The sequence below is a fragment of the Companilactobacillus sp. y65-5 genome, from assembly GCF_057541095.1.
Map to the genome: position 1 here is coordinate 1 of NZ_BAAJOA010000003.1, position 57671 is coordinate 57671.

56 protein-coding genes and 1 other annotated feature (1 of these 57 running past the window's edge) are annotated in these 57671 nt (G+C 40.1%); of the genes, 22 read left to right on the forward strand and 34 right to left on the reverse strand.

All coding sequences use genetic code 11. From position 1 onward, the window contains the following. Positions 1-315: 315 nt before the first annotated feature. Positions 316-1353 carry a MucBP domain-containing protein gene (locus AC27FM_RS06475; RefSeq protein ID WP_487086904.1) on the forward strand — a complete coding sequence of 346 codons (1038 nt, stop codon included), beginning with the start codon at positions 316-318 and terminating at the stop codon, positions 1351-1353. Positions 1354-1405: 52 nt separating this feature from the next. Here the strand turns inward: AC27FM_RS06475 and AC27FM_RS06480 are convergent, their stop codons facing one another. The 12 genes from AC27FM_RS06480 to hisJ all read right to left on the reverse strand — a co-directional run bounded on the left by AC27FM_RS06480 (position 1406) and on the right by hisJ (position 11054). After that, the gene (locus tag AC27FM_RS06480; protein WP_487086906.1) at positions 1406-2326 is read right to left on the reverse strand and encodes an AEC family transporter; all 921 of its coding nucleotides are present in this window, start codon (positions 2324-2326) and stop codon (positions 1406-1408) included. 47 nt (positions 2327-2373) lie between these two features. Beyond that, positions 2374-3438: a histidinol-phosphate transaminase gene (gene hisC / locus AC27FM_RS06485; RefSeq protein ID WP_487086907.1), complete on the reverse strand. Its 1065-nt coding sequence runs from the start codon at positions 3436-3438 to the stop codon at positions 2374-2376. Positions 3439-3450: 12 nt separating this feature from the next. Continuing rightward, complete coding sequence (gene hisE, locus AC27FM_RS06490) at positions 3451-3783, reverse strand: phosphoribosyl-ATP diphosphatase (protein ID WP_487086909.1); 333 nt, start codon at positions 3781-3783, stop codon at positions 3451-3453. Continuing rightward, on the reverse strand, positions 3784-4098 hold the full coding sequence (gene hisI, locus AC27FM_RS06495; RefSeq protein ID WP_487087207.1) for a phosphoribosyl-AMP cyclohydrolase: 315 nt from the start codon (positions 4096-4098) through the stop codon (positions 3784-3786). A gap of 8 nt (positions 4099-4106) precedes the next feature. Further along, positions 4107-4862 carry an imidazole glycerol phosphate synthase subunit HisF gene (hisF, locus tag AC27FM_RS06500; RefSeq protein WP_487086911.1) on the reverse strand — a complete coding sequence of 252 codons (756 nt, stop codon included), beginning with the start codon at positions 4860-4862 and terminating at the stop codon, positions 4107-4109. Further along, complete coding sequence (gene hisA, locus AC27FM_RS06505) at positions 4852-5577, reverse strand: 1-(5-phosphoribosyl)-5-[(5-phosphoribosylamino)methylideneamino]imidazole-4-carboxamide isomerase (RefSeq protein ID WP_487086913.1); 726 nt, start codon at positions 5575-5577, stop codon at positions 4852-4854. Before hisA ends, hisF begins: the two co-directional genes overlap by 11 nt. Beyond that, on the reverse strand, positions 5574-6173 hold the full coding sequence (gene hisH, locus AC27FM_RS06510; RefSeq protein WP_487086915.1) for an imidazole glycerol phosphate synthase subunit HisH: 600 nt from the start codon (positions 6171-6173) through the stop codon (positions 5574-5576). The genes hisA and hisH overlap by 4 nt, the downstream gene beginning before the upstream one ends. Then, positions 6173-6757 carry an imidazoleglycerol-phosphate dehydratase HisB gene (hisB, locus tag AC27FM_RS06515; RefSeq protein ID WP_487086917.1) on the reverse strand — a complete coding sequence of 195 codons (585 nt, stop codon included), beginning with the start codon at positions 6755-6757 and terminating at the stop codon, positions 6173-6175. Before hisB ends, hisH begins: the two co-directional genes overlap by 1 nt. A 29-nt stretch (positions 6758-6786) precedes the next feature. After that, on the reverse strand, positions 6787-8061 hold the full coding sequence (gene hisD, locus AC27FM_RS06520) for a histidinol dehydrogenase (RefSeq protein ID WP_487086919.1): 1275 nt from the start codon (positions 8059-8061) through the stop codon (positions 6787-6789). Next, on the reverse strand, positions 8058-8720 hold the full coding sequence (gene hisG, locus AC27FM_RS06525) for an ATP phosphoribosyltransferase (protein WP_487086920.1): 663 nt from the start codon (positions 8718-8720) through the stop codon (positions 8058-8060). The genes hisD and hisG overlap by 4 nt, the downstream gene beginning before the upstream one ends. After that, entirely contained in the window at positions 8707-9864 is a 1158-nt protein-coding gene (locus AC27FM_RS06530) for an ATP phosphoribosyltransferase regulatory subunit (protein ID WP_487086922.1), read from the reverse strand. The genes hisG and AC27FM_RS06530 overlap by 14 nt, the downstream gene beginning before the upstream one ends. Positions 9865-9921: 57 nt before the next feature. Continuing rightward, positions 9922-10148 (reverse strand) — a binding site (T-box leader). Positions 10149-10217: 69 nt separating this feature from the next. After that, a complete protein-coding gene (gene hisJ, locus AC27FM_RS06535) occupies positions 10218-11054 on the reverse strand; it encodes a histidinol-phosphatase HisJ (protein WP_487086924.1) in 837 nt (278 codons plus the stop codon). A gap of 171 nt (positions 11055-11225) precedes the next feature. On the opposite strand from hisJ, the gene AC27FM_RS06540 reads away from it, so the two are divergent. Continuing rightward, positions 11226-11687, forward strand: a complete 462-nt coding sequence (locus tag AC27FM_RS06540) for a PTS sugar transporter subunit IIA (protein WP_487086926.1) — start codon at positions 11226-11228, stop codon at positions 11685-11687. 37 nt (positions 11688-11724) lie between these two features. Continuing rightward, a complete protein-coding gene (locus AC27FM_RS06545; RefSeq protein ID WP_487086928.1) occupies positions 11725-12681 on the forward strand; it encodes a LacI family DNA-binding transcriptional regulator in 957 nt (318 codons plus the stop codon). Here AC27FM_RS06545 and rpoN read toward each other — a convergent pair. Both rpoN and AC27FM_RS06555 read right to left on the reverse strand, forming a co-directional pair. Then, positions 12678-13976 carry an RNA polymerase factor sigma-54 gene (gene rpoN, locus AC27FM_RS06550; protein ID WP_487086930.1) on the reverse strand — a complete coding sequence of 433 codons (1299 nt, stop codon included), beginning with the start codon at positions 13974-13976 and terminating at the stop codon, positions 12678-12680. The two genes, AC27FM_RS06545 and rpoN, sit on opposite strands and share 4 nt — an antisense overlap. A gap of 103 nt (positions 13977-14079) precedes the next feature. Then, positions 14080-14655 carry a TetR/AcrR family transcriptional regulator gene (locus AC27FM_RS06555; protein ID WP_487086932.1) on the reverse strand — a complete coding sequence of 192 codons (576 nt, stop codon included), beginning with the start codon at positions 14653-14655 and terminating at the stop codon, positions 14080-14082. Positions 14656-14809: 154 nt separating this feature from the next. Between AC27FM_RS06555 and AC27FM_RS06560 the strand changes: the two genes are divergently transcribed. Next, positions 14810-17377, forward strand: a complete 2568-nt coding sequence (locus tag AC27FM_RS06560; RefSeq protein ID WP_487086934.1) for a YhgE/Pip family protein — start codon at positions 14810-14812, stop codon at positions 17375-17377. 46 nt (positions 17378-17423) lie between these two features. On the opposite strand, the gene AC27FM_RS06565 is transcribed toward AC27FM_RS06560, so the two are convergent. Both AC27FM_RS06565 and AC27FM_RS06570 read right to left on the reverse strand, forming a co-directional pair. After that, positions 17424-18569 (reverse strand): glycerate kinase family protein, encoded by a 1146-nt coding sequence (locus AC27FM_RS06565; RefSeq protein ID WP_487086936.1) that lies wholly within the window; start codon positions 18567-18569, stop codon positions 17424-17426. A gap of 18 nt (positions 18570-18587) precedes the next feature. Continuing rightward, on the reverse strand, positions 18588-19868 hold the full coding sequence (locus tag AC27FM_RS06570) for a GntP family permease (RefSeq protein ID WP_487086938.1): 1281 nt from the start codon (positions 19866-19868) through the stop codon (positions 18588-18590). A gap of 277 nt (positions 19869-20145) precedes the next feature. Here AC27FM_RS06570 and AC27FM_RS06575 point away from each other — a divergent pair, with 277 nt between their 5' ends. Beyond that, positions 20146-21201 (forward strand): CdaR family transcriptional regulator, encoded by a 1056-nt coding sequence (locus tag AC27FM_RS06575; protein ID WP_487086940.1) that lies wholly within the window; start codon positions 20146-20148, stop codon positions 21199-21201. A gap of 17 nt (positions 21202-21218) precedes the next feature. After that, a complete protein-coding gene (locus tag AC27FM_RS06580) occupies positions 21219-22061 on the forward strand; it encodes an aldo/keto reductase (RefSeq protein ID WP_487086942.1) in 843 nt (280 codons plus the stop codon). On the opposite strand, the gene brnQ is transcribed toward AC27FM_RS06580, so the two are convergent. After that, a complete protein-coding gene (gene brnQ / locus AC27FM_RS06585) occupies positions 22058-23380 on the reverse strand; it encodes a branched-chain amino acid transport system II carrier protein (protein ID WP_487086943.1) in 1323 nt (440 codons plus the stop codon). The genes AC27FM_RS06580 and brnQ overlap by 4 nt on opposite strands. A 101-nt stretch (positions 23381-23481) precedes the next feature. Here brnQ and AC27FM_RS06590 point away from each other — a divergent pair, with 101 nt between their 5' ends. Continuing rightward, the gene (locus tag AC27FM_RS06590) at positions 23482-24048 is read left to right on the forward strand and encodes a GNAT family N-acetyltransferase (RefSeq protein WP_487086944.1); all 567 of its coding nucleotides are present in this window, start codon (positions 23482-23484) and stop codon (positions 24046-24048) included. Between the two features lie 65 nt (positions 24049-24113). Here the strand turns inward: AC27FM_RS06590 and AC27FM_RS06595 are convergent, their stop codons facing one another. Together AC27FM_RS06595 and AC27FM_RS06600 are read right to left on the reverse strand one after the other, a co-directional pair. Continuing rightward, positions 24114-25691, reverse strand: coding sequence for a peptide chain release factor 3 (locus tag AC27FM_RS06595; RefSeq protein WP_487086945.1), 1578 nt, complete (start codon positions 25689-25691; stop codon positions 24114-24116). A gap of 82 nt (positions 25692-25773) precedes the next feature. Further along, a complete protein-coding gene (locus tag AC27FM_RS06600) occupies positions 25774-27141 on the reverse strand; it encodes a hemolysin family protein (RefSeq protein ID WP_487086946.1) in 1368 nt (455 codons plus the stop codon). A gap of 121 nt (positions 27142-27262) precedes the next feature. Between AC27FM_RS06600 and AC27FM_RS06605 the strand changes: the two genes are divergently transcribed. After that, positions 27263-27727, forward strand: coding sequence for a hypothetical protein (locus AC27FM_RS06605; protein WP_487086947.1), 465 nt, complete (start codon positions 27263-27265; stop codon positions 27725-27727). A 28-nt stretch (positions 27728-27755) separates the two neighbouring features. Here the strand turns inward: AC27FM_RS06605 and AC27FM_RS06610 are convergent, their stop codons facing one another. Next, a complete protein-coding gene (locus AC27FM_RS06610; protein WP_487086948.1) occupies positions 27756-28472 on the reverse strand; it encodes a DNA alkylation repair protein in 717 nt (238 codons plus the stop codon). Positions 28473-28832: 360 nt separating this feature from the next. Here AC27FM_RS06610 and AC27FM_RS06615 point away from each other — a divergent pair, with 360 nt between their 5' ends. The 5 genes from AC27FM_RS06615 to AC27FM_RS06635 all read left to right on the forward strand — a co-directional run bounded on the left by AC27FM_RS06615 (position 28833) and on the right by AC27FM_RS06635 (position 32931). Further along, a complete protein-coding gene (locus tag AC27FM_RS06615; RefSeq protein WP_487086949.1) occupies positions 28833-29627 on the forward strand; it encodes a homoserine O-acetyltransferase/O-succinyltransferase family protein in 795 nt (264 codons plus the stop codon). 11 nt (positions 29628-29638) lie between these two features. After that, a complete protein-coding gene (cysK, locus tag AC27FM_RS06620; RefSeq protein WP_487086950.1) occupies positions 29639-30562 on the forward strand; it encodes a cysteine synthase A in 924 nt (307 codons plus the stop codon). A gap of 83 nt (positions 30563-30645) precedes the next feature. Then, the gene (locus AC27FM_RS06625; RefSeq protein ID WP_487086951.1) at positions 30646-31437 is read left to right on the forward strand and encodes a transporter substrate-binding domain-containing protein; all 792 of its coding nucleotides are present in this window, start codon (positions 30646-30648) and stop codon (positions 31435-31437) included. Positions 31438-31477: 40 nt separating this feature from the next. Next, a complete protein-coding gene (locus AC27FM_RS06630) occupies positions 31478-32173 on the forward strand; it encodes an amino acid ABC transporter permease (RefSeq protein ID WP_487086952.1) in 696 nt (231 codons plus the stop codon). Next, a complete protein-coding gene (locus tag AC27FM_RS06635) occupies positions 32173-32931 on the forward strand; it encodes an amino acid ABC transporter ATP-binding protein (RefSeq protein WP_487086953.1) in 759 nt (252 codons plus the stop codon). Before AC27FM_RS06630 ends, AC27FM_RS06635 begins: the two co-directional genes overlap by 1 nt. An 85-nt stretch (positions 32932-33016) precedes the next feature. Here the strand turns inward: AC27FM_RS06635 and AC27FM_RS06640 are convergent, their stop codons facing one another. After that, positions 33017-33472 carry an OsmC family protein gene (locus AC27FM_RS06640; RefSeq protein WP_487086954.1) on the reverse strand — a complete coding sequence of 152 codons (456 nt, stop codon included), beginning with the start codon at positions 33470-33472 and terminating at the stop codon, positions 33017-33019. A gap of 165 nt (positions 33473-33637) precedes the next feature. Between AC27FM_RS06640 and AC27FM_RS06645 the strand changes: the two genes are divergently transcribed. After that, positions 33638-34078: a MarR family winged helix-turn-helix transcriptional regulator gene (locus tag AC27FM_RS06645; RefSeq protein WP_487086955.1), complete on the forward strand. Its 441-nt coding sequence runs from the start codon at positions 33638-33640 to the stop codon at positions 34076-34078. 58 nt (positions 34079-34136) lie between these two features. On the opposite strand, the gene ntdP is transcribed toward AC27FM_RS06645, so the two are convergent. The 4 genes from ntdP to AC27FM_RS06665 all read right to left on the reverse strand — a co-directional run bounded on the left by ntdP (position 34137) and on the right by AC27FM_RS06665 (position 37402). Beyond that, positions 34137-34670, reverse strand: coding sequence for a nucleoside tri-diphosphate phosphatase (ntdP, locus tag AC27FM_RS06650; protein ID WP_487086956.1), 534 nt, complete (start codon positions 34668-34670; stop codon positions 34137-34139). Between the two features lie 110 nt (positions 34671-34780). Then, positions 34781-35737, reverse strand: coding sequence for an agmatine deiminase family protein (locus AC27FM_RS06655; protein WP_487086957.1), 957 nt, complete (start codon positions 35735-35737; stop codon positions 34781-34783). 130 nt (positions 35738-35867) lie between these two features. Then, entirely contained in the window at positions 35868-36521 is a 654-nt protein-coding gene (locus AC27FM_RS06660; RefSeq protein ID WP_487087208.1) for an NAD(P)H-binding protein, read from the reverse strand. Positions 36522-36544: 23 nt separating this feature from the next. Then, positions 36545-37402, reverse strand: coding sequence for an aldo/keto reductase (locus AC27FM_RS06665; protein WP_487086958.1), 858 nt, complete (start codon positions 37400-37402; stop codon positions 36545-36547). A 192-nt stretch (positions 37403-37594) separates the two neighbouring features. Between AC27FM_RS06665 and AC27FM_RS06670 the strand changes: the two genes are divergently transcribed. After that, a complete protein-coding gene (locus AC27FM_RS06670) occupies positions 37595-38455 on the forward strand; it encodes a LysR family transcriptional regulator (RefSeq protein ID WP_487086959.1) in 861 nt (286 codons plus the stop codon). Positions 38456-38459: 4 nt separating this feature from the next. On the opposite strand, the gene AC27FM_RS06675 is transcribed toward AC27FM_RS06670, so the two are convergent. From AC27FM_RS06675 to recX, 5 genes are all read right to left on the reverse strand, one after another. After that, positions 38460-40940: a hypothetical protein gene (locus AC27FM_RS06675; protein ID WP_487086960.1), complete on the reverse strand. Its 2481-nt coding sequence runs from the start codon at positions 40938-40940 to the stop codon at positions 38460-38462. Positions 40941-41113: 173 nt separating this feature from the next. Further along, positions 41114-41716: an NAD(P)H-binding protein gene (locus tag AC27FM_RS06680; RefSeq protein ID WP_487086961.1), complete on the reverse strand. Its 603-nt coding sequence runs from the start codon at positions 41714-41716 to the stop codon at positions 41114-41116. A gap of 22 nt (positions 41717-41738) precedes the next feature. Next, a complete protein-coding gene (locus AC27FM_RS06685; protein WP_487086962.1) occupies positions 41739-42569 on the reverse strand; it encodes an SDR family oxidoreductase in 831 nt (276 codons plus the stop codon). Between the two features lie 5 nt (positions 42570-42574). Further along, entirely contained in the window at positions 42575-43327 is a 753-nt protein-coding gene (locus AC27FM_RS06690) for a carboxymuconolactone decarboxylase family protein (protein ID WP_487086963.1), read from the reverse strand. Positions 43328-43438: 111 nt separating this feature from the next. Beyond that, positions 43439-44212, reverse strand: a complete 774-nt coding sequence (gene recX, locus AC27FM_RS06695) for a recombination regulator RecX (protein WP_487086964.1) — start codon at positions 44210-44212, stop codon at positions 43439-43441. 65 nt (positions 44213-44277) lie between these two features. Here recX and rlmD point away from each other — a divergent pair, with 65 nt between their 5' ends. Both rlmD and AC27FM_RS06705 read left to right on the forward strand, forming a co-directional pair. After that, complete coding sequence (rlmD, locus tag AC27FM_RS06700) at positions 44278-45657, forward strand: 23S rRNA (uracil(1939)-C(5))-methyltransferase RlmD (protein WP_487086965.1); 1380 nt, start codon at positions 44278-44280, stop codon at positions 45655-45657. A 34-nt stretch (positions 45658-45691) separates the two neighbouring features. Next, positions 45692-47194, forward strand: a complete 1503-nt coding sequence (locus AC27FM_RS06705; RefSeq protein ID WP_487086966.1) for a hypothetical protein — start codon at positions 45692-45694, stop codon at positions 47192-47194. A 48-nt stretch (positions 47195-47242) separates the two neighbouring features. Here AC27FM_RS06705 and AC27FM_RS06710 read toward each other — a convergent pair whose 3' ends face one another. Continuing rightward, positions 47243-47764 carry a GNAT family N-acetyltransferase gene (locus AC27FM_RS06710; protein WP_487086967.1) on the reverse strand — a complete coding sequence of 174 codons (522 nt, stop codon included), beginning with the start codon at positions 47762-47764 and terminating at the stop codon, positions 47243-47245. 54 nt (positions 47765-47818) lie between these two features. Continuing rightward, the gene (locus AC27FM_RS06715) at positions 47819-48685 is read right to left on the reverse strand and encodes a DegV family protein (RefSeq protein ID WP_487086968.1); all 867 of its coding nucleotides are present in this window, start codon (positions 48683-48685) and stop codon (positions 47819-47821) included. A 217-nt stretch (positions 48686-48902) separates the two neighbouring features. On the opposite strand from AC27FM_RS06715, the gene AC27FM_RS06720 reads away from it, so the two are divergent. From AC27FM_RS06720 to AC27FM_RS06730, 3 genes are read left to right on the forward strand one after another with little or no spacing between them, the layout of a single operon-like run. Beyond that, complete coding sequence (locus AC27FM_RS06720) at positions 48903-50081, forward strand: galactokinase (protein WP_487086969.1); 1179 nt, start codon at positions 48903-48905, stop codon at positions 50079-50081. A 1-nt stretch (position 50082) separates the two neighbouring features. Beyond that, positions 50083-51543: a UDP-glucose--hexose-1-phosphate uridylyltransferase gene (locus AC27FM_RS06725; RefSeq protein ID WP_487086970.1), complete on the forward strand. Its 1461-nt coding sequence runs from the start codon at positions 50083-50085 to the stop codon at positions 51541-51543. Continuing rightward, entirely contained in the window at positions 51544-52536 is a 993-nt protein-coding gene (locus AC27FM_RS06730) for a LacI family DNA-binding transcriptional regulator (RefSeq protein ID WP_487086971.1), read from the forward strand. Between the two features lie 74 nt (positions 52537-52610). Here the strand turns inward: AC27FM_RS06730 and AC27FM_RS06735 are convergent, their stop codons facing one another. Continuing rightward, complete coding sequence (locus tag AC27FM_RS06735) at positions 52611-53576, reverse strand: ketopantoate reductase family protein (RefSeq protein ID WP_487086972.1); 966 nt, start codon at positions 53574-53576, stop codon at positions 52611-52613. A gap of 165 nt (positions 53577-53741) precedes the next feature. Here AC27FM_RS06735 and AC27FM_RS06740 point away from each other — a divergent pair, with 165 nt between their 5' ends. Continuing rightward, a complete protein-coding gene (locus AC27FM_RS06740) occupies positions 53742-54773 on the forward strand; it encodes a branched-chain amino acid aminotransferase (RefSeq protein WP_487086973.1) in 1032 nt (343 codons plus the stop codon). 42 nt (positions 54774-54815) lie between these two features. Then, a complete protein-coding gene (locus AC27FM_RS06745) occupies positions 54816-55733 on the forward strand; it encodes an L-lactate dehydrogenase (protein ID WP_487086974.1) in 918 nt (305 codons plus the stop codon). Positions 55734-55776: 43 nt separating this feature from the next. Here the strand turns inward: AC27FM_RS06745 and AC27FM_RS06750 are convergent, their stop codons facing one another. Further along, positions 55777-57671 carry the 3' portion of a copper-translocating P-type ATPase gene (locus AC27FM_RS06750; protein WP_487086975.1) on the reverse strand. It continues 31 nt past the right edge of the window, so the window shows 1895 of its 1926 coding nt (coding positions 32-1926); its start codon lies beyond the right edge, outside the window — the gene reads right to left on this strand; it ends in the stop codon at positions 55777-55779.

Sequence of the window (57671 nt, forward strand, 5' to 3'; positions counted from 1 at the left end):
ATCGTTTTACTCACACCGCTTCACCTCCTTACTTGTATTTTATTATTATAATATATGAGTAATACCAAATCACGTCACACGCAAGATGTTGTAGAGCGGTATATCGAGAATCAAAAAAACGCCTCACGGCGTTAATTATCAAGCATTCATCTACCTGATTACAATCAGGAGATTTCTGCCTCAATTTTTAAAATTTTCTTTAATCTTCTTTATAATTCATTTAAGTTATTGCCATAACACCTTTAGAGCAACTTTTATACTACTTTACTATGTTAGAATTACAATAATTAAAAAGTACATTGAAGGGGTTTAATCATGGGGAAAACACAAAATAGAACTGGTTCCCCTAAGCACGGGGACACGCATATGAACAACAATCTAGTATCTTCAAAAGTTAAAAAATTAACTCGCAACGATGTCGAAATTACCATTAATTATATCGACTCGGTTGGGAATCAAATAGCTGACCCTGTCACGCTGCAAGGTCATTACATGGACAATTTGGATATGCCTTGGAAAACGATCCCAGGTTATGTTCTGTCGTCCGTTCAAAACTTCCAGCAATCATTCATCCCAAATTCTGACGGAATCTATCTGATCTACTTCAAGCAAATCGCTGCGCCTGTTGTCGTATACCACCGCAACACCAATGGTGAATTGATCTCTGACCCACAGTACATATATGGTGAATTGAACAAGGATTATCAAGCCAAGCCTTTGGCGGAAGCTGAACGCTTCTTGGTCAACTATCCTAAAGAATCTAAAGGTCAGTTTTCAAATCGAGTTCAAGAGTATGAGTTCATCTACAACACCATTCCCCTAGTCAACTACAAAGTCGATCAAGATTTATTCATCAAAACTAATGACAATGCCAATGTTTTTGAGGAACCCGGCAGTAAGGTACCTCTTCAATTACCACTGCCACATGATTCAACTTGGAGAGTGTACAAGGCTCTAAAAGAAACATACAGCAATGTCATCTGGTACAACCTCGGCGGTAGCACTTGGATCCCTAGTTCAGATGACATCACACCAGTTGTCTTGAAGGAATATACTACCAAGCAGATCGAGCAACAACGTCAACTGAATAACCCACTTAATGCTACTTGTGACAACATAAGCTACATCTATCAGATCATCGATAGCATGAATGTCAATCGGACAGTTAAAATCCTCTACTATGAAGATCAAAATGTGACTGCTTGGGAAACTCCATACGGTGAGATGGATAACAAGCGCTACTTCGGTGGACAGGAAGTCTTCGTAACTCGCTTGATTCAATTGGACAATTACAGCGTCTGGGCAGAGCTAAAAGATGGCTATTACATCGAAAGTAAATATTTAAACTTATAAAATCAAAAAAATTCGTTGCTGAAATTAATCAGTAACGAATTTTTTTCTACTATTATATTAACTCACCGATAGCAAATATCAGCGGGATCGTAACTAAGCTGAGAACAGTCGAGATACTCATCAGTGAAATGGCAGGACCAGCATCGCCGTGAGCCTGCAACGTGAATAAAACTACGATACCAGCTACTGGACAGGCTGACATGATGATAGTGGTAAAATAAGCCACTCCAGACACTCCCAGTGGTTTGAGCAAAAAGGCCATCATGATCGGATAAATCAAATTCCGCAAGACCAATGCTAAACCGATATTACGGTTGACCATATCCTTACTCAACTTGATATTCGCCAAGCTATTACCAATAACTATCATTGATAAGGGCGTGTTGATCGAACCAACGTATTTGACTACTTCGTTTAGCATGTTCGGTAATTTTAATGACAACAAGAACATGACTAAACCAACAACGATAGCAATCAGATTGGGATTAAACAGGACTTGCTTATAGTTGATTTTTTCTTCATCACTCTTAAATAAAGAAACCCCATGTGTCCAACTAAAGACATTGAATGCTGCTAAAGAGACGACAGCAAAAAACACCCCGGTCGAACCAAACAGCGCACTGATCAATGGTATCCCCATAAATCCAGCATTGGAATAAACGCTACCGTATTGAGTGATCCGTCGGAGATTTTTGTTTTGTAAGCGACCAAAAATCAACTTGGAAACCATGATCGAAATAATATAAAAAACAAGTAACCCCACAGCGACCAACATAAATTGCTTGATACGACTACTCGAGTATTCTTGCTCAAAGGCATTGATGATCAAGCAAGGTGAAACTACATAAAGCAATATATTCGTTAAATCGTTGGAAGTTTGCGCATGCATGAATTTGAATTTGTTGATAACCACACCTACTAGCATCAAACAAAACATCAACACGATTTGATTAGTTATTTGTCCTAAATTCATCTACAAACCCCCTTTTAAGATAAATAAAAAAGAGTGGCAATTCACTCTTATTTACAACTATATATTAAATTACGCAATTCTTCATTATCTGTTTTCGTGCCCACAGTTAATCTTAACCAATTGTCTCGTAAGCCGGTTCTTAACAAGTAACCGTTGTGCAACAAATAATCAGCTAGTTTGTCAGCTTCTGGATATTCGAAGAATATGAAGTTAGCCTGACTAGGATAATACGTGATCTTTTCTTTTTCAAAAAATTCTTCCCATAATTCGCGTTCAAAGTCATTTTTCTTAGTCACTTCTGCAACAAAATTGGTATCTTTAAAAGCCGCCGTTGCAGCGACTTGAGCGACTGAATTAACGTTGTATGGTAAACGAACTTTTTGAACATCCTCGCCTACTACTTGTGGGAAGACGGCATAACCAACACGGAAATTAGCTAGTCCATATGCTTTAGAAAAAGTTCGCATTACCACAATATTAGGATATTTTTTAGTTAATTCCATCGCCGAAGCGTTCGGGAGTGAAACAAAGTCGATATAGGCTTCATCGACTAAGACCATCGTATCCTTAGGAACTTGAGAGACAAATTTCTCGATATCGGCAACAGTTTCATAGACGCCAGTGGGATTATTCGGATTACAAATCCAAATCAGCTTTGTTTGACTAGTGATAGCATTTAGCATCCCCGCAAAATCTACATGTCCGTCATCCAGTGTGGGAATCCCCTTAACGACAGCTTCTTCGATCTCAGCGTGGAGAGCATACTCGGAGAAGGTCGGTGTAGTGACTAATTCAACACTGCCCGGTTCTAAGAAGACTCTCGAAAGCATCACGATGACTTCGTCTAATCCTACCCCAAAGACGATCTGAGTGGGATCGAGGTTGAATCTCTTCGAAATCAAGTTACGTAGTTCAGTCGCATCACCATCAGGATATAAGTTGGCTTGATCGTAATTCCAATTTATTACTGCCTCTTTGACTGCTGGTGAAGTTCCATAAGGATTTTCATTGGCAGATAATCTGACTAACTTGGAAAGTCCCAGTTCGTTTTTTAGTTGTTCCAGTGGTTTCTCAGGAACGTATGGTTGTAATTGTTGAATAACTTTTTTCATATCTATACCTGCCTACAAGTCTTTGATTTCTGGTCTGTCTTTGTATTCACTCATCAGACCCTCACGATTGGCTAATTCTGTTTTGATTTGGTCAAAGGTGATGCCTTGTTCCACCCACAATACGCATAGATGATATAACAAATCAGCTGATTCGTAGACTAATTCACCGTCGCCTCGTGGCTTATCAGGATTTTTAGCAGCGACTACCACTTCGGTAGATTCCTCACCGACTTTTTTGAGTATTTTATCGAGACCCTTAGAAAACAAGTAATCCGTGTATGAACCCTTCTTAGGATTATCTTTGCGATCTTTGATCATTGCGTATAATTCATCTAAATTTTGCATTTATTTTCCTCCTAAGACTGGATTGAAGAAGCAAGAACGATGACCTGTATGGCAAGCCGGTCCATGTGGTATGACTGAGACCAGCAGCGTGTCTAGGTCGCAGTCCAAGGTCATAGTGACAACATCTTGCAGGTTGCCACTAGTTTCACCTTTATGCCACAATTCTTGGCGTGAACGAGACCAAAACCAAGTTTGACCGCTCTTAATCGTCAGGTTATAACTCTCCTCGTTCATCCAAGCGACCATCAAAACATCCTTTGTCCGATCATCTGTGACCACGGTCGTTAGTAATCCATTAGAAAAATCTGGTTTCAATTCATCGGTCATCTTACAACGACACCTTCTTTTCTCGCTTCAGTTTTGACATCGTCGATCGTTAATTCACCAAAGTGAAAGACTGACGCTGCCAGTGCTCCATCGACATTGGCCTGCTTGAATACATCCGAAAAATCTGCAACTTTTCCAGCCCCGCCCGATGCAATGATCGGCACATTTACGACTTGATCGATTTTTTGATACAGTTCAATATCGAAGCCTTGCTTAGTTCCGTCTGCGTCCATGCTAGTGATTAGTAATTCCCCAGCACCACGGCGGACAACTTCTTTTGCCCAGTCGATGGCATTGAGTTCTGTCGCTGTTTTTCCGCCATGGACGTAGACGATGTACTCTCCTTGAGGATTCTTTTTCACATCGATTGCTACAACGATGCACTGATTACCAAACTTTTCAGCACCTTCTGTGATCAGTTCTGGGTTAGACACGGCGGCGGAATTGATAGCTACTTTATCCGCTCCTGCCTTCAATAATCTTTGAATATCAGCCACCGTACTGACACCACCGCCAATCGTCAGTGGCATGAAGACTTGTGAGGAGACCTTTTCGACTACATCTGCCATTGTTTTGCGTTGTTCGTTGGTAGCAGTGATGTCTAAAAAGACTAATTCATCTGCGCCTTGCTCTTGGTATTCAGCAGCAATCTCCACTGGATCACCAACGTCAGTTAAGTTGACGAAGTTAACACCTTTTTTGACCCTGCCATCATCAACGTCTAGACAAGGGATAATTCGTTTAGCTAACATTTTTTTCCACCTCCGCAATTTGTGCCAATGTGATCGTACCTTCATAGAGAGCCTTGCCGATGATAACATCGACTAATCCAAAAGCCTTGAGATGATGCAAGTCACGGAGGTCACGAATCCCGCCACTGGCGACTAAGTTCACTTGTGGCATGTCTTGCTTCAGCTTCCAAAGCAAGTCCAAATTGGGACCCTTCATCGTGCCATCACGTGAAACATCAGTCACGATAAAATGCTTAGCTCCATTATCGACCATGATCTTGATCAGATCCTCCATCTTGATATTTGACTGATCGATCCAACCATTGACTGCGACTTTGCCATCGTTCCCATCAACTCCAATAACGATCCGTTCGCCGCCGTATTCAGTTAATAAGTCTTTGACAAACTGTGGTCGCTCAATCGCTGCCGAGCCAATAATTATTCGATCGATCCCTAATTCCAAGTAATTCTTGGCAGTCAGATAGTCACGAATCCCGCCACCTAGTTCTAAGAATCCCACAAAATTTTCACGAATATTTTTGATGATCTCGAAATTTTGTGGCTTGCCTGACTTCGCCCCATCAAGATCGACTAAGTGTAATTGCCTGACGCCTGAAGCAATAATTTCTTTAGCTTGTTGCACTGGATCGTCATTGATCAAAGTAACCTTTTGATAATCACCTTTGAATAATCGAACACTTTGACCATTGTGTAAATCTATCGCTGGAAAAATCATGCTTCCACCACTCCTCGAAATTTTTCTAATAGTTCCAAACCTACTTTTCCACTCTTTTCAGGGTGAAATTGCATTCCATATACATTGCCATTTTGGACGATACTAGGAATAAAGGTTCCGTAATCCACACCCGCAATGACTGTAGTTTCGTCACAATCAGCGTAGTATGAATGAACAAAATAGGTAAATTGTTGATCAACAACATCAAAAGCACTGGATCGTAAAATACGGTTTTGATTCCAGCCCATCTGTGGAACTTTGACGTCAGCCTTAATAGCCTTTACATTTCCCGGTATCAAACCTAATCCAGCATGATTACCGTATTCTTCACTACTGTCAAACAACAACTGCATCCCCAAGCAGATTCCTAATATCGGTGTATCGTTAGCTGCGACTTGCTTAATGACTTCTACCAAATCACGTTTTTGCAATTCTTCCATGGCTGCAGCGAAGGCACCCACTCCGGGTAGGATCACCGCATCAGCACTCAAGATCTCAGCTGGATCATCGGTTAATTTGTTTTGGATATTCAAGTAGTCTAGCGCTTTGATGAGATTACGGGTATTTCCCGTATCGTAGTCGATAATGGCAAACATCAAATCACACCTTTCGTTGAGTTCACACCTTTGATCTCAGGATTGATCGTTACAGCTTCTCGCATGGATCTACCTAATGCTTTGAACAGGCTCTCCACCTTATGGTGAGTGTTTCTACCATAGAGAACTCTAGCGTGTAAGTTCATTTCGGCTGCGAAGGCAAAAGCTTGAAAGAAGTCTTCGACGGTCTCAGTGTCCAAACCTCCCAAACGTGGATTGGTCAGTTCGGCATCAAAAACAAGATAAGAACGGCCTGATAGATCGACACTTACTTGACCCAGAGTCTCATCCATTGGCACAAATTGTGTACCATAACGTTCGATGCCAGCCTTATCACCCAAGGCTTGCTTGAAACATTCACCCAAGACGATGCCTGTATCTTCTGTTGTATGGTGCGGATCGACATCTAGATCTCCGTTTGCTTCGACGACTAGGCCGAATCTGCCATGCTTGGCGAATAAATTCAACATGTGATCCAAGAAGCCGATACCAGTATCGATCTTAATACCTGACTGATCATCTAGGTTCAAGCTGATCTTGATTTGTGTCTCTTTAGTTTTGCGTTCGATGGTTGCTGTTCTCATATTTTATTGCCCTCTCGTATTCCAGTGATTTATTCAAAACGTGATTCGATAGCTCTGGCGTGCCCCTCGAGACCTTCTACACGTGCCAAAGTCGTGATAGCCTTAGCTTCTTTGGCTAAAGCTGGTTCGGTATATTGGATGAACGATGTCCGTTTAACAAAGTCATAGACACCTAGTGGTGATGAGAAGCGTGCTGTACCACCGGTTGGTAAAATATGATTAGGTCCAGCAACGTAGTCCCCGAGTGGTTCACTGGCATATTTTCCTAAAAAGACCGAACCAGCGTTTTTGATTTGATTCAAATATTGAGTAGGATTATCAACTTGTACTTCCAAGTGCTCTGGAGCAACTGTATTCATCAAGTCAAACATGTCATCAATTTTTTCAACCACGGCAATGAATCCCTTGTTATTAACTGACTCAGTGGCGATCTCCTCACGAGGCAAGGTTTTGAGTTGTTCATCAACTTCCACGCTGACTGCTTCTGCTAATTTTTGGCTATCAGTCACTAAGATGGGACGAGCTAACTTGTCGTGCTCAGCTTGTGACAATAAGTCTGCCGCTAATTGTTTAGGTTCGGCCGTATCATCAGCGATAATACCGATCTCTGAAGGTCCAGCTACCATGTCGATCGCTACTTGACCGAAGACTTGCTTCTTAGCAGTCGCAACGAAGATATTTCCCGGTCCAACGATCTTATCTACTCGTGGAATCGATTCAGTTCCAAAGGCTAAAGCAGCGATCGCCTGAGCACCACCGACTTGATAGATAGAATCCACACCGGCAATTTTGGCTGCGGCCAAGACTGCCGGATTGATGCCATCGGGCTGTGGAGGTGTGACGATGACTACTTGCTCTACACCCGCGATTTTGGCTGGTAAGGCACTCATCATGATAGTTGACGGATAGGCCGCTGTACCACCGGGTACATACAGACCAACTTTTTGTAGTGGCAACAACATTTGTCCACGAATGACACCGGGTTGTTCAGCATCTAAGAAGCCTTTTTCCTTCTCTTTCTCATGGAAACTCGTAATGTTCTTCTTAGCTAACAAGAGAGCTTGCTTTACTTCCTCGTCTAGATTGTCATAGGCTTCATCGATCACTGACTGTGGCAATTTGAAGTTTTCGATCGTTACGCGATCAAACTGCTCACCATAATCTTTCAAGGCTTGATCACCATTCTCGATGACATTTTCAATGATCTCACTGACACTTTGAGAAATCTTAGGATCATTCAGCTGGCGCGTCTTAGTTTGAACGATCTCTTTTAGTTCTGACAAACTCTTTTGATAAATTTTCATTGTGCTATCTCCCTGTCATTATTCATTTGAATTGCTTCACTTAAATTATCCACTAGGTTATAAATTTCATCTGAATGTTGTTTTAGTGACATGCGATTGACGACCAATCTAGTCGAAACCTTGTCTAAATAATCATAAATTTTTAAATTATTCTCGCGGATGGTAGTTCCTGTTTCAGTAATATCAACAATTGCATCGGCTAATCCGGTCAACGGCGCTAATTCAACTGAACCTTCGATCTTGATGATCTCGACATCCTGACCCAACCTGTCAAAGTATCGCTTGGTGATATTAGGATACTTCGTGCCAATAATCTTTCGTCTCGGTGCATCCGGGTCAAACTCCGGTGTCGATGCGAGAACGAATTGACATTTACCAATATCTAAATCGAGCAACTCGTACTGTGTGCTGTGATGTTCCGTTAAAATATCACTACCAACGATGCCGATATCGGCGGCTCCACGTTCCAAGAAAGTCGTAACGTCCGGCCCTTTAGCTAAGATGAATTCGTATGGTTGTGACTGGGAGTCAAAAACCAAGCGACGCTTTTTGTTGCGAAGCTGTGTACAATCAATTCCCGCATTCTCTAGTAGCGGTACAACTTGTTTCTCTACTCGTCCTTTAGTCAAGGCGATTTTTATTCTTTCACTCTGTGTCATCCTTATCGCCTCCGGTTAAATCTAAGAACTTGGCACCCATTTGGTCTGCTTCTACTCGTGCCCGTCCTCTACTATCTGATAGTGATAAAACGCTGTTGGGAATTTTTTTGAGAACCTTTTCTGCCTCATTCCACTGTGTATTATCAAAATAAATCACGGTCTTAGTTTTTTTAGCCGTCTTCTTTAGTGCCAAATCCGAGATAACGTCGATATCGATTCCCATGCCGACTGCCGCTTCTGTTTGGTCTTGGAAATTAGCTAGTAATTTGTCGTAACGTCCGCCGCTGAATAAATATCCCGCGCCGTCCTTTGAGAATCCTCGAAAGGTCAAACCCGTGTAGTATTTTTGTGGTGCACGACTACAAAGGTCTAGTGAGACATTTTGCTTGGGCATTGTTTCGCGAATCCAATCGAAGATTTCTTTCAACGTGTCGATCTTTACTTGAATCATGACTGGCAAGTCAAATTGTCGTAGTTGTTCAAAAATAGCATCAGGTTTACCGAATAGACGCGGCCATTTTTTGAGAAAAGTGTATAGCTCATTGTTCGAGAATTTACTGATAAGTTTTTCATAAACGGGAATCCGTTTGTTATACAGAGCCAACAAGACTTCTTCTTGCAAGTCCTCATCATCGGTGATCAATCGTAAAATCCCCCGCGCAAAATCGGCATATCCTAATTCGATCTCGACTGAATCATCTAATAATTCTTCACTCAACTGGTTAATTATCATCAAGCATTCCAGTTCAGCTTTGATCGACTTGTAACCGATCAATTCAATCCCCGCTTGAGTGGCTTCATTGTATGAACCTGACAGCTTGCGACTGATCCTAAAAATATCACCGATATAAAAAAATTTTTGTGGTAACGGTATATTGGTTGTACTTAAAAACCTTGCGATCGGTAAGGTTAAATCTGGTCGAAGGACTAATGTGTCTTCATCTTGATCTAGGAAACGATACATTTGGTAGTTGCCCAATTGATATGGCTCAAAAACTTGTTCTTTTTCTAACAGCGGTGTAGAAATTCTTGCAAAGCCGCGTGTCTCAAAATGTCGTTGAATCACCGATATAATGCTTTGCTTAACGGTAGCACGACTGCCGAATTCATCTCGCGTCCCTAGTGGTAATAAATTATTTCTCATTTCTACGCCCCCTTATTTTGATAAAAAAATAGCGCCTCTTAACAAATAAAAATTTGTTAAGAGGACGCTACTAAACGTGGTTCCACCTCATTTCATCCAATCCTTGCGAATTAGACCTCGTGTTGGCTGAGTCAACTTGGATAACGAATCCACTCGGTAAAGCCTACTGATTTCAGCTTTACAGTTCATAGGTGTGTGTTCGTCAATAACTTCCATCCTGATCTCAGCTTAGAGGACTCTCTGTTGTATTGGTTATTACTACTTTTCCTAATCATCACTATTATTAAAATAAAATTAGTATTTTTAATAATCATTTAATTTAAAGTTAATAATAGAAGCTGGCAAGTCATCTGTCAAGCTAAAATTGCAGATTGGACCAAATGTTGTCCGTGTCCGACTGACTGGATGTCGTGTGCATCTGAGCCATAGATCATTGGTATCGCTAGTTGTTGCGCAAGGTCGGTGATTTGTTTTCCGGGGTAAAAATCATTGCATAGTGGTTTGTATAATCCCGCGAGATTGAGATCCAATTCCCGCTTTTGTTGTTTGATAGTTTGCAGTATAGCTGTGATAAGTTCCATATTTTGTTGATCACAATCTTCCGTCAAGCCAAAATAGTCTTGGTATTTTCTAACCAAACTCATGTGACCGATTCGTTGTGGACGATATTCTCCTAAGTCAGCCTCAATGGACTTTTGAACCGTCAGGTAATACTGTCTGAAAATATCTTGTGGGTCGTTCAAAAATTGTGCGAAACCTGCTTGAAAGTCAGTAGTATCGTAGTCAACGCTCCACTGCTTCTGACCTTTGCCTTGCATGAAGTGGACTGATAAGATACTCTCTTGGGTTTGAGGACCATATTCATCCAAAAAATCCTTCGTCCAATCCTCAAATCCTTCCAAGTAGTCAACTTCAAATCCAATCGAGATCTCTAGCTCTGGCTGATACTTCTTTTGCAGTCTTCGCATTTCTTCCATATAAGCTGGCAGATCTGTCAAAGCCATTGCGCCGGTCTCGAAACCATCAGGGTTCCCATCATAGACGCTCTTAAAATCTGGAGGTAGCGGTGCATGTTCTGTAATGCAATACTTCTTCATCCCTAATTGAATCGCCCGCAAAATCATTTTTTCAGTTGGTTCACCACTTCCGTGTTGGCAAAACTCAGTATGCGTATGTCCGTCCAGTAACATTCGATCACCCCTATTTTTTTCATTAAACTTAGCACAAAAAAAATAATTAAACAAAAAAAACTTTTCCCTTGACGTGGAACGGGTTCCACACTTTAAGATGCACTTGTAAGATAAATAAAGCAAAGTGGACCGACGTCGTGACACTCGTTTAATAATAAGGAGTGTTATATTATGCAAATTTCTCAAGAAAATATTTTTACAAATGTTTATTTACCAAATACTAACGAGGTTAATGTTTTATCGATCATTTCGACTGCTATCGCTGAAAAAATAGACATTGATGAGCAAGAGATCAAGAGTGGCTTCTTGGCACGTGAAGCCTTGGGCAGTACAGCTTTTGGTGACAAATTCGCCATCCCTCACGCTAATTCGAGCGAAGTTCATCACACACATGTCTTCGTCTTCACCTTTGATGAGGGAATCGATTGGCGCTCTGAAGATGATGAGTTGGTCAATGTTGTAGTCGCACTGATCATGCCTAGAAATGATCATCAAGAAGATTATCATGAAATCATCGACAACCTCCGCCATGATTCAGCGGACAGCGTATTCCTAGATAAAATACAAAGTAGTTTGAGCAATCCGGAAATATTGTCCGACTTATTGAGTAAATCTGTCGCTACTCTGTCATAATTGTAGACGGTACCAAATATTTTTAGAGGTGAAATATATGAATATTCATGATATCGCTAAGATAAGCGGTTATTCGTCTTCAACTGTTTCACGAGTTATCAACAATCGTAATTATGTTTCTGATACGGCTCGCAAAAACATTCAAAAAGTGATTCGAGACTTTGACTACGTCCCTAATGACGTAGCTCGAGATCTCAGCAATGGTCAAACTCACAATATCGGTGTCGTCTTGCCTCATACTGATCATCCCTACTACACACAACTAGTCGAGGGTATCATGAGTGCGGCCTTTCCAGCTGGGTATCGGGTAGTCATTTTGCCATCAAAGTTCGAGGCTAACCTGGAATTAGACTACCTCAATCGCTTGCGACGCAAAGCATATGATTCTATTATCTTCACCTCACACGGTATTTCACTCAAAAAACTTCTCAAGTATCAAGCCTATGGATCGATCGTTATTTGTCACAATCCCGGCGATCTCAACATCGCTGCGTCATTTACTCATCGTGAAGAGTCATACATCGAAGCATTTCAGTGGATTAAACAAGGCAACTATCAAAATATCGCCATTCTATTGAGTCGCCCCTATGCGATCAGTGCTACTGCTCAAAAGGTCTTTCAGGCGTATCGAGAAACTTTTAATTCCGATCCCAACGAAAACTTATTGAATACTAACGTCACGACCTATGATGACGGGTACCATGTCGCTGAATTATTTCACCAAAACCAGCAAGAACCGGACGTATATTTCGCCAACGGTGATGATATAGCGGCGGGTGTGCGCCAGTTCTACTTGGACAATGATCTGCCCGTTCCCACCTTGATCGGACAGGAAAATCAATTATCAGGCAAGATACTCAACATACCGACCATCGATCATCACTTCCACAAAGTAGGCCAGCTTGCTTGTCAGTTAGCCATCAACAATCAAATCAAACAACTATCCGTAGATTCAGAATTCATATATAGGAATCAAAAAAACATCGAAAATTAATTCGATGTTTTTTTATTGCGCTTATTAGCCGTTGGAATATTTAATTGTTCACGATACTTAGCAACAGTTCTCCTTGCGACTTCTGAACCTTGTTCCTTTAGTAAATCTGAAATCTTCTGATCACTCAGAGGTTTTTCTTCGCTGTCGATCAAGTCTTTGATCTGTTGCTTAACTTGATCCACTGAACGACTCTTGACCCCATCAACGACCTTGCTTCGTCTAGAGAAGAAGTGTTTCAGCGAGAATAGTCCGAAGTCAGTTTGGATGTACTTGCCATTGATAGCACGACTGACTGTGGATTCACTGAGTTGTAGTTTTTGTGCAACGTCCCGTAGCAATAATGGTTCTAGGCAATCCGACTCCTGTGTGAAGAACTGGTACTGCTTATTGACGACTACCTTACCGATCATTGAGATAGTCTTGATACGACGTTCCAAATTGTATTCCAAAGTCTGATATTGATCGTATTTTTGTTTGATATATTTTTTGACATCACTATCAACTGACTTAGACAGCATCTCGTATGTTTCTTCCGCAAAAATTAATTTTGGCTGTCCATATCTAGTCATCGCGAGGCTCAACTTGCCACCATTGTTTTTGACCTGTAATTCAGGTACGACATATTGTAAGTCACTACCGTTATATCGTTCACCGGGCGCTCCTGATAATGACTTGATGTAGTCGATATTATCTTCTAGAGTATCTGCATCAATGTGTAGCTTCTCACTCAACTGTTGCCAATCATGCGCCACCATCAGATCAAAGTACTTGTCCAAAATAACTTCGGCAAATTCCGGAGCCTCGTTATCTGCCTGAGCTTGTAAGAAGAGGCATTCACGTAAATCATGTGCCCCTACCCCGGGTGGATCCAGTTGTTGTAACAACGTCTTGGCATCTAACAACATGATCTTGTCGATCTTTAATTCTTTAAGAATTTCTTTATCGGTCAGTGGCAAATAACCATTGGGATCTAATTGCTCGACTAAATAAATCACCAAGTCACGTAGAGGCGTCTTCCTCATCGTCAATTGAACTTGGTCTAATAAGTATTCGAAGAGTGATTGAGTATTATCTCTCAATTGATATGATTGATTGTCACGAGTTCCCTGCATGAATGGAACATCCAAATTAGTATGAACGTCAAATAACGGATTTTCTAGACTGATGTCCTTCAAGTATTCACTGAGATCGATAGCGTCTGACTGTAACATCAAAATCGACTGACGCATTCCTTGTGTTAATGATAATTTTTGTAATTGCTTTTGGCTTAACTGCTGGCCTTGTGCGAGTTGCATAATATATTGCCCTCCTTTCGGGTCAAAAAAATTTGCGTTAGAGCTTCTTTCAGAATTAATGATAGCGCTTTTTTAATATTTTGTAATTGTTTATTTATATATTTCAGAGACTATTATCCAAAAAAGTCGTCATTCCTGACCCATTTAAGCGAATCAAACGATTCTTGAATTCCTCTCGAGTGAACTTGACTTCGTTATTATTCCGCAGTCTAAACAGCATCAATGTATTTCGAATCATAAAACTCGAGCTGATAAAAGCATCGGTCTTACTGATCCGATACGATTCGCTGATAGCTACGGCAAAACTCTCTGAAATCTTGGACTCAACTCGGCGTGATAAGAAACTATACTCATCTGATGTGATCATAAAAGTATAGAAATCACGGGATTGCTCGAAAAGATCAAACACCCGATCAAACGTCTCTCCCGGATGTGACAAGGTCTTGTTGATCGGTCTAACGACCATCGTTTTGATCAGTTGTTCTGCCAATTCATCCGCAAAAGTATAAGCAAAGTCGTCCAAAGAATCATAGTGTAGATAAAATGTCTTGCGGTTCACATTGGCTTTTTCAGTCAAGGCTTGAATCGTAATATCACGATAGCTCATATCTCTAGCCATTTCACGAAAGGCGTCTCTCAATGCTGAGATGGTTTTTTCAACTCTACGATCTGTACTCATAACGTTATACCCCATTTTTATCTGTCGTGTGGATTAATACTCATATGTGAATAATTTGGTGTAGCAATCAATTCCCTAAGAAGTTATTCTTTCTACACAAGTGAGTATTAACTTTGCTCACAGTATAATACTTTTTTTAAAACTGGGTGGAATTATGATAAAAGCTGAATGGAAATATATTTTAAAACATAAATTCATGTTGATAGTCTTGATCGTTATTATGTTCATCCCTTCGATTTATTCAGTGACATTTTTGAAGTCGATGTGGAACCCGTATCAGGAATTGAATAAAATTCCGGTTGCCGTGGTGAATGAAGATGAGAGCGTCAAGTATCAAGGTAAGGATTTAGCAGTCGGCAACAATTTAACAAAAAACCTCAAACATTCGTCTGCCATGGACTTCCAGATTTTGCAATCGGATAAGACTGCCCGTAATGGTTTGAAGAAGGGTAAATACTATATGGTCATAACCATCCCGAAAAACTTCTCCAAAGACGCCACTACTTTGATGGCGCCGCATCCACAAAAAATGGTCTTAAAATACGAGACCAGTGCTGGCCATAATTATACCGCCTCTAAGATGACCGCCACTGCTGCCAAACAAGTCGCTCAAAATGTCTCACAGCAGATCACCAAGAACTACTCCAAAACGATGTTTGAAAGTATCGAAAAACTCGGTAACGGCATGAAGACTGCCTCCGATGGTAGTGCAAAAGTGGTTTCTGGCGACAAAAAGTTATCCACAGCTAATCAAACGATCACGACCGGATTGAATCAATTAGCCGCCAGTTCTCTGACTTTTTCCGATGGCACGAACACACTCAGTCAAGGGTTAAATAACTATATTGAGGGTGTTGATCAGTTAGAGAGCGGCAGTCAAACTCTGACCAGCGGTGTAAATCAACTATCTAGCAAATCGTCTGTCTTAGTCAATGGCGTTGGTAAATTAGCGAATGGCTCTTCTAGCTTGAATTCAGGAATCCAGACTTACACTGCTGGCGTTAACAATCTCAATTCCGCCACAAAATCACTTAGTTCTGGTTCGGATTCTCTAAAAAATGGTGTTGGTAAATTACATCAGAGTTCAGCGGCACTGACTACGGGCATGGACCAAGTCTCTGCTGCTAGTGCTCAACTATCAACTCAATTACAAAAAGTAAATGACGGTGCACTAGAAAGCCAGGATGATTTAAGCAAATTGAGTTCGTCAGTCTCAGACTTACAAAGCGCCCTAGCCGACAAGGGCCAATCCGATACACTTGGTAAGGATCTCGATACACTTCAAAAAAGTATCGAGAATAATCAAAGTGGTTTAAAAAATAAATTGTCCGATGTGGCGGATAAGCAAGGGCTGACCGCCGCACAAAAATCTGCCATCCTCGCTGCCGTGGATGATAATGATTCCAATAGTGACATCACCCAAGCTGCGTCAGACTTGAGTAGTGATCTGAATAATTTGGCGACCTCACAAAGTGCCGCTGTTGATGGTCTAGGAACTATCCAATCGTCATTAACCGCCATGTCCCAATCCGGTCTAACTACCGCCATCGGACAACTCACCGACGGCTCTAAACAATTGACGACTAGTCTAGTCACAGTGGATTCAGGCATGAATCAGCTCAACAGTGGTATTACTCAATTGAACGATAGCACATCAACGCTAGCCTCTGGAGCTGATCAAGTGGCTTCTGGGAGCAATCAACTCGCTAACAACAGCAATAGTCTCATGTCGGGTTCCGAGTCCTTGAGCAGTGGTATCAATTCCTTGGACTCGCAAATGCCAACATTGCAAAGTGGCATCTCACAACTCAGTAGTGGTGCTGATCAATTAAGCTCTGGTTTCAATAAGCTGACTAGCAACAATGACAGCTTGACCTCTGGTGCAAACCAACTAGGCAGTGGCGCCGATCAGATTTCAACCGGTGCCAACAAATTAGCGTCTGGATCAGCTCAATTAGGCTCAGGCTTGACTACTGCGACTTCAGGTAACAAGACCTTAGCTACACAATTAGCTAAGGGAGCTAAGAAGGCCCGAGTTAATCCAAGTCAACTGACGTATAATCAAATCGCTAAACCAGCAACTACCAAACATACCGATCATGATGACGCTCCTAATAACGGAACTGGTATGGCACCTTACATGCTGTCAGTCTCCTTGTTCGTTGGAGCTTTAGCATTCAATATGATGTTCGATACTTATTCGCCTAGAAAATACCCACGCAGTGGTGTTAGCTGGTGGATCAGTAAAGCTTCTGTTCAATTAGTCTTTGCGGTGTTTGAAGCCGTGATCGTATTTGGATTATTGACTATGATCGATGGTCTCGCACCGATCCATCCCTTCGCCACTCTAGGAATGATCTTCTGCACTGCTCTAGTATTTATGTCGATAATCGGTTGGTTGAACTTAGTCCTAGGTAAAGTTGGAGCGTTCTTGAGTATGATCCTATTGGTATTACAATTAGGTGGATCAGCTGGAACTTATCCGATCCAACTCTCCAATGGCTTCTTCAATGCCATCCACCCCTGGCTACCAATGTCATACAGCGTTGCAGGATTAAGAGAGACACTCATGATCGGCAACTCCGCTGTCTCTGAAATGATAACTCTCTTAGGTATCACTGCCGCCTTCACTGGCATGAGTATCTTGTTCTTCATTCGTCGTAGATCAAGAATCAAACGAATCGACTTCAACAGTCGTACTGCCGAGAGATCACTTACGTAAAAAGATGTATTCAAAAAAACTGAGATAAAATTTATCTCAGCTTTTTCTATGCTTTCATACGACTTTTTATCAAGCGTCCAATATTTTCAGATACTTGTTCGATATTTTTTTGTGAATCAGTAATCGCCTTATCCAAGCTCTCTACACCGGGTACACAAGTAAAAATCGCATCAATACCGAGCGGGTATAGTTCTGAAATCCTATCACCGACACTCCCAGCGACCCCAATGACTGTTGCATCTGGATTAACGCTCTTAGTAGCTTGGCTGACACCGATAGGGGTCTTTCCAAACTTAGTCTGGAAGTCTATCTGACCCTCACCTGTTAGGACTACATCAGCATCTCTTACTTGTTCTTGCAAGCCAGTGTAATCGACCACGATGTCGACACCTGATTGAAGTTTGGCATTTGTGAAGGCTAATAATCCCGCACCCAAACCGCCAGCAGCTCCAGCACCAGGTGTTTGTTCTAAGTCCTTGCCTAAGTCACGCTTGATCACGTCAGCGTAATGTGACAGTGCCTGATCTAAGAATTCGACCATTTCAGCACTCGCACCTTTTTGTGGTCCGAAGACATACGAAGCTCCATCTTTACCAGTTAAGGGATTAGTTACATCAGATGCGACAACTATTTTGACATCATTCAATTCTGGCATCATCTCACTGACATCGATCTTAGCTAGTTTTTCCAGTACAGCTCCACCATACTTGAGTTCTTCACCTTGTTCATCCAGTAAATGTGCCCCTAGAGCCTGTGCCATCCCTGCGCCACCATCATTGGTCGCTGAACCTCCGATACCGATGATGATAGTTCTGGCACCACGTTCGATTGCTGCCTTCATCAATTGACCGGTCCCATAAGTCGTCGTGATATAGGGATTCTTCGTGAAGTCGTTGATAAATTGAATCCCTGATGCTTCAGCCATTTCAATCACGGCAACTTCACCGTCGTCAATCACTCCATAATGTGCTTCTGTTGGAGCACCCAAGGGATTGATGACTTGCTCTGTCAGGATTTTACCATTCTTAGCATCTACTAGTGATTGAACCGTCCCTTCACCGCCATCTGCCATCGGTACTCTGACATATTCAGCATCTGGATAGACTCTTTCAAGTCCTGTTTGCATTGCTTGTGCCACTTGTTTGGCAGTTAAAGAATTTTTAAATGAATCTGGGGCTAGTACAAATTTCATCTTTCATCTCTCCTTTTTTTAGAACAATCCACCGTACATTAATGTGGCAACGATCGTCATTGATAATCCGACTAACATCTCCCAGAAAACGACACTCATTCTCTCTTTGAAGTTCATATGAACTGCTTCGGCAGTTACGTGGAAGTAATTACCATGTGGTAGTTGATCGATAACTGTGGCTCCAGTGTGGACCATTGCGGCTGCACCAGTACCTGTGATACCGAGCGCCATGATCGACTTACTGAAGGAATTAGAAGCTAAGATCACACCTGTCGATGTCGAACCAGTAGCGGCTGCCATCAAGATACCAGCGATTGGTGCTAAGAATGAACCTGAGACACCTGACATCTTAACTAACGAAACAATCTGTTGTGGTAGATCTGAAGCTGAAATCAATCCAGCGATAGCACCGGCACCGATCAAGATCATAACAACATCTGTCATTCGAGCTAGTCCGTTCTTCATGTAGGTTAGAAACTTACGTTGTTGTCCCATAGCTAGTGTTCCTACTAAACCAGCGATCGGTAGAATATACATTGCATCGATATTGATACTCGATAGGGCTTTGATACCTAACACGTCCCCGACTGGAGTTATCAACAATAAGACTACGGCAACTAGTGGTGTAGTTATTGCGGCACCAAAACTTGGCAAGTCTTTAACTTCTTTTTTAGTGAATTTTTGATCTTCAGGTACAAAAGTTCCTTTATTCTTGATCAACATTGCCAAAATCACGGCAACTAGTAAACCAACGACTGCAGGGATGAAGTCTGCAATCATGACTTGAGATAATTCAACATTGAAACCCTTAGCGGCAGCGATCGTATTAGGATTAGGCGAAATAATATTTCCCGCCTTTCCACCACCAGATAAAGCAACTAGTAATGATAGCTTGCTATAATGCATTTTTTGACCGACCTCTAACGCGATCGGTGCAACGATCAAGACGGCGACTGGGATAAAAATACCTACGCCAGTCAATACCATCGTTGATAGAGCTAGTGCCAAGATTGTCAATCTATCACTGAAGTGACTGACGATGTTAGTAGCAATGACATTAGCGGCACCAGATTCCATCATTACGCCCGCTAAAACACCAGCAGCAATAACTCTGACAATCGTCCCCATAACTCCGGAACTTCCATCAACAATGATAGTAGTAGTCTTGGCTAATCCCATTCCTCCCAATAAACATCCGACAATACTTCCCATCATCAACGAATAGACAGGATTGACTTTGAATAAAATTAAAATAATTGCTAAAGCTAAACCAATTAAGGCTGCCCACCATGCGATCATCTGATCTCCTCCTCAAACACATTCTTGTTAAAATATTAACAATTCAATTTACGAAGAATATAATATCTTTTCGATAATTTTTGTTCAATGTGCATTTGCACAAAGTTTTTTGTCGTTTAAATATGAAAACGGATTCCGTTATTGGTATAATAGGATTATTATTTTTATTTATCATGAAAAATAATCAAAAGCACAAGTAAACGTATTTATGAAATATTTAACAAAACGGTTGTCATAAACCTAGATTGTGCTTTTTTCACAAAATGGAGGCATCAAAATGAAACTTGACCCGATCCTCGCTCAATCGATCGTTGATAAAATGATGGACAGTATCCCCTACAATATCAATATGATGAATGAGCACGGCTACATCATTGCCAGCGGTGATAAATCCCGTATCCAGACGTTGCATGTTGGTGCCGTCGATGCCATCGCTAACGGCGAAACTTTACCGATGATTCAGTCATACGGGACACATGGACAACCGGGCGTCAATATTCCCGTCCAATTCCAAAATCAAATCATCGGTGTTGTCGGGATAACTGGTGACCCTGAAAAAGTTACACCGCTCGCCTCACTCTTAAAAATCTCGACCGAATTATTGATCACGCAGAGTTATAACAATCAAGTGGAAGCACAACACAAGAATCGCCTTAATAGATTTCTCTATCAGTGGATCGAAGTCACAGATGATCTAGATGATCAGAGTGAATTAGAAATCGAAGCCAAACTATTACAAATCGACATCAACTTGAAGCGCTACGCCATCGTCGTCGAAACAAACGACATGACAAAACTCAACGTCAATAGCGGTGACTACACCTTAGCCTTATCACCGCACAGCACCGTAATCATCACCGCATCTGATTCCGCGATGGAACACTATCTCAATAAATCCCACAGCAAACGTATCACTATCGGTGTGGGCACTAAGACCACACTCTTAGGTATATCTATCAAAGAAGCACAGAGTACGATTCATATTTCCAAAATATTTAATTTATCCGATACACATTTTTATTCACAAATAAGTTTTATCGATCGCATCCTAGCGACTGACCTATCCTCAAAACATTTGATCAATAAATTCAACAATCTCTATCAAACTGACAGCGGTCGTGAATTGATCGATACGCTGGCGTGTTACTTCAAATCCAATTGTAGTGTCACGCAAACTTCAGTCCAATTACATATTCATCGCAATACTACAAATTATCGACTAAATAAAATCTCAGAATTGTTCGTTTTAGATTTACACAACCTAGATGAAACCTTTAAACTGTATGTGAACTACTTATTCTTCCAAGAACTGATCTACAAAAGAAATCATTAAAAATTAGGAGAAAAAATATGCGACGAATAAAATTTAATGAACAACCTACATCAATTATTGGTATGGGCACCTGGCGTATCGGTGAAAAAGCTGACAAGTTTGACGAAGAAGTAAAGACGATTCGCTACGGATTAGAACACGGCATCACCTTGATCGACACGGCCGAGATGTATGGCGAAGGTGAGTCCGAAACTTTGGTTGGTAAGGCCATTCAAGGTTATGACCGCGATAAGTTCCAATTGATTTCTAAGTTCTATCCTCATCACGCAACTCCCGAATTGATCAAAAAAAGTTTGCACGACAGTCTGAAGAGGCTCCAGACTGACTACCTGGATTCTTACTTACTACATTGGCGTGGCGATACTCCACTGGCTGAAACCATCTCTGGTCTTGAAGACGTCAAAAAAGCCGGTTACATCAAAAGTTGGGGTGTTTCCAACTTCGATATAAACGACTTAAAAGAACTCGATTCATTACCAGACGGTCAAAATTGCCAAATCAACCAAAACTTATACAACATCGAAAGTCGTGGCGTTGAATTCAGCATTCTCGGCTGGCAAAAAGAACATGATATTTCATTCATGGGTTATTCGCCATTTGGTTCTGACCAAAATGCCTACTTACAACCTAAAGAGATAGTCCAAGAAATAGCCGACCAAAAACACATCACGGTCTTTCAATTACTGTTATCTTGGGCAATCAGAAACAACGATGTCCTAAGTATCCCTAAGACTAGTTCGGTTGAACATCTCAAGAGCAACTTACAGGCGGTAGACGTGACATTCACTAGCGATGAGTTAGCACTCTTAGATAACTATTATCCAGCACCAGCTACTGAAGAACCACTCGACACGATCTAATCCGCAATAATTTTATTTGCAAGATAGCCGATTATCAATCCCAATAAGGCCGGAACGATCCATCCCAAGCCTAAACTGGAAAATGGTAAGAGGCTATTTATTTTGAGTATCGAATGGATTTGGAGATTTTTCGGCATGTTTTCGATCCCCGCAAAAATCGCCGGCACCAGTGTGAATAGCAGCGTTATGCCGTAGAGCAGTTTTGAATGTCCCAAAATCGGCGATAAGACTGACAACAATATCAATACGATCGCGATAGGATAGATGAACATCAAAACTGGAGTTGAATACTTGATGATATTCGTCAAACCGACATTTGACATCAGACATGACAAGACGGTAGCAACGATGATCATCACTTGATAGTTGGCACGTGGAAACATCTCGACCATCGAGTCACCGAAGGCAGAGATGGCACCAATAGCTGTTTTTAAACAAGCAATGATCACGATAACTGCCAGCAACAAACTACCGACAGAGCCGAAGTAATAACTGAAGACTTGTGCCAACGTCACACCACCATTGTCGGCTAAGTCCAGCTTACCTAGACTCATGGCTCCGATCAATGCTAGTAAGGCATATAAGATTCCCATTAAAATAATACTGATTGTACCTGACTTGATAGTTTCTCTAGCAATCTGGGCTGGCTTCGTAATACCTAGGTCTTTGATCGAATCAATAACTACGACACCAAAAGCTAACGAAGCTAAGGCGTCCATCGTATTGTATCCTTCTGTAAAACCTGACAAGATCGGGCTAGTGCGATAAGCCTTTTGTGGAAGTGCTGACAGATCACCCATTGGTTTGACAAAGGCTGTCACGATCAAGATCCCTAACAAGATCAAAAAGATCGGCGTCAGCCATTTGCCGACATATGTCATCAACTTACTTGGCTTACGAGCAAACCACCACGAAACTGCAAAGAAGACGATTGAAAAAATTGCTAGAACTACTTTTTGATTTTCAACTGGTGTGAATGGAGCCAATCCCATTTGAAATGACGAAGTTGCTAGTCTTGGTGTCGCGAAGAAAGGTCCAATCGTCAAATACAATAGCATCGTAAAGATATATGCAAAGGGACGATTGACCTTCTCTGATAATTCAAAAACACTATTAGAACGTGTCAATCCCATCCCAGCAACGCCTAATAACGGTAATCCAATCCCGGTTATTAAGAATCCAAAAATTGCTGGAACGACGTTTTGTCCGGCTTGTTGACCCATAAAGACTGGAAAGATAAGGTTTCCTGCTCCAAAGAATAGGCCAAACAACATCGAACCGATAAATAGCGAGTTACGCCATGATAACTTATTTTCCATTAAATTTTCACCTCATAAATGAGTTAAAAAACTCACCTAAATATAATAACAAAATTCCTACACAATTATTCACCCATATTGTAAGATTTAGGTAATTATTTTTGAAAGATGGTGTTTTCATGGTCATTGCTGGTACTGTCACGCTTCATACCAAAAGATTAACTCTGCGACGTCTAACTACTGATGATGCAAAACAAATGTACGAAAATTGGGCTGGTGACCCCGAAGTAACGAAGTATCTGTCATGGCCAACCTACCGATCAACTGCTGACGCGTACGAATACTTGGTTTATATCGAAAAAAAATACCATCAACCTAATACTTATGAATGGGGAATCGTCACTAAAGAAGACGATGCACTCATCGGAACCATCTCAGCTGTCGACTTCTATGGACAAGCACGCACCGTTGAGATCGGTTATGCCATCGGTCAAAAATGGTGGAATAATGGTTATGCGACGGAATCTCTAAAAAAAGTCATCGACTTCTTCTTCAAGGATACCGATATAAATCGTATCGAAGCGTGTCACGACTGCGACAATCCTCGTTCTGGTCACGTGATGCACAACAGCGGCATGTGTTTTGAAGGCATACTTAGGAGTAAAGGTTACAACAATAACGGAATTTGTGATGAAGCTGTATATTCTATTTTGAAATCTGAATATTAACTACGCAAATAAATTGAAGACAACAAAAAAGTGTACCCTTTCGAGTACACATCATAATTTAGTTCTTATAGTTTTGACGTTAATTTAACATCTGGATACTTGTTGACGAACCAATTCTCCGCAAATCTATTTTCAAACAAGAACAGCGGTTGATCATCCATATCCTTTACGAGCATATTTCTAGTCGACGACATGGAAGGATCTAATTGCTCAGGGTCGATCCAACGAGCAGTTCTGGAGCCGATCGGATTCATCACAACATCACAGTTGTATTCATTCTTCATTCTAAATTGGAAAACTTCAAATTGTAGTTGTCCAACCGCACCCAGGATGTAGTCATTAGTCGTATAAGTCCTGTACAGTTGAACCGCACCTTCTTGAACTAATTGTTGCATACCCTTGTGGAATGATTTTTGTTTCATAACATTTTTAGCTTGAACTTCCATAAACATTTCTGGTGTAAACTGTGGTAATTCCTCGAATTGAACAGACTTCTTACCAGAATAAATCGTATCTCCGATTTGGAAATTACCAGTATCATACAATCCTACAATGTCACCAGCAACGGCTGTTTTTACTTGTTCTCGCTGATCTGACATGAATTCCGTCGCATTGTTCAGACGCATAGTCTTGCCAGTTCTTTGTAATGTAACGTCCATCCCCTTGTCGAATTCGCCAGAGCAAATTCTAATAAAAGCGATCCTGTCACGGTGGTTAGGATTCATATTAGCTTGAATCTTGAAGACAAATGCCGAAAATTCTGGATCATCAGGTTTAACGATCTCGTCGCTATCTTGTAACTTGTGCTCAGCTGGAGCTGGTGCCATATCAAGGAATGAATCCAAGAATGTCTGAACTCCGAAGTTGGTCAAAGCTGAACCGAAGAAGACTGGAGTTTGATTACCAGCTTGAACTTTTTCCATATCAAAAGTATTTCCAGCTTCTTTGATCAAGTCTACTTCTCCGACAGCTTGCTCATACACACCTTCACCATCCAGATCATTCCCTGCTGGTAAGTTGCCATCCTCATCTAATGGTAAGTATCTGTCATCGCCATCTTTACGATATAATTCGATACGATCGTTGGCAATATCATATAGCCCCTTCAGTTCCTTACCCATACCGATAGGCCAATTCATAGCACAACCTTCGATATTAAGTAAGTCTTCCAATTCAGCGACTAAGTCTAGCGGATCACGTCCGTCACGATCCAACTTGTTCATGAATGTGAAGATCGGAATACCACGTTTTTTTACAACTTTAAATAATTTTTTGGTTTGTGGCTCAATACCCTTGGCAGAGTCAATAACCATGACTGCAGCATCGACCGCCATCAAAGTCCGATAAGTATCTTCTGAGAAATCCTCATGTCCCGGTGTATCCAAGATATTCACATCTTTATCACGATAATGAAATTGCATGACCGAACTAGTTACAGAAATCCCACGTTTCTTTTCAATCTCCATCCAGTCACTAGTTGCGAACTGTCCGGATTTTTTAGCTTTGACTGTACCAGCCGAACGAATAACCCCACCAAAGTAAAGCATCTGTTCAGTGATAGTTGTTTTACCAGCATCCGGGTGAGAGATGATAGCAAATGTTCGGCGCTTGTTTACTTCATTTTCTAATTGTTTTTGATCCATATTAACTCCTATTTTCTTAATTAAACGTTATTAAACATTATTAAACATTGAAAAAGAAGGCATATAACTACGTGCCTTCTGTTCAATTTACTTTTTTGAAGGTGTTTGCCATAACTTGCTTCGTCTTCTTATCTGGCAAGGTAACGATAACTTGCTCGATTCTGGAGCCATTCATCTGACCAGATGTTATAACAACACCGTCTTCTAATGTGAAAGACTTGGGATGATTCTCATCTGGAATCTCACCGATATTGGCGATTAAATATCCAGCAATCGTATCAACATCTTCTGCTTCCAAATCTTCATTGAATAAATCATTAAAATCTTCCAATGAATATTTACCGATCACAGTATACTTGTTAGAACTGATCCGTTGATAGTTAGTCGTAACTTCGTCGTATTCGTCATCGATCTCGCCAACGATCTCTTCAATAATATCCTCGATCGTAGCTAAACCAACGATTCCTCCGTACTCGTCAACGATCATCGTGATCTGAGTTTGCGTACTACGCATCTTGATCAGCACTGAGTCGATATTAGTCGTCTCCTGAACAAAGAGTGGCTCAGTCATTATTTCTTTCAACGAAATATTATCAAAGCCTGATTCACGTGCCTTCTTCAGTATATCCTTGATGTGGACTATTCCAATGATAGTATCTTTGCTACCACCATAAACTGGAATTCTGGAGTAAGGTTGATTCAAGATTGCATCAATATTGTCAATCATCGGTTCATTGATATCGATCATGAATGTATCGATTCTTGGAACCATGATCTCACGGATAGTCGTATCCCCGAAGCGGACGATACCTTGCAACATTTGAAACTCATCGAGATTGATCGTTCCACTTTGACGGGACTTTTGAATCGTAGCCATCATTTCATTTCGGGTAACAGTGTCATCTTTGTCTGTGAAATCAATCGGCGTGATCTTCATCAATAGTTCGATTGAGAAAGTTAATAACCAGACGAAGGGTTTGAGCACCTTCCCAAAAAGTGAAATCACAGGTTCGGTCGTACTAGCGACTTTGTAGGGATCGTGTAACGCTATACGCTTAGGGAATAGCTCGCCCAACACCAATGTGAAGTATGATAATATTATCGTTATTATAACGATAGATAATTCTCGACTACCCGGGAACTTACCTATCCAACTCTCAAAGACTGAACTCAAACTAGTTGCGGCACTAGCTGACGAAAGGAAACCAGCCAGTGTGATTGCTACTTGAATAGTCGATAAGAAACTGTTGGGGTGATTAATCGCCTGCAAGATCTTAATAGCCCGGCGGTTACCATCCTTTGCCTTTTCCTCTACGGAAGTTTTATTAACAGAAACAATTGCCATCTCACCGGCAGCAAAAAAAGCATTCAGAAGCGTAAGCGCGACTATTAGGATCAACTGACCAGTCAGCGTCGCTCCAGTAGGGTCATCACTCATTGATGTTTTCACTCTCTTTCATGTTATGTAAATTTAAATAGACAAAAACATTATAGCAGGTGTTAATGTTTTCAACAATAAAGGTTTTTCGTGATAAAATATAAGTTAATTGTACATATAGGAGTTTTCAAAAATGTCTAACAAAAAAATTGCAATTATTTATCTATTATTTTTCATCATTCCATACATCGTCTGTTTACTGATCGTTGGTATTTCCTACAATGCTCTAGTCCTACACGCGCTCACATGGCGGATAGTTGTCGGAGGAGTTGTCGGAGCATTTGGAATGTTTGCCGTCAAGGTCATAGCCCAACGGCCCGTCTTGATAATGTATCGCAGTACAACTCAAAAATTTCTTAAAGGACTAATAAACTTCTTTATACTGGAACGAAGCAGATGGGTCATAGGATTCAACTTAATCGTCGACTTCTTCCTATCAGTGGGCAGTATTTATCTTGTTGCCAATGTATTTACTCTCTCTCAGATCATCGGTAAGACCTTAGGTTGGCTAGTATTCATCTTGATGATCTCACTGACACTAGCATCATATCTTGAATTTGAATCATTATCGATTTATAGCGAAAAAAAACATAAATAATCTAACTTGGAAGAAATTCCAAGTTTTTTTATTCAAATTTTCGTTCCAGCCCACTGACGATTTTTTTCGTCTCGTCTGAGGTACTCTTCAAGGACTTGATCTTGCGGATAGTTAACTGATACGTCTCTTTGTTGACTGGACCGCTTATCAAATAATCAATAATTTTCATCGAATATTTTTTGGCAGCGTATGATAATAGCCATGCCTTAGCAACATTCACGTAATACTCATCTTGTGTCTTAGCGATTCTTCGCAAAATCTCATCAATATATTCGTCTTCCAAAAAGAACTTCAATAACAAAACTAATCCGATCCGCTGATACCATTGATTAGAGCTCTTTAAGAAATAATCTAAGTCTGACCAAAGTTCCGTTTGATATTTCTTTGCTAATTTGAAGTGAATGACCATATCACACACCGCCCAGTTATCAGCTCTGGTAGCGTAATCCGTCAAGTATTCCCAAAATTCAGCATAGGAAATATTTAATTTACCGATAACATATGCCGAAAGTATTTTTTCTTCGTGGATAACACCGCCATCTACCGCTAAGAACTCAACTGGATTACCCTTAGAGATTTGAGCCGCTATATCCTTGAGGATCCTCATTGAAACTCCAAAAGTTGGTTCCACATTGGGAATCAATCTAGTTGAAACTTCTAATTGCTTGTCAGTAGCGCAACTCTCAACATAATCTAATAATCTTTGATGGTCACTGTCATTCCAGTGCAGCAATGCCCAATCCATAGCATCACCTCCGTCTTTGTATCCTAATTCTATCTATTGCCAACAAATTAAGCAATAACAACGATTGGAGCGTTTATGATCAAATTAAATTATAAATTTTAATATAATTTACTTGACTTATAATCATTTTAATAATAATCTGAAGACAACTTAATTGAAGGAGGCGTTGGACGTGTTGAATTTGAATAACAAAACAGAAATGCAAGCATGTTGTTGTGTAGTAATTAAAAATTACTATACTTTTTCGACATGTCTAATACCACTCAATTGATAAACACGTAGTGCAAACTATAAATTTCAGGAGAGCTGACATTAGTCAGCTCTCCTTTTTTTATTCTCACTACCAGAAAGGAGCCAGTTGTGGAACATACTAGAATCGGAATCTTAAACTTGATGAAGGACAAAATCGAAACTAATCATAATTTTAGTAACGTTTTAAATGGCGATGATATTGATTTAACTTTTTATTACTCGGCTACTCGTTATGTGGATCGCCAACTTGACCCACAGATCCTAGCTACGATGAAACCATTGGACTTAAATGAAATCGGCCAATTCGATGGTTTCATCATAACCGGCAGTCCCGTTGAAAAACTGGATTTTGAACAAGTCACTTACAGCCAAGAAGTCAATGACTTGTTAGATAAGCTAGACGAATTAAACATCCCGCAGCTATATGTCTGTTGGGGCGCCATGGCTGCCCTTAATCACTTCTACCAAATCAAAAAAAACATCCTACCACACAAAACTTTTGGAGTTTATCAAAATAGTATTCTGAATGATTCTTGCTTACTAAAGAACATTGAAAATGAATTCCCTGCACCACACGCTCGATACGCTGAAATGAACCACAAGGACATCAATCAAAATAACGAATTAGAGACTAAGTCGATCAGTGAAAATGGTCTACTAACGCTGATTGAATCGAATACGAAGCCACAAACTTTCGTCTTCTCTCATCTTGAATATCCCAAGAACGGATTGGATGATGAGTATCAACGTGAATTAAATGCCGACGTCGCCGACATTTTCCCTGCTAACAATTACTATTCACAGATTGACGGTCATCCCATGTTTACTTGGAAAGAAACACAGAAGAACTTCTTCCAAAATTGGTTGAATTGCGTCATGGAAAAAAAACTTATAAAAATTTAGGAGAAATCAATATGACAAAAATTGCTGACAACATTACTGAACTAATCGGAAATACACCTATCGTAAAACTTAACAACGTCGTACCAGAAGACGCCGCTGACGTATACGTTAAATTAGAATTCTTCAACCCTGGTAGCTCGATCAAGGATAGAATCGCCCTATCAATGGTAGAGGCTGCTGAAAAGGCTGGCAAGCTCAAACCCGGTGACACGATCGTTGAACCTACTTCTGGTAATACTGGTATCGGTCTTTCACTCGTAGCATCTGCTAAAGGTTATCACCTCATCATCATGATGCCTGAAACAATGAGTGTTGAACGTCGTAAGTTGATGCAAGGTTACGGCACAGAATTGATCTTGACACCCGGTAGCGAAGGAATGGGCGGTGCTATCAAACGTGCTAAGGATTTAGCTGAGGAAAAAGGTTACTTCTTGCCAATGCAATTCTCCAATCCAGCTAATCCTGCCATCCACGAAGAGACAACTGGTAAGGAAATAATCGACGCTTTTGATGGTGAGACTGTCGATGCTTTCGTTGCTGGTGTTGGTACTGGTGGTACTTTATCAGGTGTCAGCCACGCATTGACTAAGGTATATCCTGACGTTAAGATTTTTGCCCTTGAAGCTGCTGAATCTCCACTCCTAAAGGAAGGCAAAACTGGTCCACATAAGATTCAAGGTATCAGTGCTGGGATGATTCCAGATACATTGGATCAAGATGCTTACTCAGACATCGTTGAGGTAAGTAGTGACGATGCCATCAAGACGGCTCAAGAAGTTAGCCACAAGGAAGGTTTCTTACCAGGTATTTCATCAGGTGCTAATATTTATGGAGCTATCCAAATCGCTAAGAAATTAGGAAAAGGCAAAAAAGTCGTAACCGTTGCTCCAGATAACGGCGAGAGATACTTATCAACTGATTTATTTAAGTTTTAAAAGTCATTATTTTTTAATCGATCGTTAAGTTATGAGAGAATAGAGAATGGTAATTTTACTATTATATGGGGAGAGTTTTTAATATGAAGAAAAGATTGATATTGCTTCTATCTACAATTGCTGCATTGGTACTTATCTTAACAGGATGCTCAAGTAACAGTAGTAGTGATCAAGCAAGCACTAAGACAAAGGGTACTTTAACGATTGGACTTGAGGGTACATACGCACCTTATTCATACCGCGAGGACGGTCAGCTGAAGGGATTTGAGGTTGACCTTGGCAAGGATATTGCTAAAGAACTAGGTTTGAAGGCTAAGTTTGTACCTACTAAATGGGACTCACTTATCGCTGGTTTGAACTCCAATACATTTGACGTCGTTCTGAATAACGTCGCTATGAATAAATCACGTGAGAAACAATATATTTTCTCAACACCTTATATCTACTCAAGATCAGCTTTGATCATGAAACAAGATAACAATGAAATCAAGAATATCACCGACATCAAGGGTAAGAAGGTTGCTGCTGGTACTGGTACTGATAACTACAACAAGGCCGAAAAATACGGTGCAGATATCGTTCCATCAGCAGATTTCCAAACATCAATGTCAATGATCGATCAAGGACGTGTTGAAGCAGCCGTTAACTCTAAGGAAGCTTTCTTAACATGGAAGAAAGATCATAAGAATACTGATCTTAAGTACCAAGTTATTTCATCAAAATACATCGAAACATCGAAAATTGCTCCAATTTACAACAAGAAGTCAACTGCCCTACGTGGCGATGTCAATAAAGCACTCAAGAAGCTTTATAAAGACGGTACGATGAAGAAACTTTCAATCAAGTACTTCGGTGAGGATATTACTAAGAAATAATTATTTTTAATTAAGATATTTTGAGAGGGGTTTTCGTTTCATGTGGCACATAATCGTTTCATCACTGCCGGAAATGGTTGGAGCAATGCTTCAATTCACTATTCCACTAGCCATCATTTCATTCGTTTTCGGACTTATCTTGGCTGTTTTGACGGCTCTAATAAAGTTCATTGAACCTAGTGAAAATAAAGCACTACGCTATCCTTGGTTAGTATTGCGGGCTATCGCTAACTTTTACGTTTGGTTATTCCGTTCTACTCCTTTGCTAGTTCAATTGTTCATCATCTTCTTTGGACTACCTAGTGTGGGTATACAATTACCAGCTTTCTTAGCTGCCGTGATTGGGTTCTCACTTAATACTGGTGCATATGCATCTGAAACAATTCGTTCTGCTCTATTGTCTGTACCTCAAGATCAATGGGACGCGGCCTTCACGCTGAACTTCACCACTCGTCAAACACTGATGAAGATAGTTCTTCCACAAGCTGTCAGAATTGCCTTGCCACCACTATCCAACTCGTTCATCGGTTTGGTCAAAGACACATCTTTGGCCAGTTCGATCACCATCTTGGAAATGTTCCAAGTCAGTCAACAAATCACAGCTAAGAACTATCAGCCACTATTAATGTATTCATTAGCTGCATTGTTGTATGCTATCGTCTGCACGCTCCTCAGCTGGTTACAACATTATCTAGAGCGTCGCACATCTAAGTACGTTAAGGGAGGTCAGAACTAATGATTTCAGCTAAACACATCAACAAGCAGTACGAAGGCAAAACCGTTCTGAATGATATTTCAGTCGACTTCCCTAGTGGAAAAACAACTGTAATACTAGGGCCTTCCGGCTCAGGTAAGTCTACCTTGCTACGTTCTCTCGACATGTTGGTCAGACCAGAAAGTGGTACTGTCAGCTTTCCAGATTTGGAAATAGATTACAGTAAGCCTGTCTCAAAAAAAGACAGCTTCAATCTTAGACGAAGAACCAGCATGGTCTTTCAAAACTGGAATTTGTTCCCTAACTTGACAGTCCTGAACAATATAACTACGGCGCCAGTAACCGTGTTGAAGACTTCCAAAGAAGACGCTGAATTATTAGCTAGACAACTACTCAAAGAAGTCGGACTAGAAGGATTAGAAGACCGCTACCCTAGTCAATTGTCAGGTGGACAACAGCAACGTATCTCCATCTGCCGTGCTCTGGCTATGCGTCCTGAGTATATCTTGTTGGACGAACCAACCAGTGCCTTGGATCCAGAGCTAGAGACACAGGTATTGCGTATCCTCGAAAAATTATGTGAGCAAGGTCAGTCGATGATCATTGTGACACACAATATGGAATTTGCTCGGTTAGTCTCTGACAAGATCGTCTTCATTGAAGATGGCAACAAAGTGTACGATGGTGACACAAAAGAATTCTTCAACCATCCTACCCAACGAATCAAGGATTTCTTATCTGGAATCTCGTTGGACGAAGAAAATGACAGTGTTAAATAATTAATGATACATACGAAACCCCACGAAAAAAGGGCTAATACCATTCCTCTTTGGTATTAGTCCTTTTTGTGTTCAATGAGTTTGATTAAGCATTAACAGTGTTGTCTCTAACAACTCCGCTTCTTACTAATTTAACTCCATTCATCAAGTTGTCCCCAACCGGACAAGTGTTTTGGATAAAGTCAGCAAAAGACTCAGTCTTTTCTTGACTCTCCTCAGTATCAAAGTGCATCGTAAAACGAATTTCTTGGAATCCATTACGAATATCTGGGTTACCCATAAATCCTTCTGGATCAAGGTCTCCTTCAATTTCAACATGAAAATCCTTAAAAGTGAAATTATTCTTTTGAGCAAATGACTTTGCTACGATTGTTTGGCAAGCACCAAAAGCACAAAGTAGTGCTTCCACTGGAGACATGGCGATATCCGTACCACCTGAACTCACTGGCTCATCAATTGTAAGCTTAAAGTTCCTAGCCTGTGTTGCCACTTGTAATCCATCCGGTAATCCTGTTGCAGTTGCTTTGTAAGTCTCTAACATCTGAATTCCCCCAAAATTGTGAATTATTTAACATTACAGTTAGATTTTAACAGTAAGCGATTACAAATTCAATGCTTAGCTAAGTAATTATTTTCTTGATTATCATTTATTTTATATTTTTTCTGATATAATACATTTAATACATGATTCTCAGGGAGATTGCCTATGTTCAACATAGATTCTTGTTTAGCTTTTATCACTAATCAAAGTGGCAAAATCTTCTCAGAAGAACTAGAAAAGAAACTTCGTCCTTATGACGTTACTCGCAGTCAATGGATCGCAATTTACTTTATCCACGAAAACAAATCCATCACTCAAAAAGAACTGGCTGAGAAAATGGCGATCAAAGAACCTAGTGTCGTACGACTGTTCCAGCGTCTAGAATCTGAGGGTTATTTGTTACGTTCGATCGATAATAACGACAAGCGTAACAAGCCTGTCAGTCTGTCTAGCAAAGGTGAAGAACTACTTCTAAAACTCTTACCAGTAGCTGAAAAGTTCAAGAATGATACTGTCGCTGGTATCGATCCAAAAGACTTAGAGACGGTACAGACCGTGCTGGCAAAGATGGTCGATAATACTTCTGAGATGAATAACTCTGATTAGTTGAATCAGCGCAAATAAAAAAACCGCCATAGCGGTTTTTTTTATTGTAAGCAATCCATTAATGGTGTGACAGTTCTCTATAACGTTGCATCCAAAGATCAACGTAAGCCTGAGAAAACGGACCTTTACCCTTATCAATCCAATCGATTAAAACGTCGACATTGCGATGTAAGATCGTATCTATCTCTGGTGGATAATTCCAATACTCACTATGTGCGGCATATTCATCCACATCTAATAAGCGCTTCTCTCCATCAGGGAAGACTTTTATATCTAAATCATAATCAATATATTTGATGGCCTCTTTGTCTAGAGCAAACGGTGTAGCTAGATTACAGTAGTATGAAACTCCGCTCTCCCGGATCATGGTAATAATATTAAACCAGTATTGTTTGTGAAAATAAACTAAGGCTGGTTCTCTAGTTACCCACCGACGACCGTCTGACTCCGTAACAAGTGTGTTCTCATTACATCCGATTATCTCGTTCTCACTTGTCTTTAGCACCATCGTTTCACGCCAAGTACGATGTAAATGACCATCATGCTTATAACTTTGGATTGCCACGTAATCTCCTTCTTTAGGTATTTGCATAAATTACCCGGCTTTCCACTTCTTGTTCACGAAAAATTATAACAGAGCTGTGAAACAATTAAAAGATATTATCTGATTATGATGTGGAAACAATTATTTTGTAATAATTTTTATTTAGTAAATTTATTAAGGACTTCCCACGTTAGACAGTGAACTGAACCACCTAAGGTCGATATCTTGCTCACGTCGATGGGTATCACTTGTTTATCAGTATTATCCGCCACTAACTTCATGGCTTTTCTATCATTGGCTAATCCATATTGAGGGAAATATATTTTGTCATCAGTTTCTAACATATTGATATATAGTCCCCTAGCAGAAGCAATCTGATCATCGTACTGACCCACATCAGTATAGGACGATGGCAGGACGACGAATTTCATTTTGGGATCAACTTGCAGGATTTCTTGTTTAATTTTTTGCAAAAAATTTGGCTCATAACTAAAGTCATTGATGAATATTTTGTGTTTTGAAATAAACTTGACCATCCCGTCACTGTGACCCAAAACATCCCCTGGTTCTTTTGTAATCAAGATCACTTTCTTAACTTGTAATTTTTTCTTCAAGTGATCGATGATCTGTCGCTTACTCCAATCGGGATTAGCACCCAGCACCTGCTTAGTCAGGATGATCGTATCTGAACCATTCCATTGGACATTTCCACCGTCCAATATCAGATCAGAATGGGTGTAATAAAACTTACCTCGGATGAAATTATTGAAACGTCGATTCAAGTATTTTGCATCAGTCCGCTTTAAATATCGTGGTTGATATTTGAACTTGACCATTTTTGAAGTGATGACTGGTGCCACGTCTCGAAGCCAAATATCAGGATAATGATAACTAGAGTTAGATTTATCATAGGAATTGAGCGTTACAAACTCATCATCTGATGTCGCATTACTGTGCAGATCCTGATTAAATTTTTGGAGTGAAGACCAGTACGGCTGATAGTATTGATCATCCTCATCTGGCAAACTAGTATAAATCGTCATGGCCTGAGCAGTTGTCGTAGGAAACGCACTTATGCCAATGATTGAAATTAGTGTAATCAGTATTTTTTTCATGATGTTCTCCTCGTTAACAGGAGTATAGCAGGCGTTTTTTTATATAAATATTAAAAAAAATATAAAGCCGTGGTTGAGCGATAAAATCACTCTTGACAACAACTTTATATTTTTTATTTACTATTATTTATTAATAGACTGGACGAGTTTCTTTTTGTGTATCTGGATCGGCGATACCAACACTGTCATTCTTCAAGTAGTCAAAGTCAGCAACTATCTTCAAAATGACGTCCGCCATACTCTTACGTGAGCCAGAAACACCAACGTACTTTTCATTCTTGTGAGTAACAGTATACTTGACGTCAAGGTCATTCAACCATGGTAGACGTAGAGTTGTGTAATTCAAACCTGATTCTTCGAGTAGTTGGTCAGCTTTGAGTGCTGGAGCCATTCCTCCACCGATCTGTTCTTTGTTCCAACGACCAAATTCACCGGGAACTTCATCATAGATACCGAGGACATTTGCTTGAACGACACGTTTTACACCAGTAGCATTCATAGCTTCAATGATATTTCTCGTTTGTGTGTTGTTAGGGTCATGGTCAACAACTGCAGAAAAGATCATGTCTTGGCCTTCTGCTGCGGCTTTTAACTGTGCAACATCGTTGATATCACCATCGATCAAAGTTACTCGAGGATTGTCTTTTAGATTATTCAATCTTGACTTGTTACGTAAGAATAAGGTTAATTCTACATCTGAGAATTGATCTTCATTCAATACACGATCCTCAACTAAACGTGCGATTTGTCCATTTGCTGCTAAAATTAATACTTTTTTCATTATTATTCCACCTATTATTTAATTAATTATTTTATTTTTTCCAAACTTGAACCAAAGATCTGTTCGATCGTTACGGGATCACGGTGATCAAAAAATTGACTTTCTTTCTTATCCAAAGTTGCCATCGTTTGCATATCATCAGCTGACAATTCAAAGTCAAAGACATTGATATTTTCTTCCATTCTATTCTTATGAACAGACTTAGGAATTACGATGATGCCTCTTTGGAGTAACCATCTCAAAATAACTTGTCCATTGGACTTGTTGTATTTTTGTCCGATGGCGGCAATCGTTTCATCTGTAAATATATCGTGTTTTCCTTCGGCAAATGGTGCCCAAGCTTCCACCTTGATGTCCTCACTTTGTGAGAATTCCACTTCAGAAGGTTGTTGATACCAAGGACTTACTTCGATTTGATTAACTACTGGTTTGATTTCAGTCGATAGTTCGAGATTCTTGAGTTGGTCAGCATAGAAGTTAGAAACACCGATAGCGCGAATCTTACCAGCCTTGTATGCTTCCTCTAGAGCACGCCATGCTCCGATTACATCGCCATATGGCTGGTGCAATAAGTACAAGTCTAAGTAGTCAGTGTCTAAGTTCTTTAGTGAAGTTTCGATACCGGCCTTGGCTCTCTCATAATTAAAATCAGAAACCCATAACTTAGACGTGATGAACAGATCCTTGCGATCAACGCCGCTGCGCTTGATAGCTTTACCAACTGCTGATTCGTTTTGGTAAGCTGCGGCGGTATCGATCAGACGATATCCAGAAGCAATCGCCTCAACGACTGCATCCTCGCATTGCTTCAAGTCAGTTACTTGGAACACTCCAAATCCTAATTGTGGCATTTCAATGCCGTTATTTAATTTTACTGTCTGCATACTTCATACCTCTTTGTTATTGATGAATTCATTATATGTCCACGATTGATATCTGAAAATTACTTATTGGGTATGGCACCATACGTCGGATGTATACTGAAATTACTTTTATTATCGAGTTACTACTGACGCTTGAAAACAACTAATTAAGCATGATACCATGCATTTAACGTATACCTAGGAGTTAATACTATGATAGAAAATTATTTATTGGAAGAACTAGTAACTTTTGCTAAATACAAAACCCTAGCCGCCACCGCTGAGCAACTGATGGTTACCCAACCTACCGTCACTCGTGGCATGCAAAAGCTAGAAGATGAATTAGAAGTTAAATTATTCGATCGTCAACCGAATCGAATTTCATTGACTAAGACGGGGGAACTAGCTGCAAAAGAAGCTGCAAAAGTCATTGAGCAAAATCAACAGTTTTCTAGAATCGTGCGTAATTATGACTTCAGCCATCGCAACATCGCTATCGCCTCCATCGTTCCCGGTCCACTGATCTTATTACACAATTTAAAAGATCAAGATGACAATATTAAGATTTTTGATACCCTTCTTGACCAAAATTCCGTTGTACCAAATCTCGAGAATGATGATTTTTCACTCATCTTTACGAACGAAGAAATCATCACTGACGAGATCGAATCTCGTTTTATCGGTACCGAAAAGCTATCCGTCAATCTCGATAAATTCACTTATCTAGCCAATAAGAATACCGTTACTTTCGCAGAAATGACCGGACTCAGTTTTCTAGTCATAGCCGAGATCGGAATCTGGAAGGATATTATTCAAACTGAAATACCTAAGGCAAAATTCCTCTACCAAGACCAATATGATGCTTTTACTGAAATTTCAAAGTATTCAAACTTTCCATATTTCAGCACCAATCTTTCTCATCTTGACCAGCACCATGGCGAAAATGACGATCGCGTTCAAATCCCCATCAGTGATGAATCAGCACAGATGGATCTTTATGCAGCGTACAAAAAAAGCCAGCGACAAATGGTTACGCCCTTAATCACTGACTTAGCTAATTATTGGAATGAGTAAAATCCTAGAGTGAATCGGTCATCGTCCAGACTAATTGACCTGTGTACTTGCCATTTTTGACCGTGTTATTGATGCGTAATAAAAAGTTGCCAGCTTTAACATAATCAGTTAAATCCTGATCGATCGCATTGCCACTGAAATCAGTCGCTCGTAGTTTAACACCACTACTGTCGAGTGCTTTCCAGGTGCCATCACTACTAGAACCAGCATCTTTTTGCTTGTATTCGAGTAGATTCTGTCCTGCAGGAGCTTTCAGGGTATTGCCGTCCTTCTCCTCATCAGTATCACCGATGACGTCACCTAAACTACCGTCACTAGTAGCTTCACGCTGTGCTAATTCTTTACCAGCCTCATAACTGACCGAAACATTGAAGTCATTGTAATCAGGATGGTTGACGATCAACTTACCTTCTGTATTAACATTCTCACGTTTTCTGTTTTGACTGAAATAATTAATCACCCCAAAGTCGATCAGATCGGGAACTTGAACGAAGCCCGAACTCTGCGTTACTTTAATATTTACATCATTTGATACTAGGTCGGCGTGGGCGGTGCCCCAATTCAAATCAACATTGACCATTTTGGCATTCTGGGCTATCTTTTCGATTTCTTGTTTAGAAGTCACCAACACATCCAGCCAACCGTGAACGGTATTATCTTGAACAGTGCTTTGTAAAGCCATAGGTCCGTGATTCAAGGGATTACCCAGCTTGGGAATTCCATTCGAATAAGAAACGACACCATTATGACCATTGATCGGCACCACAGTAAAATTGTTACTATCTACTTGTGCTTGAATATAACCACCGGTTAGACGCTCCTTGGAATCTTTGTAGATGGTATAAGTATATCTAAATCTTATCGTCGAACCGATGGGAGCTTCGATATTGTCACTGTAATCCGCACTATCTTGAGATATTTCAGCAGGGTCTGTTTGATTTAATTCCGAATTGTTCAACACCCGGGCATCGTACTTGAAGCTGTAATGAAAGTCAGGGACTTCGTCAACTTGTTTCTTTTCGATCGGAATATCGACCCTCGCAATAGGTGACGAATCGTTATTGCTGTTATTATTATCAACCACATCAAACGTCGCCTTGTTAGTACGAATGATCGTTCCACTGTCACCACCAGCGGCGTTGGTGATTTTTACTGGAATCACTAATTCCGCCGATGCCAAGTAAGCTAGCTTGGTTTTGGGCTGATAAAAGTAATTAGCTCCATCACTTCCCAGCGTTACCGCAGTATCACTAACCTGATTACCTGTTTTGTCATAGACGATATAATGTGCGGAATCATCAGCATCCAACTCTATTCCCTCAGGCATAGCATCTTTGATTTCATTTAAGTTCATCGAACTGTTATAACCGTTGTTGGACATTTTGAGATGAAATTCGAGCTTATCACCGATTTTATTGACCGCAACATTGGGATGCGTCTTATTGACATAAGTTTTACTTTGAACCGGCAAAATATAATTGTTCTTAGAAGTACCAATAGTCGTGCTGTAAGTAGCACTTTCACCTGGCTGCAGTGTTTTTCCATTCCACTTGAGTGTATAGGCACTATCTACCGATTTACCCATCAGTTCGCCAGTAGTCAAGCTAGTATCAGCCTCTTGGCCGGGACCCGAAAGTAAAGAACTAGCCCAAGTAGTATTTCCGTTCTCGTATTTTTTAGTTAAGTATGAATCTGGACCATTTGGAATGTCAGCATTGATGTACAGACCATAAGAATTGTGATTAAAGTAAAACCCTTTACCAACACCCAAACTATAAAAAGTTACATTGTCTGCGGATGTAGCATTGAGACCAGTGTCATCACCAAAGTAGACGGTTGGTTTTTCAGGTGAACTGGTAATATTAGTGATCTTCATTCGGCGCTCAATTATCGGTACATTTGGCGCCACAGGCTTGATAGTCAATTCTACGGCCAATTTTAAATTACTACCTTCAAAATCACCAGTCAGTTTGTACGCCTTAATACTGGTATCAGGAATTGTTCCTTGATAAAAAGCTTTGTCTTTTAAATATGAACTAGTGTTAGCGAACAAGACTGGTAGTGTTCCACTACTATTATCAGCATCCACCACCATAAATTGTGGAGATGTCGGTGAAACATTACCGTAAGACCAACCACTGGCACGTTGTGATGATGTCGAAATATACTTTCCGTTATCGACCAAAAAAGTATTCATTTTGGAATAAATATCATTAATACCACTACTAGTATCCAAAATATGGCTATCACCACTCATGTCGATAGCTCCTCCCGGATTACCGGCATAACCGATCGTATATCCCAAAGAAACACTGTTAGATAATTTCATAACTTGAGGAATAGATTTAGTGGTAGTACTCCAAGTTATTCCATCACTGTCAGTCGTTCCATCCAAATTTGTCGAAGCAGCTGATACTGGTTTTACGCCGAACAAAAATAACCATATAAAAACTACCCCAAATAGTATATACAGTATCTTTTTCATGATAATTTCCCTCTCCGTAAGCGATTACGTCTTATACGGATAAGTTTATCATTTTAAAATAGAGCATACAGTTTGTAATATAAAAATATTTTTTACAAATATTGATAAAAATTCATTCTACAAAATATACCTAATGTTATATTTTCAACTAATAATGTATATAATATATAAATTTAGCTATTTGGTGTATTTATTCCAACACTATCCTTAGAATACAAATTATCATCTTCGGATAATTTTTTGACCAAGTCAGCGATACTGTCGATCGAAACATCGTGTCCACCGAATGGCTCGCCTTTTGTCGTGACCTCGTAATCAACCGGACCATTAGTGAACCATCCCGGACGGATAATCGTGTAATTTAAGTCAGATTGTTCAATTACATCAGCAGCGGCCCGATAGCCTTTTAAGATTGGATTGTTGCTAAGATTACCCTCAGCTCCGACTGATGCGGGTATTTCATCATAGATACCCATTGATGAGATAAAAATCAATCTCTGGACATTATTGCGATTCATAGCCGCAGTTATTTTTGTAGCAAATGCCTCCAAATTACCACTCAAAGCCGCAAAAACGACATCTTGTCCTTGCATTGCTTGGTCTAAGTCAGCATCTTTAGTTACATCACCAGCGATTACTTTTTCATGACTATCTGGACTGATTCTACCAGCGTGACGAGCAAATAACGTCAGTTGGTCGTCAGTCTCATTTGACAAATTTTGTCTAACCGCACTACCGATATTACCAGTAGCACCGATGATCAATACTTTTTTCATTTATAAAACTCCTTATAATTTATTAATTTTTAAAATCAGTTGAAGCTGCTAATTCACTTTCTGTCTTATAAGCATCAACTCGTTCATTGAGTCGTTCAATCGTATCTGTAAGTGCCTGTGAACCCAATACAATGTGTAAGGGCCATTCAGGATGATCGACACTTTCAATAATTCGACTTGCCATCTTGGCTGGATCACCAACTGCTAAGCCATTTTTGGGATCGAGCATTTTTAAGAATGCATGCGTGGGACCATCGTATGCAGGTATCAAGTTTGCGACGTGAGCACTGCCATAGCGAAATTCGGTTCTGGCTCCACCGGGTTCGATGATCGAAGTATGAATACCAAATTGTTTCACTTCTTGAGCTACCGATTCCACAAATCCTTCGATACCAAACTTAGTTGCGTGATAAAGGGAATTACCTGGATAGGCTACTTGACCACCATAAGATGATATTTGAATAATATTCCCGGCTTTTTGTTTCCTCATAAAAGGTAATGCTGCTTTGATAACTTGGATGGAGCCAGTTAAGTTAGTAGCGATGATTTGATCCACTTGCTCATTACTCAATTCCTCTGCAGCTCCAAACAAACCATAGCCAGCATTATTGATTACTACATCAATCTCTCCATAACGTTCAAACGCTCCAGTCACTACTTGTTCGATAGCATTCGTGTCTGTCACGTCGAGGATTTCTACATCTAAGTTTTCAGGATATTGCTTCTGTAATGCTTCGACCTTTTTGGTATTTCTGACAGTACCTATAACAATATTGCCAGCAGCCAATAATTGTTTGGCCATCTCCATTCCAAATCCACTACTAATTCCAGTAATTAACCATTTTTTCGTCATATTATTTACTCCTTTTCTGCATTCTCAATACAATTCAATGCGTTCAAACTTCTAGGATATCCAATGAAAGGGATATTCTGTGAAACGATCTTGATCAAAAAATCCTTGTCGTTGCCGATCAACATATTTGCCTTCGCGTGCGCTGTTAGTTGTGGTTCAGCTCCACCTTGGGCTGAGATGAAACAAAAAGTTATCATCTCACGTTGTTGCTTATTCAATCCTTTTCTCGTGTAATAATCACCGAAGCAATTGTCAGTTAACCAACGATTGATATGTTTACTATCCGCTGATCCAGATTTATAAAATCCCTTCATCGAATCACCAAAAATATCCACTTGGGCCATTTCACCTGCTTCAAGACGATCTTCCATTGTCGTAGTCGACTGTGATTCTAGTGGCAAGGTAATACCTTTTTCTTCAAAAATCTTATTAGTTGCTTTCAAAAACGGAAAGACTCGTCCAATCCCTAAGTAAGCAACTGCCTGATAAACAACTTCTTTGATTTCAACTGGGGTAACATCAAAGTTCAAGGCGGCAGGAACCATGCTTTCAAATTCATCAATACCTTGACAGCCAATCAAAGTTGCCAAAATTGACATGAATCTAGTTTTATCATCCAAATCAACCTGATTGACGACTTCATCAAATGCAAAATTATCAAATCTTTCAATAAATTCTGGATCAGTTTCTAAAAATTTTGATTTATATCCGGGAAACATTTTTTCATGATATTTTGTTGCGAATTCACTAATTGCCATTTTTACTCCTCCATTACTTCATGGACACATTGTAATTGGAATCATATTATTAACCAATTCAAGATTTATTCATTATTGATAAGTTTTACTTATACAAAAAAACCGTGATGATCATTCATCACGGTTTTCTAATGCAATTTTGATTGCGTCATATTTGAATCCCTTACCCATCAAATAATTTATCAACTTCGAATCATTATTGTAACGGTGGCTGACCTTGTCGATCATCCGCGTTAGATTTTCATTTTCGGATTCATCGTCTTTTTCTAACTCTAAATTATCAATCGCTTGGGAAATGAGTTCGTTACCATAGCCCTTTTGATACAGGCTTTGTCTGAGTTTTGTCAACATTTGCTGGAACGACTTGTTTCGTTGTTTTCGCACTTGTTTACTAGCGAATTCCGTCGCGTTCTCTAATAATCTATCTTCATCCACCTCGGACAACTTATCTTCGATGAGATTAGCTGGCACACCCTTTTGCGCCATCTTTTGCTGGATGATCTTTGGACCATTTGCAGTAGTATTCAATTGCGTGTTAATGAAGCTAGTGGCATATGCTTCGTCATCAAGATAATTGAGTTTTTCCAATCGTTCGATAACTGAATAAACCACTGGCGAACCGTATTCCTTCTTATATAGGTAGTCTTTGATTTCTTTTTTCGTCCGTAATTGATAACTCAAATAATTGACCGCATCGCCATAAGCTTTATTAGTATTCTCACGGGACTTGATCTCCTTGACTTGTTCGTTATCAAGTTCAGTACCATTCATCAAGCGAAAATCAACCAGAGTAGTCTCCCCAACTGGAAAGGCGTATGCCCCGTCAAGATAAACATTGTATCGTCCTTTGTGTTTTTGAGCTTGTATTTTTGTTACTTTTGCCAATATCTTTACCTCACATGTTATACTCTAGTGTAGTTTATCGCACATTTTAAAAAAGGAAAAATCAAATGGATAATAATTTAACTGAAGAATTACAAGTGGGTGACCGTTTCCCACTCACAATCAAGAGAATCGGAATCAATGGTGAAGGAATCGGCTTCTTCAAGCATGTCATCGTCTTCGTACCTAGGGCCGTACCTGAAGACATCATCGTCTGTGAAATCACTGACATTCATCCTAAGTTCTTGAATGGTAAGATTCACAAAATCCGTAAGGCTAGTCCTTATCGTAACCCTGATGTTCCTGAATTAGCTAGTGAAGTCGGCGGCCTCGAATTCGCACACATCAAGTATGAAGATCAATTAAAATTCAAAGCCGATATTTTGTTAGAATCACTAGAAAAATATAAGCCTTACGCTTACGAACACTACAACATTCGTCCAACAGTAGCTTCTCCACAACAAGAAAAGTATCGTAACAAGGCACAGTTCCCTATCCAAGAAATTGACGGTAAGATTCTCTGTGGACTATACAAGAATGGTACACAAGAATTAGTAGACTTGGAAGAGATGCCTACACAGATGGACTTGACTATGACGGCAATGCGTAAGATCGTCGGCATCATCAAGGAATTAGGTCTCCCCGTCTACAATCCTGAAGAAAAATCTGGTATCTTACGTATGATCGTGATTCGTCAATCAGTCGAGTTCAATAAACTCCAAATCACCTTCATCACTCGGACGAAGAAATTCTTGAAGGAACGTCAGATCATCGAAAAAATTCAAGAACAAATACCAGAAGTTAGTTCTATCTCTCAAAATGTCAATACAGATGATAAAGGTAGCGTCTGGGGTGATGACACACGTCTAGTTTGGGGTGATGAATACCTCCAAGAAGATATCAACGGATACATCTTCAATCTATCACCACGTGCCTTCTTGCAATTAAACTCATTACAAACTGACAAGCTATATGACATTGCCACAAAAGCACTCAATCCCGAAGAACGCGACATACTCCTAGACGCATACTGTGGTGTCGGTACCATCGGTATCACCCTAGCTGACCAAGTCAAACATGTCTATGGAATCGAGATAATCCCTGAGGCCATCGCTGACGCTAAAAAGAACGCTGAATTAAATGAGGTCGATAATGCCGACTACTACGTAGGTTCAGTGGATCAAATCTATCCACAACTATTGACTGACAATATCAAACCCAATGCCGTTATCGTTGATCCACCACGTACTGGACTCGATAGCAAACTAATCGACACCTTACTACGCCATCGCCCTGAGAAGCTAGTTTACATCTCATGTAACCCTTCTACTTTAGCCAAGGACTTAACACGTTTGACTAATAAATATCGTGTTGATTACTTACAACCTGTTGACATGTTCCCACAGACACCACACGTTGAAACAGTTGTTAAACTAAGTAGAAGATAAAGACCCGAACCAGATATATGGGAGGTGCAGCACGGTGAACAGAACGAGACAAATACATGATTTTGCTATCAAATGGATGAATAAATTCAGTAATCAAGATATCGACTACCTCAAACTATCTGATCATTATATGGCTGATGACTGTGCTGCACTTGGCTTTAAAATGGATCGTAGTAAATCCTTTGAACAACTATATGGCAGTGCTGCCTACGATTCAGACGAACTGACAAAGGTAATCAACGATGTCACCGATATTAACCTGCTTGGCTCTGCCATTTTTTCGATGTGGAGATGGGCATACTATTCAAAAGTAATTTTGAAACCCAAAAATCGTAAATGGTTTATTCTAGCCCTCAGCAAACTGGAATTGCTTTCGCAAAATAGTCTTCTGACATTTCAAGGGACACTAAAAAAGATGCGCATCGTATCGAATGATAGCAGTTACTGGGTAATTCCAACGGCCGAAGATGAAATTGAGCAGCAACTTACGATAAATGATAAAGGTAGCGTTAGTTTATCTGGATATTATTTTGGCGATAAGGATAATCAAAAAGTACGGCGTCAGCGGCTAACAATCGATAAGTCAGCGGTTGATAAGTTATTTAGCGCGATATCGATGTATTTCAGCGATGAATATGACGAAATTTTCGCTACGGATATCGGAGGTTGGACGTTGGAATTAACCAACACCGATGGTAAAAAATATAAATACAAAGGATCACTTTGCGCTAAGTTCATTTACCAAGGGACAGATTTATCCGATCTCATTCGTGATACTCTGGATATGGACGATCTTTTTGTTTTTGATGGGAAATACAAACTAGATGTAATTACCAAAATAACTTTGGATTATCACCGCGTTCCAAAGACCAACCAAATATTCATCCCTGGGATCGCCAAGTGGAAATACGAAGATCAAAATTATACTGAACAACTAATTATTGATAGGAAAACTGAAACGCTTAAACATACTCAAAATACCAGCGATGACTGCAATATTTCGCATGAATATAAAGTTAAGGGTGCCATTAAAGACCTCCTCGATAATTTCAGTGTGGATGATTTATTTTCGTTTGAAATAAGACGTGATGATGAGATAAAAACACTGGGTGAAACAAATGGTTACCAGATAACCATAGATTTTAAGAAAAAACCACAACGTGTTATTAGAGGTCCCTTTGACAGCGAAGGTCTGCCAGATGGTTTTGATAAGTTTGCGGAAGAAGTATCAGATTTTTTGAGCCTTTATGGCTCAGGAGAAATCCTCGCTCCGTCTATCTACGGTAAATCTAAGAGACACAAAAATGATTACATTTTTTGTAGTGTAGCCTTCGATGAGGGACAGAAATCATATTACTATTTGACTGACGATGACAGTATTGAAATCGGTGATTTCGTGGTCGTTCCTGCTGGAAGAGATAATCATGAGGCAGTTGTTGAAGTAGTAAACATCGAATATTTTAACGAGGCGAATGCACCATTGCCTATTGAAAAGACTAAACGAATTATCAAAAAATCTACGTATGATGATTTTTAAAAAGGTAGCTCCCAAGTGAAATCTGGAAGCTACCTTTTTTTGATTTTATTAAAGATTCAATTCATACGCCACACGTCGGTCGTCTTCTTTAGGACCAACATAGATTATCCCTCGATATTGGAAGCCGAACTTTTCAGACACGTGTTGCATGCCTTGATTCATCTCGTGAGTATCGATTCGGAAATTTCTGAATCCTAATTCATAGCCGATCGTGAACATATTAGACATCAAGAAGTCACTTAGGTGCTTACCACGATAGCCATCACAGATTGCCACGCGGTGTAGAGTCGCATACTTGTCAGTCGTATTATTCCAGCTACCGTCTTGGATGACTTCATAATGTGGGTCATCCGTCTGCATTAAGCAAGTGTAACCGACCAAATTACCGTTGACTATCATAACGTAGCCACGGCCTAATTGTAAGTCCTCGACTAGCACGGCACGACTAGGCTCTCCATCTTGCCACTGTGGACTGCCAGTTCCCTTGATGAGATTCTTTGCATCGTTGATAACTTTGATGATTTGTTCTAATTCTTCGATCTGTGCCTTTCTAACAAACACATTAAACATAAAGTTCACTTCCTAAAATAAAAGACCAATAAAATTTGTATTTTCAAAAAATAATTATTTGATTGTTTGCCAATCCTCTTGCCAGATGATGCCCATCGTTTTCTCACCTGTATGAACACTAATAGCCGGTCCTAATGATCTCTTAGTTATACGGATCTGTGGGAATTTTTCACTCAATTCCTTATTCCACGCATCTGACAATTCCAAGTTGTTGGCGTCAATGATCGTAGCATGGACTGGATAATCGACACTGTCCAATGTCTCTTGAATCTTCTCACACATCAGCTTGAAAACTCGCTTCATAGTACGTTCTTTACCGATGGCAATGATCTTACCTTCTTCATCAAACGTAAGCATTGGCTTGATATTCAGTAAATTACCGATGACTGCGGAGCGGTTACTCAAACGCCCGGTACGCATCAAATGCTTCAAGTCGTCAACCGCAAAACGTACTTCCATCGTCTCACGTAGCTTTAATAACTTAGGAACGATTTCTTCTGGTTCTTGGCCTTCTTTGACTAGCTTACCGGCAAGCAAAACTAGATTGGCTTCGCCAGCACTAGCAACCAATGAATCGAAAGGAAAGACTTCTGCCTTGTCATACGTCTTGCAAAACATCCTCAAATTATCCATAAATGAAGTTATCCCACTCGATAGATGAATAGAGATGATCTTGTCATAGCCTTTAGCGACCAAGTTATCGTAAGCTTCCTCAATTTGTCCCATTGACACTTGTGCCGTTGTTGGCAATTCATCCTCAGTGCTTAGATAATCATAAAACTTATCTAGTCCCAATTCTTCTGTTTCTTTGTATTGTTTGTTTCCTAAAATAACTGTGATTGGCAACACCACAATGTTGAATTCTTCAATCTCTTCTGGTGTTAAATATGAAGCCGTGTCTGTCACAATCGCTGTTGGCATAATTCGTCCTCTTTTTTCCTTCAAAATATATGAAAGTATTGGTTAAATCATAACATAACTATCATACATTTCTATTATCAAATGACCTAAAAACTGAATTTTGTTACCTTGCTAACACAACTCTGTTTACTAATTATTTACTAAAGTAAATCTTGTTAATATCCCTAAAACAAGGTATTATGTTCTAGTAAACATTTACTAAATATGGAGAAAACTTATGAATACAGATAACCTTTTACTAGATTACAAGAATATCTTCAATAATGACGCCGACAGGCTATTCTTCTCACCCGGACGTATCAATCTAATTGGTGAGCATACGGATTACAATGGCGGTAACGTGTTTCCATGTGCCATCAGTCTCGGAACGTACGCCGCTTATGGGTCTCGTGACGACAACGTAGTTCAATTGTACTCAGCCAACTTTCCTCAACAAGGCATCACTAGTTTCACGATTACTGATTTGGACTACAAGAAGGAGGACGATTGGGTCAATTATCCTCGTGGAATCATGTATTATCTTGCCGATAAGGGTTACCAGTTTGATCACGGCTTCAATCTTTTCATCCACGGCAACTTACCTGATGGTGCAGGTCTCTCATCTTCAGCATCGATCGAATTACTGATGGGGACTGTTATGAACACCGTCTTCAATCTAAAAATTGATCAATTAGACTTAGTTAAATTAGGGCAACAAGACGAGAATAACTACATTGGTGTGAATTCCGGTATCATGGATCAATTTGCCGTTGGTATGGGCAAAAAAGACCAAGCCATCTTGCTAGATACTAATACTATGGAATATCAATACGCACCCGTTGAATTAGGAAATCACGCCATCGTGATCATGAATACCAATAAACGACGTAAACTAGAAGATTCTAAGTACAATGAACGGCGCAGCGAATGTGAAAGTGCCTTAGAGAGACTACAAACAAAGCTAGACATTAATTCACTTGGCGATTTGAGCATTGATGAATTTGACCAGAACTCATACTTGATCAATGACGACACTTTGATTCGTCGGGCTCGTCACGCCGTCTTTGAGAACCAACGTACTTTGCGTGCCATCAACAAACTAAAACAAAACGACTTGGTCAGTTTTGGAAAACTAGTCAACGCATCACATGTTTCTCTACACTATGACTATGCCGTAACAGGTCCAGAGCTCGACACGTTAGTCGCTGCCGCTTGGCATCAACCTGGAGTTTTGGGTGCTAGAATGACCGGTGCTGGTTTTGGTGGCTGTGCCATCGCCATCGTTGAAAAAGACCAAGTGGAGAATTTTAAACAAAATGCTGGCGAGACATACAGACAAATGATCGGTTATGATGCCGACTTTTATATCGCCGAGATTTCTGACGGGCCAAAAGAATTATTAAAGGTGGAAAAATAATATGAGTGCAATCGATAAATTCGTCGATGCAGTTATTAATTCAGATAATGACTATCAAGAGTTAGATCGAATCTACTTAACCAACTGCGTTCGTGCTTTAGTTGGGGATGAATGTTCCATGAATGCTAAGAACCTGCTGATGACTCGCGACGCTTTAATACAAACTGCAATTCAAAATAAAAAAATCACTGATACACTGACTGACAGAGAAATCCTCAGCGATCAACTGATGGACTTATATACACCTACTCCATCACACATCAATCACAAGTTTTGGAATCTCTATCAAAAATCTCCCGAAGCTGCGACTGATTACTTCTACGAGTTAAGTTGTGACAATGATTACATAAAAACCAAAGCTATCGCCAAAAATATTTCTTATACATCCGCTACCGATTACGGTGACCTTGAGATAACCGTCAATCTTTCCAAACCTGAAAAAGATCCCAAGGCAATTGCAGCGGCTCGAGATCAGGTTCAAACTGGTTATCCTAAATGTCAATTGTGTATGGAAAACGAAGGTTATTTAGGTCGCTTAGGCTACCCAGCTAGAAGTAATCACCGTATCATCCGCTTCATGCTTGGCGGAGAAACTTGGGGATTCCAATACTCTCCTTATGCTTATTTCAACGAGCACGCCATCTTCCTTTCACAGACACATCGTCCGATGATCATCAATCAACACACACTAAATAATTTATTAGAGATCACCAAACAATTTCCACAGTATTTCGTCGGCAGTAATGCTGACTTACCTATCGTCGGCGGGTCGATGTTATCTCACGATCACTACCAAGGTGGACGCCATGTCTTCCCTATGATGAAAGCACCGATCACAAAAGAAATTCACTTACCAGTAGGCGGTGTATCTGCCGGTATCGTCAAGTGGCCATTGTCAGATATTAGATTGAGTAGTTCTGATCCTGACAAATTAGTCACGGCTGCGCTCTTGATCCACGAAAATTGGAAGTCATATTCTGACGAAAAAGTAGACATTCGTGCCTACACTGACGACACCAGACATCATACTGTCACACCGATTGCTTATCGCAAAGATGATCAATACATCCTTGATATCGTCTTACGCGACAATCAAACTTCCACAACTTATCCCGATGGTATTTTTCATCCGCATCAACAATTTCAACATATCAAAAAAGAAAATATCGGTTTGATCGAAGTCATGGGACGAGCAATTTTACCAGCTAGATTAAAGACTGAATTAGTTGAAGTAGAAAAATACTTGCTTGATCAACCCAATGAAATTGCGGAATATCACAAAAAATGGGCTGATGAGATCGATAAAAAATACGACATTACATCTGACAATGTTGGAAAACTGGTCAATCAAGAGACCGGCTTAGTCTTCTCACATGTATTAGAAAATGCTGGAGTCTTCAAGTGGGACGATGAAGGTCAGCAGGCCTTTGATGAATTTATTGATAGTTTAGAGGTGAAATAAATGGCAACGATTCGTGATATTGCAAAAAGGGCCGCCGTTTCTCCTGCGACAGTTTCTCGAGTTCTAAATAATGACTTGACCCTTTCAGTTACCGATGAAACTCGTTCTAAGATAGTAAAAATTGCTGAAGACTTGAATTACTCCAAAGTCAGTCGCAAAAAACAATCTCGCATCGCATTGGTTCAATGGTATTCAGAATCAAAAGAGCAAGATGATATTTATTATATGGCGATCCGTGAAGGAATCGAAAAGAAGATCCAATGCTTCAACTTCGATATCGTAAGAGTCTTCAACAATGATTTAAGCAATATTGATGGTGACATCGACGGTATTATAGCTGTGGGCAAGTTTAGTCTTGAGCAAGTAGATGATATGAAGCAATACTCCAAAAATATCGTCTTCATCGACGATGATCAATTTGAGAATAATTTTGATACCGTTCTGACGGACTTCAAGTATGGCGTCCGTAATGTCTTAGATTTTTTCATTGACCAAGGTATCAAAGATATCGGCATTATTTATGGTGAAGAAAAATCTACCGATCAATTGCGAACGGTCACTGATAAACGATTCGATTACTACAAAGATTATCTTACGCAAAAGGGATTGTTTAACGCTGATTATTGCTTCAAGGGTGATTATTCCAAGAGTTCTGGTTATGAACAGATGAAAAAGGCGATTGCCAAACTGGATAAACTCCCCTCGGCATTTTTTATCACCAACGATCCTATGTCTGCCGGTGCGCTAAGGGCACTACAAAAAGCTAATATCTCAGTGCCTGATGATGTCCAAATATTCAGTTATAACAACACTTCAGTCGCAAGCTATGTTAATCCCGAATTAAGCTCAGTCGCTGTCCCTACCATCGAAATGGGTGCCGCTGCAGTACAATTGTTATACAGCTTGTTATTCAATCCTGATCATGTTTCGTATAGAATGGAATTGGCTACTAAGTTGATATTTAGAGATAGCACTACAAAAATCGAAAAATAACCACAAAAAAAAGACAAATTCATTAAGATTAATCTCTTAAAAATTTGTCTTTTTGCATTTAACGTATTTAATAATTATGCTTCCAATGACTTAGGATCGAAATCACGAGCAAATTCTGACAAGTGAACCAAGTTTCTTAGGAATTCATGTGTCGTTGCTTCATAATGGTATTTCAAACCTAATTCATAAATATAGCCGTTGATATAATCGACTTCAGTCGGACGACCTTTTGACATATCTTGATACATTGATGGGAAGTGGAGTGGATTAGTTGTCGTACTTACATACTTAATCGTCTGCCACTCCTCCTCACGTGTATTCAACAGCTTAATATCAGCACGTTCACATACATCAAATGCTTCATTGATAAGTTGTCGTCCTAATTTTTCCGCAGTATCCCCTTGGATGTACTCGCCCATTCGAATCTGGAACATTGTACATAATGTATTGATAACTGAATTAAAAATAACTTTTGCCATCAATGTACCCAAGAAGTTAGTAGTAAGTGTTGGGTTCAGATTTGCCTTTGTAAATTCTTCTACGATTTGATTTGTGGTGTCATCGGGTTGTTCTGTTTGATTAGCCATGTGCATACTACCAGCACCAGAAGCACCAATGAAATCAACATCCCCAGGTCCATTCAAAACTGTACCAATCAATGCTGTTCCACCAATAACCTTTTCAGGTTTGAAATACTTATTCAATTTTTCAATATGTCCCATTCCGTTCATTGGACTAACGACATATTGATGGTCTTTAAAACTTCCTGCTGTGCGTTTTAGTGCATCTTCCAATTGCATTTGTTTTGTGAATACGATCCAGACATCGGGGTCGCCATCGTATTCTTCGGGGGAATAAATATTGACGGGCACTAGATGTTTATCTTTTCCATCTCTCGATACATATACTCCATTTTGCTCTTTGATCTTATTGATCTGTGTATCCCAGATTTCAACGAAATCTACTGGGAATCCAGCCTGTTGTAATAGGACTCCATATCGCAAGCCCATTGCTCCTGCTCCTAAAACTGCATATTTCATAGTGTGCGCCTCCATTTAGTGATTACTGGCAATTATTAGACAAATTATAATAATTGTCAATGTGTTTTTAATCTTTTTCTTAGAAAGAGTTGACTTAACAGTCGTATAAGCACTATCATACAAATTAACTTTTAAAATATTTTTTTAATAAAGGAGAGATTTTTTATGGCAAAAGCAGATGCATCAAAATTAGATTGGAATAATTTAGGATTTGAGTATATGGACCTTCCGTATCGATACACAGCCCATTGGAAAGATGGCGCATGGCAAGACGGCGGTCTTACCGAAAACAGTACCCTTCCACTAAGTGAAGCCGCAGTTGTACTTCATTATGGTCAAGGCGCATTCGAAGGAATGAAAGCCTACCGTACCCCCGACAATAAAATTCAACTGTTTAGACCCGACCGTAATGCTGCCCGTTTAAAGAATTCAGCAGAAAGACTACTTATGCCAGTATTCCCCGAAGACAAGTTTGTTGACGCCGTCAAACAAGTTGTTAAAGCTAACGCTGACTTTGTACCACCTTATGGTACAGGAGGCACACTCTACATTCGTCCTCTACTCATTGGATCAGGCGCAACTATTGGTGTGCACGCTGCTCCAGAATATACATTTACAGTCTTCGCAATGCCAGTTGGTAGTTACTTTAAGGGTGGCATGACACCTGTTAACTTCACAACTTCTCAATATGACCGTGCCGCACACAAGGGTACTGGTCAATCTAAAGTTGGTGGTAACTACGCTGCATCTCTATTGCCAGGAGAAAATGCACATAAAGATGGATTCGCTGACTGTGTATACCTTGACCCCGTTAATCATCAAAAGATCGAAGAAGTTGGTTCAGCTAACTTCTTTGGTATCACAAAAGACGACGTCTTCGTTACACCTAAGTCACCATCTATCCTCCCATCAATCACTAAATACTCACTACTATGGCTCGCTGAACATCGCCTCGGTCTAGGTGTTGAAGAAGGCGACGTATACATCGACCAATTGGATCGTTTCAAAGAAGCTGGAGCTTGTGGTACAGCCGCTGTCATCTCTCCTATCGGTGGTCTGGAACACAATGGTAAACTACACGTCTTTTACAGTGAGACAGAAGTTGGTCCTGTAACTAAGAATCTATACGACGAACTAACAGGTATCCAATTCGGTACTGTCGAAGCACCTGAAGGTTGGGTCCAAGTGGTAGAATAAAGCCAGTAATTGCTAGACAATAAATCAAAAGGAATCGTGAACATGAGAAAATTTGGAATCATCGGTGTCGGACACGTTGGTGTTACCGTCGCTTATACCTTAGTAACCAAAGGAATCGCTGACGAATTAGTTCTTATTGACAATAAGGAAGAAAAAGCTGTTTCTGAACAACTTGATTTGCAAGATGCAATCGCTAGGCTTGATACTAGCACGATCATCAAGATCCAAGATTATTCAGAATTAAAAGACGCAGATATTTTGTTCCTAACTGCTGGTAAGGTAGACGCAGCTAAAGAAACTGGTAATCGTTGGGCAGAATTCGAGTATACCAACGCTATCGTTAAGGAAGTTGCTCCTAAGATCAAAGCCTCTGGTTTCAATGGCATCATCATCGATACAACTAATCCTTGTGACGCCATCACCCAATACTTACAGAAGTCAGCTGGTCTGACTACAACTCAAGTTATGGGAACTGGTACTTTCTTAGATACAGCCAGAATGCAACGTGTAGTTGCGGAACAATTCGGTGCTAATCCTAAGAACGTAACTGGCTACACACTTGGTGAGCACGGTGACTCACAATTCGTTGCTTGGTCAGGTGTACGTGTCAACAATCACTCCCTAGTAGATTTTGCCAAACAACAAGGCAAGGATCTTAATTACGATGATCTTGAAGAAGAAATCAGAAAAGGTGGCTGGGCCGTATATCAAGGCAAGGGTTATACTAGCTTTGGTATTGCCACATGTGCAGTCAAGCTCGCCCAAGCAGTCCTCTCTGATGCCCAATTCGAATGTCCTGTATCTTGTTACAATGAAGAATTCGATACCTACATTGGACAACCAGCCGTAATTGGTAAGAATGGTGTAGAATTCGTTAATGAAGTCACACTGACTGATGACGAAAAAGCTAAATTCAAAAATTCAGCTGAAACTATCAAAGAAAAATTCGCTACAATGTAAAAAAATGTGTTGATGGAAATTAATCCACCAACACATTTTTTTGTTATGCCATTTTTACTTTGCTAGTAATTTTAGATTTGTTCAACAGCATTGAGCTAGTTACAACTGACAAGGAACTGAATGCCATTGCTAATCCTGCTAATTCTGGACTCAAGGTCAAACCAATACCAACGAATAACCCTGCGGCTACTGGAATTCCTAGAACGTTGTATATAAAAGCCCAGAACAAGTTTAGCTTGATTCGATTGAAAGTCTTCTTGCTTAGTGCCAAGGCACGATCAACATCTCTCAAGTCATTCTTAACTAAGACGATACCACCTGATTCGATGGCGATATCTGTTCCTGAACCCATGGCGATACCAACATCGGCAACTGTTAAGGCTGGAGCATCATTGATACCATCCCCAACGAATGCTACTTTACCTTCTTGTTGCAATGCTTTGACATGGTCAGCTTTGTCACTAGGTAGGACGTCAGCAATAACCTTATCGATACCAACTTGGGCAGCAATTGCATCCGCTACACGTTGATTATCTCCTGTCAGCATTACTGTCTTCAAACCACGAGCTTTAAGATCGGCGATTGCCTCTTTGGATGTATCCTTTGGAGCATCCTGAATGGCGATCAAACCGATAACTGAATTATCTACTCCCACGAACACTACTGTTTTTGCTTCTTCTTGTAACTTGATGACCTGTGCTTGTAACGATTCCTCGATCTTTACATCTGCTAGTAATTTGTCGTTACCAACAAATGCTTTCTGACCATCAACGATTGCTTCGACACCCTTACCCTCGATCGCCTTGAATTGGCTGACCTTAGGGATAGTGATGTTCTCAGCATCAGCTTTTTTTACGATTGCTGATGCAAGTGGATGCTCAGATGACTGTTCCAATCCTGTCGCAAATGTCAAAACTGTCTTCTTATCTCCAACGATATCAGTCACTTCTGGCTTACCAACTGTGATCGTACCAGTCTTGTCGAAGACTACGGTGCCAACTTCGTTAACTGCTTCTAAGACTTCACCGTTCTTGATCAAGATACCCATCTTGGCTGAACGACCCGTTCCAACCATCAAAGCCGTAGGTGTGGCTAATCCCAGTGCACAAGGACAGGCGATAACTACCACAGCCACTGCGAAGATCAATGAGCTGGCAACCGATGCGTCCAATAAGACGTACCAAGCCATAAATGTAAGTATCGATAAGATCAATACTACGGGAACAAAAATATCTGATACCTTATCAGTCAAGTTTTGAATTGGAGCATGACTGTTTTGGGCTTTTTTAACTAATTCAACAATCTGTGACAACATCGTATCGTCACCGACTTTTTCAGCTCTAAACATAAAAGTCCCATTACTATTGATAGTTGAACCAATAACTTTGTCACCGATTTTTTTCTCAACTGGCATACTTTCACCAGTGACCATGGATTCGTCGATCGTTGATGTTCCCTCAGTGATAACACCATCAACAGCAACTTTTTGACCAGGTTTTACTCGAATGACATCTCCCACTACTACCTCAGATAAAGGGATTTGAACGAGCTTGCCATCGCGCATAACTTCAGCATCCTTAGCTTGTAAGTCAACCAGCTTTTCGATGGCATTTGAAGCATTGTTTCTCATTCTCTCTTCGAACACTTGTCCTAGAAGAACAAAAGTCGTAACAAAAGCGGCACTTTCAAAGAAAACTGCCTGATTAGTAGCCATTGCATAAATACTGTAAACGTAAGCTGTTAGAGTACCGATAGCGACTAATGTATCCATATTTGAGTGATGCTTTGTAAAAGATGCCCAAGCGCTTTGCCAGAACGGACGAGCTGATACCATCATGATGACTGTCGTCAGGATCAATTGTGTCCAGTTACCTCCCGGCAACATCCAACCAAATGGCATCATGATCATATTGAGTAACATTGGTAATGAAAAGATAA

Bases quoted from the DNA above. Each gene is read 5' to 3' on its own strand.
- hisE (WP_487086909.1), bottom strand. From the start codon at position 3,783: ATGCAAAATTTAGATGAATTATACGCAATGATCAAAGATCGCAAAGAT.
- AC27FM_RS06635 (WP_487086953.1), top strand. From the start codon at position 32,173: ATGATTTCAGCTAAACACATCAACAAGCAGTACGAAGGCAAAACCGTT.
- AC27FM_RS06680 (WP_487086961.1), bottom strand. From the start codon at position 41,716: ATGAAAAAAGTATTGATCATCGGTGCTACTGGTAATATCGGTAGTGCG.
- AC27FM_RS06725 (WP_487086970.1), top strand. From the start codon at position 50,083: ATGAGTGCAATCGATAAATTCGTCGATGCAGTTATTAATTCAGATAAT.
- AC27FM_RS06640 (WP_487086954.1), bottom strand. From the start codon at position 33,472: ATGTTAGAGACTTACAAAGCAACTGCAACAGGATTACCGGATGGATTA.
- AC27FM_RS06480 (WP_487086906.1), bottom strand. From the start codon at position 2,326: ATGAATTTAGGACAAATAACTAATCAAATCGTGTTGATGTTTTGTTTG.
- AC27FM_RS06730 (WP_487086971.1), top strand. From the start codon at position 51,544: ATGGCAACGATTCGTGATATTGCAAAAAGGGCCGCCGTTTCTCCTGCG.
- brnQ (WP_487086943.1), bottom strand. From the start codon at position 23,380: ATGGAAAATAAGTTATCATGGCGTAACTCGCTATTTATCGGTTCGATG.
- AC27FM_RS06655 (WP_487086957.1), bottom strand. From the start codon at position 35,737: ATGAAAAAAATACTGATTACACTAATTTCAATCATTGGCATAAGTGCG.
- AC27FM_RS06735 (WP_487086972.1), bottom strand. From the start codon at position 53,576: ATGAAATATGCAGTTTTAGGAGCAGGAGCAATGGGCTTGCGATATGGA.
- AC27FM_RS06565 (WP_487086936.1), bottom strand. From the start codon at position 18,569: ATGAAATTTGTACTAGCCCCAGATTCATTTAAAAATTCTTTAACTGCC.
- AC27FM_RS06710 (WP_487086967.1), bottom strand. From the start codon at position 47,764: ATGTTTAATGTGTTTGTTAGAAAGGCACAGATCGAAGAATTAGAACAA.
- AC27FM_RS06605 (WP_487086947.1), top strand. From the start codon at position 27,263: ATGTCTAACAAAAAAATTGCAATTATTTATCTATTATTTTTCATCATT.
- AC27FM_RS06630 (WP_487086952.1), top strand. From the start codon at position 31,478: ATGTGGCACATAATCGTTTCATCACTGCCGGAAATGGTTGGAGCAATG.
- AC27FM_RS06645 (WP_487086955.1), top strand. From the start codon at position 33,638: ATGTTCAACATAGATTCTTGTTTAGCTTTTATCACTAATCAAAGTGGC.
- AC27FM_RS06740 (WP_487086973.1), top strand. From the start codon at position 53,742: ATGGCAAAAGCAGATGCATCAAAATTAGATTGGAATAATTTAGGATTT.
- AC27FM_RS06530 (WP_487086922.1), bottom strand. From the start codon at position 9,864: ATGAGAAATAATTTATTACCACTAGGGACGCGAGATGAATTCGGCAGT.
- AC27FM_RS06555 (WP_487086932.1), bottom strand. From the start codon at position 14,655: ATGAGTACAGATCGTAGAGTTGAAAAAACCATCTCAGCATTGAGAGAC.
- AC27FM_RS06475 (WP_487086904.1), top strand. From the start codon at position 316: ATGGGGAAAACACAAAATAGAACTGGTTCCCCTAAGCACGGGGACACG.
- AC27FM_RS06595 (WP_487086945.1), bottom strand. From the start codon at position 25,691: ATGGATCAAAAACAATTAGAAAATGAAGTAAACAAGCGCCGAACATTT.
- rpoN (WP_487086930.1), bottom strand. From the start codon at position 13,976: ATGCAACTCGCACAAGGCCAGCAGTTAAGCCAAAAGCAATTACAAAAA.
- rlmD (WP_487086965.1), top strand. From the start codon at position 44,278: ATGGATAATAATTTAACTGAAGAATTACAAGTGGGTGACCGTTTCCCA.
- AC27FM_RS06745 (WP_487086974.1), top strand. From the start codon at position 54,816: ATGAGAAAATTTGGAATCATCGGTGTCGGACACGTTGGTGTTACCGTC.
- hisG (WP_487086920.1), bottom strand. From the start codon at position 8,720: ATGACACAGAGTGAAAGAATAAAAATCGCCTTGACTAAAGGACGAGTA.
- AC27FM_RS06545 (WP_487086928.1), top strand. From the start codon at position 11,725: ATGAATATTCATGATATCGCTAAGATAAGCGGTTATTCGTCTTCAACT.
- hisC (WP_487086907.1), bottom strand. From the start codon at position 3,438: ATGAAAAAAGTTATTCAACAATTACAACCATACGTTCCTGAGAAACCA.
- AC27FM_RS06625 (WP_487086951.1), top strand. From the start codon at position 30,646: ATGAAGAAAAGATTGATATTGCTTCTATCTACAATTGCTGCATTGGTA.
- hisB (WP_487086917.1), bottom strand. From the start codon at position 6,757: ATGAGAACAGCAACCATCGAACGCAAAACTAAAGAGACACAAATCAAG.
- AC27FM_RS06560 (WP_487086934.1), top strand. From the start codon at position 14,810: ATGATAAAAGCTGAATGGAAATATATTTTAAAACATAAATTCATGTTG.
- AC27FM_RS06610 (WP_487086948.1), bottom strand. From the start codon at position 28,472: ATGGATTGGGCATTGCTGCACTGGAATGACAGTGACCATCAAAGATTA.
- AC27FM_RS06580 (WP_487086942.1), top strand. From the start codon at position 21,219: ATGCGACGAATAAAATTTAATGAACAACCTACATCAATTATTGGTATG.
- ntdP (WP_487086956.1), bottom strand. From the start codon at position 34,670: ATGCAAATACCTAAAGAAGGAGATTACGTGGCAATCCAAAGTTATAAG.
- AC27FM_RS06575 (WP_487086940.1), top strand. From the start codon at position 20,146: ATGAAACTTGACCCGATCCTCGCTCAATCGATCGTTGATAAAATGATG.
- AC27FM_RS06570 (WP_487086938.1), bottom strand. From the start codon at position 19,868: ATGATCGCATGGTGGGCAGCCTTAATTGGTTTAGCTTTAGCAATTATT.
- hisJ (WP_487086924.1), bottom strand. From the start codon at position 11,054: ATGTTACTGGACGGACATACGCATACTGAGTTTTGCCAACACGGAAGT.
- cysK (WP_487086950.1), top strand. From the start codon at position 29,639: ATGACAAAAATTGCTGACAACATTACTGAACTAATCGGAAATACACCT.
- hisF (WP_487086911.1), bottom strand. From the start codon at position 4,862: ATGTTAGCTAAACGAATTATCCCTTGTCTAGACGTTGATGATGGCAGG.
- AC27FM_RS06685 (WP_487086962.1), bottom strand. From the start codon at position 42,569: ATGACGAAAAAATGGTTAATTACTGGAATTAGTAGTGGATTTGGAATG.
- hisA (WP_487086913.1), bottom strand. From the start codon at position 5,577: ATGATTTTTCCAGCGATAGATTTACACAATGGTCAAAGTGTTCGATTA.
- AC27FM_RS06540 (WP_487086926.1), top strand. From the start codon at position 11,226: ATGCAAATTTCTCAAGAAAATATTTTTACAAATGTTTATTTACCAAAT.
- AC27FM_RS06690 (WP_487086963.1), bottom strand. From the start codon at position 43,327: ATGGCAATTAGTGAATTCGCAACAAAATATCATGAAAAAATGTTTCCC.
- hisD (WP_487086919.1), bottom strand. From the start codon at position 8,061: ATGAAAATTTATCAAAAGAGTTTGTCAGAACTAAAAGAGATCGTTCAA.
- AC27FM_RS06670 (WP_487086959.1), top strand. From the start codon at position 37,595: ATGATAGAAAATTATTTATTGGAAGAACTAGTAACTTTTGCTAAATAC.
- hisH (WP_487086915.1), bottom strand. From the start codon at position 6,173: ATGTTTGCCATTATCGACTACGATACGGGAAATACCCGTAATCTCATC.
- AC27FM_RS06715 (WP_487086968.1), bottom strand. From the start codon at position 48,685: ATGCCAACAGCGATTGTGACAGACACGGCTTCATATTTAACACCAGAA.
- AC27FM_RS06720 (WP_487086969.1), top strand. From the start codon at position 48,903: ATGAATACAGATAACCTTTTACTAGATTACAAGAATATCTTCAATAAT.
- AC27FM_RS06665 (WP_487086958.1), bottom strand. From the start codon at position 37,402: ATGCAGACAGTAAAATTAAATAACGGCATTGAAATGCCACAATTAGGA.
- AC27FM_RS06675 (WP_487086960.1), bottom strand. From the start codon at position 40,940: ATGAAAAAGATACTGTATATACTATTTGGGGTAGTTTTTATATGGTTA.